The sequence below is a fragment of the Pseudomonas benzenivorans genome (genome assembly GCF_024397895.1).
GTDB lineage: Bacteria > Pseudomonadota > Gammaproteobacteria > Pseudomonadales > Pseudomonadaceae > Aquipseudomonas > Aquipseudomonas benzenivorans_A.
Map to the genome: position 1 here is coordinate 4,349,660 of NZ_CP073346.1, position 57,671 is coordinate 4,407,330.

Annotated in this window: 29 protein-coding genes and 1 pseudogene (2 of these 30 running past the window's edge); 24 read left to right on the plus strand and 6 right to left on the minus strand. The window is 61.4% G+C overall.

Features of this window, described 5'->3' with window-relative positions; genetic code table 11:
• Both scpB and rluB read left to right on the plus strand, forming a co-directional pair.
• Window positions 1-516, plus strand: the 3' portion of a protein-coding gene (gene scpB / locus KDW96_RS20385; RefSeq protein WP_255838037.1) for an SMC-Scp complex subunit ScpB. It extends 267 nt beyond the left edge of the window; 516 of the gene's 783 nt are visible here — the last part of the coding sequence; its start codon lies beyond the left edge, outside the window; the stop codon is at window positions 514-516.
• Window positions 517-678: 162 nt separating this feature from the next.
• Window positions 679-1,824: a 23S rRNA pseudouridine(2605) synthase RluB gene (rluB, locus tag KDW96_RS20390; RefSeq protein ID WP_255838039.1), complete on the plus strand. Its 1,146-nt coding sequence runs from the start codon at window positions 679-681 to the stop codon at window positions 1,822-1,824.
• Between the two features lie 69 nt (window positions 1,825-1,893).
• On the opposite strand, the gene KDW96_RS20395 is transcribed toward rluB, so the two are convergent.
• From KDW96_RS20395 to mupP, 3 genes are all read right to left on the minus strand, one after another.
• Complete coding sequence (locus tag KDW96_RS20395; RefSeq protein WP_255838040.1) at window positions 1,894-2,820, minus strand: GGDEF domain-containing protein; 927 nt, start codon at window positions 2,818-2,820, stop codon at window positions 1,894-1,896.
• Window positions 2,821-3,044: 224 nt separating this feature from the next.
• Window positions 3,045-3,785, minus strand: coding sequence for a YciK family oxidoreductase (locus KDW96_RS20400; RefSeq protein WP_255838041.1), 741 nt, complete (start codon window positions 3,783-3,785; stop codon window positions 3,045-3,047).
• A 96-nt stretch (window positions 3,786-3,881) separates the two neighbouring features.
• Window positions 3,882-4,553 (minus strand): N-acetylmuramic acid 6-phosphate phosphatase MupP, encoded by a 672-nt coding sequence (gene mupP / locus KDW96_RS20405; RefSeq protein WP_255840583.1) that lies wholly within the window; start codon window positions 4,551-4,553, stop codon window positions 3,882-3,884.
• A gap of 88 nt (window positions 4,554-4,641) precedes the next feature.
• Here mupP and KDW96_RS20410 point away from each other — a divergent pair, with 88 nt between their 5' ends.
• Window positions 4,642-4,767, plus strand: a complete 126-nt coding sequence (locus tag KDW96_RS20410; RefSeq protein WP_255838042.1) for a hypothetical protein — start codon at window positions 4,642-4,644, stop codon at window positions 4,765-4,767.
• 52 nt (window positions 4,768-4,819) lie between these two features.
• Here the strand turns inward: KDW96_RS20410 and ubiG are convergent, their stop codons facing one another.
• The gene (gene ubiG / locus KDW96_RS20415) at window positions 4,820-5,518 is read right to left on the minus strand and encodes a bifunctional 2-polyprenyl-6-hydroxyphenol methylase/3-demethylubiquinol 3-O-methyltransferase UbiG (protein ID WP_255838043.1); all 699 of its coding nucleotides are present in this window, start codon (window positions 5,516-5,518) and stop codon (window positions 4,820-4,822) included.
• A 150-nt stretch (window positions 5,519-5,668) separates the two neighbouring features.
• Window positions 5,669-6,991, minus strand: coding sequence for a TRZ/ATZ family hydrolase (locus KDW96_RS20420; protein WP_255838044.1), 1,323 nt, complete (start codon window positions 6,989-6,991; stop codon window positions 5,669-5,671).
• A 214-nt stretch (window positions 6,992-7,205) separates the two neighbouring features.
• Here KDW96_RS20420 and mtnA point away from each other — a divergent pair, with 214 nt between their 5' ends.
• The 10 genes from mtnA (at window position 7,206) to KDW96_RS20470 (ending at window position 31,892) form a co-directional block, all read left to right on the plus strand.
• Window positions 7,206-8,282, plus strand: coding sequence for an S-methyl-5-thioribose-1-phosphate isomerase (mtnA, locus tag KDW96_RS20425; RefSeq protein ID WP_255838045.1), 1,077 nt, complete (start codon window positions 7,206-7,208; stop codon window positions 8,280-8,282).
• A gap of 247 nt (window positions 8,283-8,529) precedes the next feature.
• A complete protein-coding gene (gyrA, locus tag KDW96_RS20430; protein WP_255838046.1) occupies window positions 8,530-11,283 on the plus strand; it encodes a DNA gyrase subunit A in 2,754 nt (917 codons plus the stop codon).
• Between the two features lie 95 nt (window positions 11,284-11,378).
• On the plus strand, window positions 11,379-12,464 hold the full coding sequence (gene serC / locus KDW96_RS20435) for a 3-phosphoserine/phosphohydroxythreonine transaminase (RefSeq protein ID WP_255838047.1): 1,086 nt from the start codon (window positions 11,379-11,381) through the stop codon (window positions 12,462-12,464).
• Window positions 12,464-13,558: a prephenate dehydratase gene (gene pheA, locus KDW96_RS20440; RefSeq protein WP_370295229.1), complete on the plus strand. Its 1,095-nt coding sequence runs from the start codon at window positions 12,464-12,466 to the stop codon at window positions 13,556-13,558. Before serC ends, pheA begins: the two co-directional genes overlap by 1 nt.
• 91 nt (window positions 13,559-13,649) lie before the next feature.
• Entirely contained in the window at window positions 13,650-14,759 is a 1,110-nt protein-coding gene (gene hisC, locus KDW96_RS20445) for a histidinol-phosphate transaminase (RefSeq protein WP_255838049.1), read from the plus strand.
• Entirely contained in the window at window positions 14,756-17,014 is a 2,259-nt protein-coding gene (locus KDW96_RS20450; RefSeq protein WP_255838050.1) for a bifunctional prephenate dehydrogenase/3-phosphoshikimate 1-carboxyvinyltransferase, read from the plus strand. The genes hisC and KDW96_RS20450 overlap by 4 nt, the downstream gene beginning before the upstream one ends.
• Complete coding sequence (gene cmk / locus KDW96_RS20455; protein ID WP_255838052.1) at window positions 17,011-17,700, plus strand: (d)CMP kinase; 690 nt, start codon at window positions 17,011-17,013, stop codon at window positions 17,698-17,700. The genes KDW96_RS20450 and cmk overlap by 4 nt, the downstream gene beginning before the upstream one ends.
• Window positions 17,701-17,849: 149 nt before the next feature.
• Window positions 17,850-19,532, plus strand: coding sequence for a 30S ribosomal protein S1 (gene rpsA, locus KDW96_RS20460; protein WP_255838053.1), 1,683 nt, complete (start codon window positions 17,850-17,852; stop codon window positions 19,530-19,532).
• 299 nt (window positions 19,533-19,831) lie between these two features.
• Window positions 19,832-20,116, plus strand: a complete 285-nt coding sequence (gene ihfB, locus KDW96_RS20465) for an integration host factor subunit beta (RefSeq protein WP_003243558.1) — start codon at window positions 19,832-19,834, stop codon at window positions 20,114-20,116.
• A 967-nt stretch (window positions 20,117-21,083) separates the two neighbouring features.
• Window positions 21,084-31,892, plus strand: a complete 10,809-nt coding sequence (locus KDW96_RS20470) for a peroxidase family protein (RefSeq protein WP_255838055.1) — start codon at window positions 21,084-21,086, stop codon at window positions 31,890-31,892.
• Here the strand turns inward: KDW96_RS20470 and KDW96_RS20475 are convergent.
• A complete protein-coding gene (locus KDW96_RS20475) occupies window positions 31,889-32,836 on the minus strand; it encodes an IS481 family transposase (protein WP_255838057.1) in 948 nt (315 codons plus the stop codon). The two genes, KDW96_RS20470 and KDW96_RS20475, sit on opposite strands and share 4 nt — an antisense overlap.
• Before the next feature lie 1,181 nt (window positions 32,837-34,017).
• Here KDW96_RS20475 and KDW96_RS20480 point away from each other — a divergent pair.
• The 11 genes and pseudogenes from KDW96_RS20480 to pseG form a co-directional block, all read left to right on the plus strand.
• Window positions 34,018-44,778 carry a peroxidase family protein gene (locus tag KDW96_RS20480; RefSeq protein ID WP_255838059.1) on the plus strand — a complete coding sequence of 3,587 codons (10,761 nt, stop codon included), beginning with the start codon at window positions 34,018-34,020 and terminating at the stop codon, window positions 44,776-44,778.
• 335 nt (window positions 44,779-45,113) lie between these two features.
• Entirely contained in the window at window positions 45,114-46,385 is a 1,272-nt protein-coding gene (locus tag KDW96_RS20485; protein ID WP_255838060.1) for a Wzz/FepE/Etk N-terminal domain-containing protein, read from the plus strand.
• A 311-nt stretch (window positions 46,386-46,696) separates the two neighbouring features.
• On the plus strand, window positions 46,697-48,001 hold the full coding sequence (locus tag KDW96_RS20490) for a Wzz/FepE/Etk N-terminal domain-containing protein (protein ID WP_255838062.1): 1,305 nt from the start codon (window positions 46,697-46,699) through the stop codon (window positions 47,999-48,001).
• 221 nt (window positions 48,002-48,222) lie between these two features.
• Window positions 48,223-49,730, plus strand: a pseudogene (locus tag KDW96_RS20495) (MBL fold metallo-hydrolase RNA specificity domain-containing protein).
• Window positions 49,731-49,773: 43 nt separating this feature from the next.
• The gene (locus KDW96_RS20500) at window positions 49,774-51,039 is read left to right on the plus strand and encodes a lipopolysaccharide biosynthesis protein (protein ID WP_255838063.1); all 1,266 of its coding nucleotides are present in this window, start codon (window positions 49,774-49,776) and stop codon (window positions 51,037-51,039) included.
• 22 nt (window positions 51,040-51,061) lie between these two features.
• On the plus strand, window positions 51,062-52,060 hold the full coding sequence (gene pseB / locus KDW96_RS20505) for a UDP-N-acetylglucosamine 4,6-dehydratase (inverting) (protein WP_255838065.1): 999 nt from the start codon (window positions 51,062-51,064) through the stop codon (window positions 52,058-52,060).
• Window positions 52,061-52,063: 3 nt separating this feature from the next.
• Window positions 52,064-53,221, plus strand: coding sequence for a UDP-4-amino-4,6-dideoxy-N-acetyl-beta-L-altrosamine transaminase (gene pseC / locus KDW96_RS20510; RefSeq protein WP_255838066.1), 1,158 nt, complete (start codon window positions 52,064-52,066; stop codon window positions 53,219-53,221).
• Complete coding sequence (locus tag KDW96_RS20515; RefSeq protein WP_255838067.1) at window positions 53,218-54,849, plus strand: aldo/keto reductase; 1,632 nt, start codon at window positions 53,218-53,220, stop codon at window positions 54,847-54,849. Before pseC ends, KDW96_RS20515 begins: the two co-directional genes overlap by 4 nt.
• The gene (locus KDW96_RS20520) at window positions 54,846-55,646 is read left to right on the plus strand and encodes an SDR family NAD(P)-dependent oxidoreductase (RefSeq protein ID WP_255838068.1); all 801 of its coding nucleotides are present in this window, start codon (window positions 54,846-54,848) and stop codon (window positions 55,644-55,646) included. The genes KDW96_RS20515 and KDW96_RS20520 overlap by 4 nt, the downstream gene beginning before the upstream one ends.
• Window positions 55,647-55,918: 272 nt before the next feature.
• Window positions 55,919-57,028 carry an acyltransferase family protein gene (locus KDW96_RS20525; RefSeq protein WP_255838069.1) on the plus strand — a complete coding sequence of 370 codons (1,110 nt, stop codon included), beginning with the start codon at window positions 55,919-55,921 and terminating at the stop codon, window positions 57,026-57,028.
• Window position 57,029: 1 nt separating this feature from the next.
• Window positions 57,030-57,671 carry the 5' portion of a UDP-2,4-diacetamido-2,4,6-trideoxy-beta-L-altropyranose hydrolase gene (gene pseG / locus KDW96_RS20530; RefSeq protein ID WP_255838070.1) on the plus strand. The gene runs 483 nt beyond the window's last position, so the window shows 642 of its 1,125 coding nt (coding positions 1-642); the start codon lies at window positions 57,030-57,032; the stop codon falls past the right edge of the window.

Sequence of the window (57,671 nt, forward strand, 5' to 3'; positions counted from 1 at the left end):
CAGCGCTATTCCCGGGCGATGCTGGAAACCCTGGCGCTGATCGTCTACCGCCAGCCGATCACCCGTGGCGAGATCGAGGATGTGCGCGGGGTGGCGGTCAACAGCCAGATCGTCAAGACCCTGCTGGAGCGCGAATGGATCCGGGTGGTCGGGCACCGCGACGTGCCGGGGCGACCGGCGATGTTCGCCACCACCAAGGCTTTTCTCGACCATTTCAACCTCAAGAGCCTCGACGAGCTGCCGTCGTTGGCGGCCCTGCGCGAGCTGGAGCCTGAGCCGCTGCTGGCCTTCGATGAGGACCCGGCGGTGCCGGCCGAATTGCAGGCCCGCGCCGACCTGGCCTGCGCCGACGGGCCCGCCGCCGAGCCCCGCGAGGAAACCAGCTTCAGCAGCCTGCTGGCCGAGCTGGACTCGATGGAGCAGGGCTTGAAGACCGACTTCGACGACCTGGACGAGCCCGATACGGACGAGGCGGCCGTCGAGCAGGCGGATGACGCCGACGGCGCTCGCCACTGAGCGCATCGGTCGTGCGGTGCCGCCGGTCGGTCCAGTTACTGACGAGCAGCCGCCGAGCGGCTAGCCTCAATCCGTGCGCGTGGCCGCTGATCGGCGTATGATGCGCGCCCTTTCGACGACATGCCGTCGTCCCTCACTAGAGAAACACCGGGAGGTGCCCAGATGAGTGAATCCGAACAACATAGCCCCGCTGGCGAGAAACTGCAGAAGGTCCTCGCACGCATGGGCCTGGCCTCGCGCCGGGACATCGAGGCCTGGATCGGCCAAGGCCGGGTCAAGGTCAATGGCGCCACCGCCACCCTCGGCGTGCGCGTCGATATGCACGATGCCATCGCCATCGATGGCCGCCTGATCAAGCGCGAAGAAGCCGCGGAAAGCGTGCGTCGCGTGCTGATCTACAACAAGCCGGACGGCGAGATCTGTACCCGTGACGACCCCGAGGGCCGGCCGACGGTCTTCGACCGTCTGCCGCGGCCGAAAGAGGGGCGCTGGATCAATATCGGTCGCCTCGACATCAACACCACTGGCTTGCTGATGTTCACCACCGACGGCGAACTGGCCAACCGCCTGATGCATCCTTCCTATCAGATGGATCGCGAGTACGCCGTGCGCGTGCGTGGCGAGGTCGACGAGGAGATGCTCGAGCGCCTCAAAGCCGGGGTGATGCTCGAAGATGGTCCGGCCAAGTTCACCGACATCAAGGAAGCGCCAGGCGGCGAAGGTTTCAACCACTGGTACCACTGTGTGGTGATGGAAGGGCGTAACCGAGAGGTGCGTCGCCTGTGGGAATCCCAGGGGCTGGTGGTCAGCCGCCTGAAGCGGGTGCGCTTCGGTCCGGTGTTTCTCACCTCGGACCTGACCATGGGCCGCTGGCGGGAAATGAGTCAGCGCGAAGTGGACATCCTCAGCGAGGAGGTCGGTCTCAAGCCCCAGGCGCTGCCGCAGATGAAGGAAAAGGCGCGCGACAAGCTCGATCGCTTGCAGCGTAAATCGGCCAAGCCGGTAGGGCGTGGCGAGCGCCAGCCGCGCACCCTGCGTCCGGCTCACGGCGGCCCGGCCGAGGCCGAGCAAGGCCGCTCCGGGCGTGGCGCGCCGCGGGCCAGCGATGGACGCGGTACGCCGGTTGCCGAGCGCCCGCAGGATGTCAGCAAGAAGCGCCCGAGCAAGCCCCGTCAGGAGCGCCCGGGTGTCGAGCTGGCGGACCGGCCGGCGCGCAAGCCTGCCGGTGCGCCGGCCAAGCGCCGTGGCCAGCCGTCCGGCGAAGGCCAGCGGCCGGGGTTCGGTCGCGGTAGCCGCAAGCCGCAGTAAACGCATCAGTGGCTGTGCTGCAAAAAGAAAAAGGGGCTCGCTGAGCCCCTTTTCTTCGTGTGCGTGCTGTCAGCCGGCCATGGTCAGGCGATTGCGCCCCTCGCGCTTGGCGACATAGAGAGCGCTGTCGACGCGGCGCAACAGGCTGTCCGCGGATTCGCCTGGCAGCAAGGTGGCGCAGCCGAGGCTGATCGACAGGTCGATGGGGGCGCCCTGGGCCAGGCACTGCAGTTCCAGTACGGCATGCCGCAGGCGTTCGCCGATCATCCCGGCGGCCTCGCGACCGGTGCCGGACAGCACCACGAGGAACTCCTCGCCGCCGTAGCGAAACACCATGTCGACGTTGCGCAGCTGATTCTTCAGGGTAGCCGCCACGGCCTTGAGCACTTCGTCGCCGACGCAGTGGCCGTGGTTGTCGTTGACCTCCTTGAAATGATCGAGGTCGAGCATCAGCAGTGACAGCGGCAGCAGGTTGCGCCGGGCCAGATCCACTTCGCGCTTCAGTACCTGGTCCATGGCGATGCGGTTGCCGGTATCGGTCAGGGGATCGCGCAGGGCGTTCTGGACAGCAGCGCGGTAGAGCAGGGCATTGCGCAGCGGAAACAGCAGGCTGGCCAGCAGTGACTCCAGTTGGCCAAGTTCTTCGTCGCTAAACCGTTGCCGGCGGCGGAACACCAGCTCGCCGAGGTATTCCCCCTCGTGACTGAGGCGATAAGCCGCCGAGTGGCTGGCGCGCTCCCCCAATTCCACACGCAGGTCGCTGATCGGTTGCTGATAGCTCAGCGCATCCAGCGGCACCAGTTGCTGGGCGCCGGCAAAGAACAGCGAGAGCACGCGTTCGGCGTCCAGGCTGGTCTGCAACTGCAAGGCAAGCTGCTGGCGCAACTGGGCCAGGCTGATCGGCCGCGGCGCGCGCACCTTCTGGCTGGCGAAGCCCATACGCTGCAGCTTGGCTGCATCGAAATCTATGGTGTTGGTCTGGCTTGGGGGACCCATAAAGGCTAAACCTCTGGCGCTTCAATGCGTTGACACAGAGGTTTGAGCGAATTTCGTGCCAAAGGGTTCAGTGCGATAAAAAATTATTTGAAGTCAGCTACTTAGCGGCTTTCACTGGAGGCTCTTGGCCACTAGTGGCCAATTAATAGCGGCAACGGCCGGCAATCCGCTGCCGCTTGGCACCGAGGTGCCAATATTTTGCCGCCTCGGTTTGTTGGCGCCCCTTACTGGGCGTCGAAGGCCTGGCCGTTCACGCCGTTGCTGTCGGGGCCCATCAGGTACAGGTACACCGGCATGATGGCCCCGGGCGCCGGGTTGTTGGCCGGATTTTCTCCGGGGTAGGCCTGGGCGCGCATGTCGGTGCGGGTGGCCCCCGGGTTGACGCTGTTGGCGCGAACGTTGGCAATGCCGTCGAGCTCGTCGGCCAGCACCTGCATCAGGCCTTCGGTGGCGAACTTCGATACCGCGTAGGCGCCCCAGTAGGCGCGACCCTTGCGCCCGACGCTGCTGGAGGTGAACACCACCGAGGCGTCCGGCGAGAGCTTGAGCAGCGGCAGCAGGGTGCTGGTGAGCATGAACATGGCGTTCACGTTGACCTGCATCACCCGCATGAAGTTGTCGCCGGACAACTGTTCCAGGGGCGTACGCGGGCCGATGATCGAGGCGTTGTGCAGCAGGCCGTCGAGTCGACCGAACTCGCGCTCGATCGTCGCCGCCAGTTCGTCGTACTGGTGGGGCAGGGCGGTTTCCAGGTTGAAGGGGATCACCGCCGGCTGCGGGTGGCCGGCGGCCTCGATGGCGTCGTAGACCTTGCTCAGGTGGTCTTCGCTCTTGCCCAGCAGCAGGACGGTGGCGCCGTGGGCGGCGAAGGTCTGGGCGGCGGCGGCGCCGATCCCGCGACCGGCGCCAGTGACCAGAATCACGCGATCCTTGAGCAGGTCGGGACGGGCGGAATAGTCGAACATGGCGAGCGCCTCATTAATTCGTGGGTTGGGCTGAGTTTAGTGCCCACCTCGGATGAGGCGGGCGAAGTAGGACGATGGGCCTGGCTGGATCGGGTCTCAGCAGGAGCACAGCGCTCGATCGAGCACGGCGCGCAGCTCCAGCGGATGGTCGACCACCACGTCGGCGCCCCAGTTTCTCGGGTTGTCCTGCGGGTGGATGTAGCCGTAGGTGACGGCGGCCGTGCGGGTGCCGGCGGCGCGCCCGGACTCGATGTCGCGCAGGTCGTCGCCGACAAACAGCACGCTGGCCGGCTCCAGGCCCAGGCGGCTGCAGGCCAGGGTCATGGGCTCGGGGTCTGGTTTGCTACGGGTCACATGGTCCGGACAGATGAGGATGGCCGAGCGTTCGGCGAGGCCCAGTTGCTGCATGATCGGCTCCGCGTAGCGCAGCGGCTTGTTGGTCACCACGCCCCAGATCAGCTTGGCCTGCTCGATATCGGCGAGCAGTTGCTCGATGCCGTCGAACGGGCGGGTCAGCACGGCGCAGTGTTGCTGGTAGCGCTCAAGGAACTCCAGGCGCAACGGCTCGAATCGTTCGTCCAGTGGGTCCATGGCGAAGCTGGTGGCGACCATGGCGCGGGCACCGCCGGACACCTGGTCGCGAATCAGCTTGTCGTCTATGGGGGCGAGGCCCCGTTCGGCGCGCATCGCCTGGCAGATGGCGATGAAGTCCGGGGCACTGTCGAGCAGGGTGCCGTCCATGTCGAATAGAACCGCGCGCAGGCGCATTGGGCGTGTCATCGGCTATTTCCCTCGCTGCGCCGGAGTCTGTTTTGGCGCGATGCAAGGCACGAGCCGTGAAGTTTGGTTGTTCCAAATGAGCGGCGAGAAACGCCGCATCGCGCCAAAACAGACCCGGCCCTATGGGTTGCGTCAGAAAATCGGCCATGCGTTGTTGCTGTCCTTGGCAATGGAACAACCATTGCCTGCGGCCAGCGCCTAGCCTGGCCGGTTTTCTGGCAGCAACGCAGCAGGGAAATAACCAATGGCACGCCCTAGCCCTCCTTCAGGGTCTGGATCATGTAGTTGACGTCGACATCCGACTCCAGCTTGTAGTGCTTGGTCAGAGGGTTGTAGGTCAGGCCGATGATGTCCTTGACCTGCAGGCCGGCGGCGCGGCTCCAGGCGCCCAGTTCGGAGGGGCGGATGAATTTCTTGAAGTCATGGGTGCCGCGCGGCAGTAGGCGCAGCAGGTACTCGGCGCCGATCACTGCGAACAGGTAGGCCTTGGGGTTGCGGTTGATGGTGGAGAAGAACACCTGGCCGCCGGGCTTGACCATGGCGTAGCAGGCGCGGATCACCGAGGCCGGGTCGGGAACGTGTTCGAGCATCTCCAGGCAGGTGACCACGTCGAACTGCTCCGGCATCTCCTGCGCCAGGTCTTCGGCGGTGATCTGCCGGTACTCCACCGAGACTCCGGATTCGAGCTGATGCAGCTGGGCCACGGCCAGCGGCGCTTCGCCCATGTCGATGCCGGTGACGGTGGCGCCGCGCTGGGCCATGGCTTCGCTGAGAATGCCGCCGCCGCAGCCGACGTCGAGGACCTTCTTGCCGGCCAGGCCGACGCGCTCGTCGATCCAGTTGACCCGCAGGGGATTGATGTCGTGCAGCGGCTTGAACTCGCTCTCGCGATCCCACCAGCGGTGGGCGAGGGCTTCGAATTTGGCGATTTCGGCGTGATCGACGTTGCTCATGGGATTCCCTGAATAAAACGCCAAGCCGGAGGCTCGGGGCTCAAATGCTTATGGTGCCAGTTCCGCGCGGCGCTTGGGGCGTCGGCGCGGCGGTCAATTTATGTCAGTTTGTCGCAGCGGCCGGCGCCTGGTCTGCGAGCAAGGCCGCGACTAGGCCCGGCCGGCGATCCTGGCGCCCCAGGCGCGGGCATTGGCGATGATCCGCTGCTCGTCCAGGCGGGTCAGTTGGCCGTTGTCTAGCAGTGTCTTGCCGGCGACCCAGACGTGCTCGACGCAGGCCCGGCTGCTGGCGTAGATCAGTTGCGAGACCGGGTCGTAGACCGGCTGCTGGGCCAGGCCGGACAGGTCGAAGGCGACCAGGTCGGCCGCCTTGCCGATTTCCAATGAGCCGATCTGCTCGTCCAGGCCGAGGGCGCGGGCACCGTTGAGGGTGGCCATGCGCAGTGCGCGGTGCGCGTCCAGGGCGGTGGCCGAGCCGGCCACGGCCTTGGCCAGCAGTGCCGCCGTGCGGGTTTCGCCGAGCAGGTCCAGGTCGTTGTTGCTGGCCGCGCCATCGGTGCCGATGGCCACGTTGACGCCGGCCTGCCAGAGCCTTTCCACTGGACAGAAGCCGCTGGCCAGCTTGAGGTTGGATTCCGGGCAGTGGATCACGCTGCTGTTGCTCTCCACCAGCATGGCCAGGTCATCGTCGTCGACCTGGGTCATGTGCACGGCCTGGAAGCGCGGCCCGAGCAGGCCGAGGCGCGCCAGGCGCGCCAGGGGGCGTACGCCGTGCTGTTCGAGGCTCTGCTGAACCTCGAAGGCGGTTTCCTGCACATGCATATGAATGCCGGCATCCAGCTCCTCGGCGAGCACGCGGATGTTCTCCAGCTTGTCGTCGCTGACCGTGTAGGGGGCGTGGGGGCCGAAGGCCACCGTCAGGCGCGGGTGGTGCTTGAGGTCGTCGAACAGCTCCAGGCCCTTGCGTAGGGCTTCGTCGGCATCGCGGGCACCGGGGATGGGGAAGTCCAGTACCGGGACGGTGATCTGTGCGCGGATACCGCTCTTGTGCACCAGCTCGCTGGCGGCCGCGGGAAAGAAATACATGTCGGAGAAGCAGGTGATGCCGCCCTTGAGCTGTTCGGCGATGGCCAGTTCGGTACCGTCGCGGATGAAGGCCTCGTCGACCCACTTGCTCTCGGCCGGCCAGATGTGGTCCTGCAGCCAGGTCATCAGCGGCAGGTCGTCGGCCAGGCCGCGGAACAGGGTCATGGCGGCATGGCCGTGGGCGTTGACCAGGCCCGGGGCCAGCAGTCGCCCTGGCAGTTCGCGCACCTCCAGCGCCGGCTGCTTGAGGGCCTCGGTGCGCGGGGCGATCAGGGCGATGCGGCCGTCGCGGATGCCCAGGCCATGCTCGTGCAGCACCACGCCGGCCGGCTCCACCGGCACCAGCCAGGTGGGGAGCAGGAGGAGGTCGAGGGGGGCTGCAGACATGGCGAGGGCTTCCGGGCGGGCTTAAAAGGACCGAGTTTATAGGGGAATGGGGCTGGCTTGAAGTCGGGCGCGGTATTGTCGGACCCTCTGGGTGCGTTCTGCGACTCAGTCTGTCGTGGTTCGTTGCCGGTCGGGATTGCGACGCTGCGGGCTTGGGTCGGTCCCCCATGTGCGTATAATGCCCGGCTTTTTCTTTTGGACTGCGAGGTGGGTCATGCGCGAGCAATTGCTAGCGGCCGAGAAGGTCAAGGCCATCGAGTGGCGCGACGGTGCCCTGCATCTGCTCGATCAGCGTGTGCTGCCGTTCGAGGAGCTGTGGCACGCCTACGGTTCGGCGGTCGCGGTGGCCGAGGCCATTCGGGCGATGGTGGTGCGCGGTGCGCCAGCCATCGGCATCAGTGCTGCCTATGGCGTGGTGCTTGGCGCCCGTGCGCGGCTGGCTGCCGGTGGCGACTGGCGGGAGGCGCTGGAAGAGGACTTCCAGGTGCTCGCCGATTCGCGGCCGACCGCGGTCAATCTGTTCTGGGCGCTCAATCGCATGCGCGAGCGCCTGGCTCGCCTGAAGGACGGGGAGGACCCGCTGCTGGCGCTGGAGGCGGAAGCCCATGGCATTCATCAGAGTGACCGCGAGGCGAACCTGACCATGGCCCAGCTCGGCGTCGAGCTGATCCGCAAGCACCAGGGCAACCAGCAGAACCTGCTGACCCATTGCAATACCGGCGCCCTGGCCACCGGTGGCTTTGGCACCGCCCTGGGGGTGATTCGCGCGGCCCATCTGGATGGCCTGGTCGAGCGCGTGTATGCCGACGAGACCCGGCCCTGGTTGCAGGGCTCTCGCCTGACCGCCTGGGAGCTGGCCAATGAGGGCATCCCGGTGAGCCTGAATGCCGACTCCGCGGCCGCTCACCTGATGAAAACCAAGGGCATCACCTGGGTCATAGTTGGCGCCGACCGCATCACCGCCAATGGCGATGTGGCCAACAAGATCGGCACCTATCAGCTGGCGGTGAATGCCATGCACCATGGTGTGCGTTTTATGGTGGTGGCGCCGAGTTCGACCATCGACATGGCCCTGGAGAGCGGCGAGGACATTCCCATCGAGGAGCGCGACGGTGTCGAGCTGCTGGAGGTGGGTGGCAAGCGCGTGGCGTCTGGGGTGGAGGCGGTCAATCCGGTATTCGATGTGACACCAGCCGACCTGATCGACTTCATCGTCACCGAGAAAGGTGTGGTGGAACGGCCGGATGCGGCAAAGATGGCCAAGCTGATGTGCCGCAAGCGCCTGCATTGAGTGCGGTTGGCAGGGCGGTTGCGCGCCTGTCCCGGCTGGCCGTCTGGGGATAGGTGGCGGGCGGCGACTGTGGTAAACTCCGGCGGTTTTCAGGGGCGCCCATCGCGGGCGTCTTAACTGCGCAGACACATGGCATAACTCATTGATTTGTCGTGAGTCGTTGCTGGCCTAGGGCCGCGACGGCAAGCTTCGCCTCGTTCAGGATGAGTGGCGCGAAGTTTCACCAGAAAAAGGAACCAGGCTACTCATGGGCGAACTGGCCAAAGAAATCCTCCCGGTCAATATCGAAGACGAACTGCAGCAGTCCTACCTCGACTACGCGATGAGCGTGATCGTCGGGCGGGCCCTGCCGGATGCACGCGATGGCTTGAAGCCCGTGCACCGTCGCGTGCTCTTTGCAATGAGTGAGTTGGGCAACGACTGGAACAAGCCGTACAAGAAGTCCGCCCGTGTGGTCGGTGACGTGATCGGTAAGTACCACCCGCACGGCGATACCGCGGTGTACGACACCATCGTGCGCATGGCGCAGCCGTTCTCCCTGCGTTACCTGCTGGTCGACGGTCAGGGCAACTTCGGTTCGGTGGACGGCGACAACGCCGCGGCCATGCGATACACCGAAGTGCGCATGACCAAGCTGGCCCACGAGCTGCTGGCCGACCTGCACAAGGAAACCGTGGACTGGGTGCCGAACTACGACGGCACCGAGCAGATTCCCGCGGTCATGCCGACCAAGGTTCCCAACCTGCTGGTCAACGGCTCCAGCGGCATCGCCGTGGGCATGGCCACCAACATCCCGCCGCACAACCTGGGCGAAGTGATCGATGGCTGCCTGGCGCTGATCGAAAACGCCGAGCTGACGGTCGATGAACTGATGCAGTACATCCCTGGCCCGGATTTCCCGACCGCGGCGATCATCAACGGTCGTGCCGGCATCATCGAGGCCTACCGCACCGGTCGCGGGCGCATCTACATCCGCGCCCGCGCCATGGTCGAGGACATCGACAAGGTCGGCGGCCGCCAGCAGATCGTCGTCACCGAACTGCCCTACCAGCTGAACAAGGCGCGTCTGATCGAGAAGATCGCCGAGCTGGTCAAGGAGAAGAAGCTCGAGGGCATCACCGAGCTGCGCGACGAGTCGGACAAGGACGGCATGCGCATCGTCATCGAGCTGCGCCGTGGCGAAGTGCCGGAGGTGATCCTCAACAACCTCTACGCCCAGACCCAGATGCAGAGCGTGTTCGGTATCAACGTGGTGGCGCTGATCGACGGTCAGCCCAAGGTGCTGAACCTCAAGGACATGCTCGAGGCCTTCATCCTGCACCGCCGCGAGGTGGTTACCCGGCGCACAGTGTTCGAGCTGCGCAAGGCGCGTGAGCGCGGGCACATCCTCGAAGGCCAGGCGGTGGCGCTGTCCAACATCGACCCGGTGATCGCCCTGATCAAGGCCTCGCCGACCCCGGCCGAGGCCAAGGAAGCGCTGATCTCAACGCCCTGGGAGTCCGCCGCGGTGGAGGCCATGGTCGAGCGCGCCGGCGCCGATGCCTGCCGTCCCGAGGACCTGGACCCGCAGTACGGCCTGCGCGACGGCAAGTACTTCCTGTCGCCCGAGCAGGCCCAGGCCATTCTCGACCTGCGCCTGCATCGCCTGACCGGCCTGGAGCACGAGAAGCTGCTGGCCGAGTACCAGGAGATTCTCACCCAGATCGGCGAGCTGATCCGCATCCTCACCGACGCGACGCGCCTGATGGAAGTGATTCGCGAGGAGCTGGAGGCCGTCAAGGCCGAATTCGGCGATGCCCGCCGCACCGAGATTCTCGATACGCGTCTGGACCTGACCCTGGCCGACCTGATTACCGAGGAGGAGCGGGTGGTCACCATCTCCCACAGCGGCTACGCCAAGAGCCAGCCGCTGGCCGCCTACCAGGCCCAGCGCCGAGGCGGCAAGGGCAAGTCGGCGACCGGGATCAAGGATGAGGACTACATCGAACACCTGCTGGTCGCCAACAGCCATGCCACCCTGCTGCTGTTCTCCAGCAAGGGCAAGGTGTACTGGCTGAAGACCTACGAGATTCCCGAGGCCTCGCGTGCCGCCCGTGGTCGGCCGCTGGTCAATCTGCTGCCCCTGGATGAGGGTGAGTGGATCACCGCCATGCTGCAGATCGACCTGGAAGCCCTGCAGCAGAGCGCCGGCAACGAAGAAGAGCTGGACGAGGCCCTGGTAGGCGAAGTGATCGAGGCCGAGGTGGTCGAGGACAGCGACGCCGAAGTCGCCGACGACGAACAGGACGAGCCGACCGGAGCCTACATCTTCATGGCGACCGCCAAGGGCACGGTGAAGAAGACCCCGCTGGTGCAGTTCAGCCGTCCGCGCAGCACCGGTCTGATCGCTCTCAAGCTGGACGAGGACGACACCCTGATCGCCGCGGCCGTGACCGACGGCGCCCGTGAGGTGATGATGTTCTCCGATGGCGGCAAGGTCATCCGCTTCAAGGAAAGCAAGGTGCGCACCATGGGCCGTACCGCCCGCGGCGTGCGTGGCATGCGTCTGGCCGAAGGGCAGCAGATCATCTCCATGTTGATTCCGGAGCCGGGGGCGCAGATCCTCACGGCCTCGGAGCGCGGCTATGGCAAGCGTACCGAGATGGCCGAATTCCCGCGGCGCGGGCGTGGCGGCCAGGGCGTGATCGCCATGGTCGGCAACGAACGCAACGGCAAGCTGGTCGGCGCGGTGCAGGTGCTCGATGGCGAGGAGATCATGCTGATTTCCGACCTGGGTACCCTGGTGCGCACCCGCGCCAGCGAGGTCTCCAGTCTGGGTCGAAACACCCAGGGCGTGACCCTGATCAAGCTGGCCAAGGATGAGAAGCTGGTGGGGCTGGAGCGCGTGCAGGAGCCGTCCGAGGAAGAGGACGACGAGCTGGAGGTGGCCGACGCCGAGCAAGTGCTGGCGGGCGAGGCGCTAGAAGGCGAGGGCGAAGAGAGCCCGCTCGGCGAGGAGTGATCCGCCAGGGCGGGACTTGGTCCCGCCTGCAGCGGTGGAGGATTCGGCGGGTGACCCGGATGCGGTGCCCGCTCAACATGTGAGCGAGAGTGGATGTGAGCAAGCGAGCCTTTAACTTTTGCGCCGGCCCGGCCGCGCTTCCAGAAGCTGTACTGCAACGCGCCCAGGCGGAACTCCTCGACTGGCAGGGCAAGGGTCTGTCGGTGATGGAGATGAGCCATCGCAGTGACGAGTACATGGGCATTGCCGCCAGGGCCGAGCAGGACCTGCGCGACCTGCTCGCCATTCCCTCCAACTACAAGGTGCTGTTCCTCCAGGGCGGCGCCAGCCAGCAGTTCGCCGAGATCCCCCTGAACCTGCTCCCCGAAGACGGCGTGGCCGACTATGTCGATACCGGCATCTGGTCGAAGAAAGCCATCGAGGAGGCGCGCCGCTTCGGCGCTATCAACGTGGCCGCCAGCGCCAAGGGGTACGACTATTTCGCCATCCCCGGGCAGAACGACTGGCAGCTCTCGAAAGACGCGGCGTACCTGCACTACACGCCGAACGAGACCATCGGCGGCCTGGAGTTCGACTGGATTCCCGAGGTCGGCGAGGTGCCGCTGGTGGCGGACATGTCCTCGGACATTCTCTCCCGTGCCATCGACGTGTCGAAGTTCGGCCTGATCTACGCCGGCGCGCAGAAGAACATCGGCCCCAGCGGCCTGGTGGTGGTGATCGTCCGCGAGGACCTGCTAGGTCGCGCCCGCAGCGCTTGCCCGACCATGCTCAATTACCAGGTGGCCGCCGATAACGGCTCGATGTACAACACCCCGGCGACCTTCTCCTGGTACCTCTCCGGGCTGGTCTTCGAGTGGCTCAAGGAGCAGGGAGGTGTGGCCGCCATGGAGCAGCGCAATCGCGCCAAGAAGGAGCTGCTCTACGGCGCCATCGACGCCAGCGCGTTGTACAGCAACCCGATCGCCACCAATGCCCGTTCCTGGATGAACGTGCCGTTCCGTCTGGCTGACGAACGCCTGGACCAGCCGTTCCTCGTCGGTGCCGAGGCTCGCGGCCTGCTCAACCTCAAGGGCCATCGTTCGGTCGGCGGCATGCGTGCCTCCATCTATAACGCCGTAGGGCTCGACGCCGTGCAGGCGCTGGTGGCCTATATGGCCGAGTTCGAGAAGGAGCACGGCTGATGTCCGAGCAGGAACTGCAGGCCCTGCGCCTGCGCATCGACAACCTCGACGAGAAGATTCTCGAGCTGATCAGCGATCGCGCGCGCTGCGCCGAAGATGTGGCGCGGGTCAAGATGAAGGCCTTGCCCGAAGGCGAGAAGCCGGTGTTCTATCGCCCCGAGCGAGAGGCCCAGGTGCTCAAGCGCATCATGGAGCGCAACAAGGGTCCGCTGGACAACGAGGAAATGGCGCGGCTGTTCCGCGAGATCATGTCTTCCTGCCTGGCCCTGGAGAATCCGTTGAAGGTCGCCTACCTCGGTCCGGAAGGCACCTTCTCCCAGGCTGCGGCCATGAAGCATTTCGGTCACGCGGTGATCAGCGTGCCGATGGCGGCGATCGACGAGGTGTTCCGTGAGGTGGCCGCCGGTGCGGTCAACTTCGGCGTGGTGCCGGTGGAGAACTCCACCGAAGGGGCGATCAACCACACCCTGGACAGCTTCCTCGAGCACGACATGGTCATCTGTGGTGAGGTCGAGCTGCGCATCCACCATCACCTGCTGGTCGGCGAAACCACCAAGACCGACAAGATCACCCGCATCTACTCCCATGCCCAGTCCCTGGCCCAGTGCCGCAAGTGGCTGGATGCGCACTACCCGAATGTCGAGCGGGTGGCGGTGTCGAGCAATGCCGATGCGGCCAAGCGGGTGAAGAGCGAATGGAACTCGGCGGCGATCGCCGGCGATATGGCGGCCAACCTCTATGGGCTGACCAAGCTGGCGGAGAAGATCGAGGACCGTCCGGACAACTCCACGCGCTTCCTCATCATCGGCAGCCAGGAAGTGCCGCCGACCGGCGACGACAAGACCTCGGTCATCGTCTCCATGCGCAACAAGCCGGGAGCCCTGCATGAGCTGCTGGTTCCGTTCCACAACAACGGCATCGACCTGACCCGCATCGAGACCCGGCCGTCGCGCAGCGGCAAGTGGACCTACGTGTTCTTCATCGACTTCGTCGGTCATCACCGTGACCCGCTGATCAAGGACGTGCTGGAGAAGATCAACCAGGAGGCCGTGGCGCTCAAGGTGCTGGGCTCCTACCCGAAGGCGGTGCTCTAGGTCGCCGGCAGCGGCCCGGGCTTGACACCGGGCCGCGGCGATCTCAACGCGACTCGCAAGCGGTGCGGGGCGGATCGACAAGAGGCAAGCAATGAGTTGTGATTTCCTCGCCCTGGCTCAGCCAGGCGTACAGAAGCTTTCGCCCTACGTGCCGGGCAAGCCGGTCGATGAGCTGGCCCGTGAGCTCAGCCTCGACCCGGCCGGCATCGTCAAGCTGGCCAGCAACGAGAATCCGCTGGGGCCCAGCCCGAAGGTGCTTGAGGCCGTTCGTGGCGAACTGGCCGAGCTGACCCGCTACCCCGACGGCAACGGTTTCGAGCTCAAGCGTCGCTTGGCCGCGCGCTGCGGCGTGCAGGCCAGCCAGGTGACCCTGGGCAACGGTTCCAACGACATACTCGACCTGGTCGCCCGCGCCTACCTGGCGCCAGGGCTGAATGCGGTGTTCAGCCAGTACGCCTTCGCCGTCTACCCGATTGCCACCCAGGCGGTCGGCGCCCAGGGCAAGGTGGTGCCGGCCAGGGACTTCGGTCACGATCTGGAGGCGATGCTCGCGGCCATCGATGGGCAGACCCGGGTGGTGTTCGTCGCCAACCCGAACAATCCCACCGGTACCTGGTTCGGCCCGCAGGCGCTGAGCGCGTTCCTCGAGCGGGTGCCGGAGAACGTGCTGGTGGTGCTGGACGAGGCCTATATCGAGTACGCCCAGGGCGATGAGCTACCCGACGGTCTCGACTACCTGGCCCGTCATCCGAATCTGCTGGTGTCGCGCACCTTCTCCAAGGCCTATGGCCTCGCTGCGTTGCGGGTCGGCTACGCCATCAGCACTGCGCAGGTGGCTGACGTGCTCAATCGCGTGCGCCAGCCGTTCAATGTCAACAGCCTGGCCTTGGCTGCGGCGTGCGCCGCCCTCGAGGACGATGACTACCTGCTGCGCAGTCGCCAGGCCAACGATGCCGGCATGGCCCAGCTGGAAGACGGCCTGCGTGCCCTGGGCCTGTCCTGGATTCCCTCGCGGGGCAACTTCATCGCCGTGGACTTCGGTCGCGATACGGCGGCGATCAACCAGGCGCTGCTGCTTGAGGGGGTGATCGTCCGTCCGGTGGCGGGCTACGGCATGCCTAATCACCTGCGGGTTTCAATAGGTACCGCGCAGGAGAACACCCTGTTTCTCGCCGCGCTGGCCAAGGTGCTGGGCGCGTGAGCGAGGTCAAGGCTAGCGCGCTCACCGAGGCTCCTGGCGCGACGCCCCTGATCGGCCGCCTGGTGGTGATCGGTCTCGGGCTGATCGGCGGCTCGTTCGCCAAGGGGCTGCGCGAGCGCGGCCTGTGCCGCGAGGTGGTGGGCGTCGATCTGGACCCGGAGTCGCGGCGCATGGCCGTCGAGTTGGGCGTGGTCGACCGCTGCGAGGAGCAGCTGGCTGCCGCCTGTCAGGGCGCCGAGGTGATCCAGCTGGCGGTGCCTATTCTCGCCATGGAGAAACTGCTCGGTCAGCTGGCCGAGCTCGACCTCGGCGATGCCGTGCTTACCGATGTGGGCAGCGCCAAAGGCAACGTGGTGCGCGCCGCTCGTGCGGCCTTTGCCGGCGCGCCGACGCGTTTCGTGCCGGGGCATCCGATTGCCGGGTCCGAGCAGAGCGGTGTGGAAGCGTCCAATGGCGACCTGTTCCGCCGCCACAGGGTGATACTCACGCCCTTGGCCGAAACCGATTCCCAGGCCGTGCAGCTGATCGACCGTCTCTGGCGCGCGCTGGACGCCGATGTCGAGCACATGCAGGTCGCGCACCATGACCAGGTGCTCGCCGCTACCAGTCACCTGCCGCACCTGCTGGCGTTCGGCCTGGTCGACTCCTTGGCCAAGCGCAGCGAGAATCTGGAGATCTTCCGTTACGCCGCTGGCGGTTTTCGCGATTTCACGCGGATCGCCGGCAGCGACCCGGTGATGTGGCACGACATCTTTCTCGCCAACCGCGAGGCCGTGCTGCACACCCTCGATGTATTTCGCGACGACCTCGACGCCTTGCGCGATGCGGTCGACGCTGGGGACGGGCATCAACTCCTGGGCGTGTTCACCCGCGCCCGAGTGGCCCGCGAGCATTTCAGTAAAATTTTGGCCCGCAGGGCTTATGTGGACGCTATGCACTCGAATGATCTGATTTTCCTGGCTAACCCTGGTGGCAAACTGTCCGGACGGATTCGCGTTCCGGGCGACAAGTCCATTTCGCATCGCTCGATCATGCTCGGCTCGCTGGCCGAAGGCACCACCGAGGTGGAGGGCTTCCTCGAGGGTGAAGACGCCCTGGCGACCCTGCAGGCCTTCCGTGACATGGGCGTGGTCATCGAGGGGCCGCATCACGGCCGCGTGACCATCCATGGCGTCGGCCTGCACGGTTTACAGCCGCCGCCCGGGCCCATCTACCTGGGCAACTCCGGCACCTCCATGCGCCTGCTCGCCGGCCTGCTCGCCGCGCAGCCGTTCGATACCACCCTGACCGGCGACGCCTCGCTGTCCAAGCGGCCGATGAACCGGGTGGCCAAGCCGCTGCGCGAGATGGGTGCGGAGATCGAGACCGCCGCCGAGGGGCGTCCGCCCATGACCATTCGTGGCGGTCGTAGCCTGGGTGGCATGACCTACCAGATGCCGATGGCCAGCGCCCAGGTTAAGTCCTGCCTGCTGCTCGCCGGGCTCTACGCGGCGAACTCCACCACGGTGGTCGAGCCGGCACCAACCCGCGACCATACCGAGCGCATGCTGCGCGGCTTCGGCTATCCGGTGACGGTCGAGGGCAATGCGGCGACCGTCGAGTCCGGGCACAAGCTCAAGGCCACCCGTATCGAGGTGCCGGCGGATATCTCCTCGGCGGCCTTCTTCCTGGTCGCAGGCAGCATTGCCGAGGATTCCGAGCTGGTTCTGGAGCACGTCGGCATCAACCCGACCCGCACCGGGGTGATCGACATCCTCAAGCTGATGGGCGGTGATATCACCCTGGAGAATCAGCGCGAAGTCGGCGGCGAGCCGGTCGCGGACATCCGTGTGCGTTCGGCCAAGCTCAAAGGGATCGACATCCCTGAAGACCTGGTGCCGCTGGCCATCGATGAATTCCCCGTGCTGTTCGTCGCCGCCTCCTGCGCCGAAGGGCGCACCGTGCTGCGTGGTGCCGAAGAGCTGCGGGTCAAGGAGTCCGACCGGATCCAGGTCATGGCCGACGGCCTGCAGGCGCTGGGCGTCAAGGCCGAACCGACACCAGACGGCATCGTCATCGAGGGCGGCAGCATCGGCGGTGGTGAGGTGTACAGCCATGGCGACCACCGCATCGCCATGTCCTTCAGCGTGGCCTCGCTGCGCGCCAGCGCGCCGATCCGTATTCACGACTGCGCCAACGTCGCCACCTCCTTCCCGAATTTCCTGGCCCTGGCCGCGCAGGTGGGTATCCGCGTCGGCGAGGAGGGCAAATCATGACCCTGCAAGCACCGGTTATCACTATCGACGGGCCGAGCGGTTCGGGCAAGGGCACCATTGCCGGGCTGTTGGCCAGGCGCTTGAGCTGGAACCTGCTGGACTCCGGCGCCTTGTACCGCCTGCTGGCCTTCGCTGCACGCAACCACGGCGTCGACCTGACCAATGAAGAGGCAATGAAGGTCCTTGCCGCTCATCTGGATGTGCAGTTCAAGGCCGCCAGGGATGATTTGGGCCAGCGCATCATCCTTGAGGGTGAGGACGTGACCGATTTGATCCGCAACGAGCAGATCGGCGCCGGTGCTTCGCAGGTGGCTTCTTTGCCGGCGGTGCGCGAGGCGCTGCTGCAGCGCCAGCGGGCGTTTCAGGAGATGCCGGGCCTGGTGGCCGATGGTCGCGACATGGGCACCGTGGTGTTTACCGATGCGCCGCTGAAGATATTCCTCACCGCCAGTGCCGAGGAGCGCGCGCGTCGGCGCTACTTGCAGTTGAAGGCGAAGGGCGATGATGTTAATCTCGCGAGTCTTCTCGACGAGATTCGTGCGCGCGATGAGCGTGACACCCAACGTTCCGTCGCGCCGCTCAAACCGGCTGCCGACGCGATCCAGTTGGACTCCACCGAACTTTCGGTCGAGCAGGTGCTCGAACACATTCTGAGTGAAGTCGCCATTCGCGATTTGGCCGGATGAAAAAGAGCCGCAGCTTAGGCTGAAGGGCTCGACAAGGAGGCGTGCGGGAGACCAGTCCTAGTCCCGTAGGCCTCTTTTTACTTGAACGAACCCACATTGTCTGGAGTGTGGATTGGGCAGATTCCCTGCCCTTGATAACAGGAATCAACATGAGCGAAAGCTTCGCAGAACTATTTGAAGAAAGCCTAAAATCCCTCGACATGCAGCCGGGTGCCATCATCACCGGCATCGTGGTCGACATCGACGGTGACTGGGTTACCGTGCATGCCGGCCTCAAGTCCGAGGGCGTCATCCCGCTCGAGCAGTTCTTCAACGAACAAGGCGAGCTGACCATCAAGGTCGGTGACGAAGTCCACGTTGCGCTGGACGCGGTTGAAGATGGCTTTGGTGAAACCAAGCTGTCCCGCGAAAAAGCCAAGCGCGCCGAGTGCTGGATTGTTCTGGAAGCAGCTTTCGCCGCTGAGGAAGTGGTCAAGGGCGTTATCAACGGTAAGGTTAAGGGCGGCTTCACTGTCGACGTTAACGGCATCCGTGCGTTCCTGCCAGGTTCCTTGGTCGATGTACGTCCGGTGCGTGATACCACTCACCTGGAAGGCAAAGAGCTCGAGTTCAAGGTCATCAAGCTGGACCAGAAGCGCAACAACGTTGTCGTTTCCCGCCGCAGCGTGCTGGAAGCCGAGAACAGCGCTGAGCGCGAAGCTCTGCTGGAATCCCTGCAGGAAGGCCAGCAGGTCAAGGGTATCGTCAAGAACCTCACCGACTACGGCGCGTTCGTGGACCTGGGTGGCGTCGACGGCCTGCTGCACATCACCGACATGGCCTGGAAGCGCATCAAGCACCCGTCCGAGATCGTCAACGTTGGCGACGAGATCGACGTCAAGGTTCTGAAGTACGATCGCGAGCGTAACCGCGTATCCCTCGGCCTGAAGCAGCTGGGCGAAGACCCATGGGTTGCCATCAAGGCCCGTTACCCGGAAAGCACCCGCGTCATGGCGCGCGTGACCAACCTGACCGACTACGGCTGCTTCGCTGAGCTGGAAGAAGGCGTTGAAGGTCTGGTACACGTTTCCGAAATGGACTGGACCAACAAGAACATCCACCCGTCGAAAGTCGTTCAGGTTGGCGACGAAGTGGAAGTCATGGTTCTGGACATCGACGAAGAGCGTCGTCGTATCTCCCTGGGTATCAAGCAGTGCAAGACCAACCCGTGGGAAGACTTCTCCAGCCAGTTCAACAAGGGTGACAAGATCTCCGGCACCATCAAGTCGATCACCGATTTCGGTATCTTCATTGGTCTGGACGGCGGCATCGACGGTCTGGTTCACCTGTCCGACATCTCCTGGAACGAAGTGGGCGAAGAAGCCGTACGCCGTTTCAAGAAGGGCGACGAGCTGGAAACCGTCATCCTGTCCGTTGATCCGGAGCGCGAGCGCATCTCCCTGGGTATCAAGCAGCTGGAAGACGATCCGTTCTCCAACTACGTTTCCATCAACGACAAGGGCACCATCGTCCGTGGCGTTGTGAAGGAAGTAGATGCCAAGGGCGCGATCATCGACCTGGGCAACGACATCGAGGCTACTCTGAAGGCTTCCGAAATCAGCCGTGACCGCGTTGAAGACGCGCGCAACGTGCTGAAGGAAGGCGAAGAAGTCGAAGCCAAGATCATCAGCGTTGACCGCAAGAGCCGTGTGATCAGCCTGTCCATCAAGTCGAAAGACGTTGAGGACGAGAAGGAAGCGATCAAGGAAATGCGCAGCAAGCAGGACGTTGAGTCCACCGGACCGACCACCATCGGTGACCTGCTCCGTGCACAGATGGAAAAGCAGAACTAAGTTCGGCTGATCCATCAGGAAAAGGGCGACTTCGGTCGCCCTTTTTTGTGCCTGTGATTTCTTCGCATCCGTTGAGGGCGGGGGTTCTGCTGCCGTGATGGAGGCGGCTTTGCGGCTCGGAGACAGCTTCGGCTTCGACAGCCGGGTCCGCCTTCTCCGGCACGACCGAGCCCGAGACTGGGCTCTGAAATCTCGCTGCCCACGGCTAACACCTTGTTTTTTGGGCTGTTCAAAAGCTGACCAGCATGCTAAAACCATTCTATCGAGTGATCTAGCCGCTTGAAAAAGAAGGGAAAACCATGACCAAGTCGGAGTTGATCGAAAGGATTGTCACCCACCAGGGGCAGCTGTCGTCGAAAGACGTCGAGCTGGCGATCAAGACCATGCTGGAACAGATGTCCCAGGCGCTGGCCACTGGCGACCGCATCGAGATTCGCGGTTTCGGCAGCTTCTCTCTGCACTACCGGGCGCCACGAGTGGGGCGCAACCCCAAGACCGGCCAGTCGGTGCGCTTGGATGGCAAGTTCGTGCCGCACTTCAAGCCCGGCAAAGAACTGCGTGACCGGGTAAACGAAGACGAATAATGCCGGGTGCTCGGGTGCGTTGATTTTCGCCCTTCGCTCGGGGTCGTAGAAAGTTGGCGATGCTGAGCTTGATTGCTGTGGTAATGCTCATTCCCCCTTTACTCTGCGATCGCCGGCCTGCAGCTCAATGAGCCGCAGCAGACAGCTGAGCATCACGCCGTAACGACGGGTCAGTCGTTCGCCTCGCATCAAGCACCTTTCCGTTTGGGCCATCTCTCTCCCCCTGCTCATTCATCGCGCTGCTCTTGCCTCCCTCTGTCTGGATACCCACTGCTGCGCGCGCGCTGACGCATTGGCTGGTGCACCGTCGCGCGTACCATGGTGCTGAGATGCATTGGCTATATCCGGGCCGGGTAGGACGGAGAAGAAGTGTTCAACATTCGCCTCGAAACAGGGCGCTTGCCGTGCTGGCCAGGGGCAGGGCGAGCTACTTGTCGGTCGCGTGGCAATGGGAGCCTTTCCAGATTCATTTTTCGACTATTAAATCCCGTAAAATCAATTGCTTAATAGGGCTGATTTTTTAAGAGTGTTTTACACGTCGATATCTTGACAAAGGATGTGCTGCCGCCTTTAGTTCAATCGTGAGTGATTGCTTGCGAAGCATGCTGCGCAGGAGAGGGCGCGGTGGCTTGTGCCAGCCACTAATGATCGAGAAACATCATGAGCAGCATCTCGGGTCACCCGCCAGTCAGACTGGCAACGCTAGGGCACTTCTTCGACCCACAATTCCACGGGCCTCCAGGCATCTGAGGCTCAACGCCGAGTATTCCCTCGGCGCTGACGGGACAAAGCCAACCCTCATAGGGCACTGATTCGCTTCGGCGGTCGGTGAGGAGCGTCGTTCGGCCGGTTCCCTCACATCACTGACTCTTTGTATTGCAACGCTGAGCCACGCCTGCGCGAGGTTACGCATGCACGTGGCTTCCTGTTTCAAGTTTTTTGTGCACTGAGCACCGAGGGAACAGAAATGGCCAACTTCATCAAATCCGATCTCGAGTTCATTCTGCAGCAGATCCTGATCGCCGAAGCCAACGCGAACGGGGAAGACCTCCTGTCATTGCTGCCCAATACCCTTGTGCCGTTCGGCCTGCGCACCGTCGACGGCTCCTTCAACAACCTGCTCACCGGGCAGACCGAGTTCGGTGCGGCCGACAATACCTTCCCGCGCATGCTCGATCCGGTGTTCAGGCCGGCCGAGGGCGGCACCTCCTATACGCAGACCAGCGGCATGGTGATCGATTCTCAGCCGCGCACGATCTCCAACCTGATCGTCGATCAGACCATTACAAATCCGGCCGCAGTGCAGGCGTTCGTAGATGCTGGCTTTGGCACTCTGGCTCCCGATGGCACCCTGTTGGATCTAGATGGAATTCCGGTCCCGGCCGGTCAATCGCTGTTCCTGCCCAACACTGCGCCGGACGAAGGCTTGTCCGCCCCCTTCAACAGCTGGTTCACTTTCTTCGGGCAGTTCTTCGACCACGGCCTAGACCTGGTGCAGAAGGGCGGCAGCGGGTTGGTGTTCATTCCGCTGCAGCCGGACGATCCGCTGATCACCCATGGTCCGGATGGCGTCGCCGGCACTGGCGACGAGCTGACCAACCCGGGCCAACAGTTCATGGTGCTGACGCGGGCGACCAACCAGCCCGGCCCGGATGGCATCCTCGGCACCGCCGATGACGTGCACGAGCACCTCAACCAGACCTCGCCCTTCGTCGACCAGAACCAGACCTACAGCTCCCATCCGTCGCATCAGGTGTTCCTGCGCGCCTATGAGTTGAATGCCGATGGCAAGCCGGTCGCGACCGGCCGGCTGATCACCAATCGCGACCTGGGCGATGGCGTGTTCGGCAACGGCGATGACGTGGAGCTCGGCGGCATGGCCACCTGGGCCGTGGTCAAGGCCCAGGCCAGGGCGCTGCTGGGTATCGATCTCACCGACGCCGATGTCGCCAGCATCCCCTTGTTGGCCACCGATGCCTATGGCAAGTTCATTCCGGGGCTGAACGGCTTCCCGCAGGTGGTGATGCTCGGTCCAGACGGGATTCCGGGTACCGCCGACGACTTCCTGATGGAAGGTAACCCGGCGTCCCCGATCAGCCTGGCGGGCGCCGCGCGTACCGGTCAGGCCTTCCTGGTCGATATCGCTCACGCCGCCAACCCCTTCCACAGCCAGACCGGCACGCTGTTAGTGGAAGATAGTGATGACGTGGTTGGCCTGTCGGAGCTTGGTCGCTACGACAATGAACTGCTCGATGCGCACTTCATGGCCGGCGACGGCCGGGTCAACGAGAACATCGGCCTGACGGCCGTTCACCACGTGTTCCACTCCGAGCACAACCGCCTGGTCGAATTCACCAAGCAGGTGGTCATCGATGCGGCGCTGGCCGGCGATGTGGCCTTCCTCAATCAGTGGCTGTTGACCCCGGTGGCCGTGGCCCCCACTACCCAGCCGGCGATCGACGCCCTGGTGTGGAACGGCGAGCGGCTGTTTCAGGCCGCCAAGTTCGGCACCGAGATGCAGTACCAGCATCTGGTGTTCGAGGAGTTCGCCCGCAAGGTCCAGCCGCAGGTCGATGTGTTTCTGGCGCCGGATGGCTTCAATGTCACCCTCGACCCGAGCATAGTCGCCGAGTTCGCCCACACGGTTTACCGTTTCGGCCACTCGATGCTGACCGAGACGGTCAACCGCCTGGATTCTAGTTTCGTCTCCAGTGACATGGGCTTGATCGAGGCCTTCCTCAACCCCCTGGCATTCAACCAGCTCGGTGGCGTTACCGTCACCGCCGAACAGGCCGCGGGGGCCCTGGTGCGCGGCTTGACCCGCCAGGCGGGCAACGAGATCGACGAGTTCGTCACCGGCGCGCTGCGCAACAATCTGCTCGGACTGCCGCTGGACCTGCCGGCCATCAACATCGCCCGTGGTCGCGATACCGGTGTGCCGTCTTTGAACGCGGCGCGTCGTTCCTTCTACGAGATGACCGCCGACAGCCAGCTCAAGCCCTATACCAGCTGGGTCGACCTGCTGGGCAACCTCAAGCATGAACTGTCGCTGATCAACTTCATCGCCGCCTACGGCACTCACTCTTCAATCGTCGATGCCACGACCCTGGCGGACAAGCGTGCGGCAGCCATGGAGTTGGTATTCGGCGTCGACGAAAACGGCGATGGCATGGTCGCGGACGATCGCCTCGACTTCCTTAACAGCACCGGCGGCTGGGCCAGCGGCCCGGATGGGGTGACCATCACCGGGGTCGATGCGATCGACTTCTGGATCGGCGGCCTGGCCGAGAAGCGCATGCCCTTCGGCGGCCTGCTCGGCTCGACCTTCAACTTCGTCTTCGAGACCCAGTTGGAAGCGCTGCAGAGCGGCGACCGCTTCTATTACCTGGGCCGCCTGGCGGGCCTGAACTTCCTGACCGAAATGGAAGACAACTCCTTCGCCAAGCTGGTGATGCGCCACACCGATGCCATTCACCTGCCGGCGGATATCTTCTCCACGCCGGGCTTGATCCTCGAGGTGGACCCGACCCGGCAATTCACCGGTCTCGGGCTCGATGGCCGGGCCGATCCGGTCGGCGATAACCCGCTGATTCCGTTGGTGATGCGCGACGACCCCGGCACTGAAGGACCGGACGCCAACTACCTGCGCTACACCGGCGACGAGCACGTGGTCCTCGGCGGCACCGATGGCAACGACGTGATCATCTCCAGCATCGGCGACGACACCCTGTGGGGTGACGGCGGCAACGACCGTCTGGAGGGTGGCGACGGCAATGACGTCATCGAGGGCGGCGACGGTGACGACATCATCACCGACATGGGCGGCGACGACGTGCTCAAGGGGAACGACGGCAACGACGTGATCCACGGCGGCAACGGCGAGAACCTGATTCTCGGTGGCCATGGCAAGGACTTCATCATCACCGGCGAGGACGTTTCCGAGACCTTCGGCGGCCCTGGTGACGACTTCATCTACGGCTCGCCGTTGAATGGACCGACCTTTGGCAATGAAGGCGACGACTGGATCGAACTGGGTACCTCCGATGGCGCAGGCGGCGACAACTTCGACCCGCAGGAGGCCAGTGCCGTACTCGGCCATGATGTGTTCATCACCGGCGGCGGCTTCGACGAGGTCGACGGCGAGGGTGGCGACGACATCATGATCGGCTCCGAAGGCGAGGACCACTTCGGCGGCGGCGGCGGCTTCGACTGGGTTGGCTACAAGTTCTCGCGCTTCGGCGTGAGCGTCGACATGCTGGTCAGTGACCTGATCGAGCCGCCGGTGGCGGCCTCCAACCAGGGCATCCTCGACCGCTTCGTCCAAGTCGAGGGTCTGTTCGGTTCCGATCACGGCGACATCCTGCGCGGCGACCATGCCGATGCGGCCACGATCAATGTCGCGGGCCCGCAGAACAGCACCCTCAACGCCGACGGCATCGCCCGGATCATCGGCCTGCAGGCCTTCCTCAACGAGATGCTCGGCGTCCCGACCACCTCCTTCGGTGCCGGCAACATCATTCTCGGCGGTGGTGGCAGCGACATCATCGAGGGTCGCGGCGGCAACGACCTGATCGACGGCGAGCGTACCCTCAACGTGCGCATCAGCGTGCGCGAGAACCTCGACGGTACAGGGGCGGAGATCGCCAGCTTCGACAGCATGAAGCCGATGATCCCGCTGATGCTCAACGGCACCTACAACCCGGGCCAGCTGGTGATCGTGCGCGAGATCCTGCTCAAGCCGGAGAGTTTCGACACCGCGGTGTTCACCGGCAACTTCTCAACCCTCGGCGTTCCGGACTATCTGATCAGCCGCGATACAAGAGGCACCGCCGACTTCAGCGATGATGTTTTCACCGTAACGGATACCTTTATCGATGGTGATGGCGTCGACCGGCTGCGCGGCATCGAGCGCCTGCAGTTCAATGATATCGCCCTGGTACGCGATGACGTTACCGGCGACTTCGTCATGCAGGTCGCCGGCACTCAGCAGTTCGGCAACTTCTCGCCGTTGGGCAACATCCAGATCAGCGGCGCTGTGCAGGTGGGCCAGATACTGACTGCATCGGTGGCCGGCATCACCGATCAGGACAACGCGGGCGGCACCCTCAATGGCCGGCCGATCAGCTACATCTGGCAGGTCGACACCTTCGGCGACGGTATCTTCCAGGACATCGTCGCCCTGGGTGGCGGTAATCCGGCGACTCAGCTCGGCAGGACATTCCGCGTGACGCCGGACCTGGAGGGCCTGGCCTTGCGAGTCAGGGCCGTCTACCAGGATGACAATGGCACCCTGGAAATGGTCTTCTCCACCGGCACAGCCCCGGTGGCCGCGGGCGTCTTCCCGACGCCCGCCTTGCTGCCGGCCGAATCGGCTACGGTCAGCCCCGGCGGCGGCCTGCACCTGATCCGCTCGGACCTGCAGTTCATGCTCGAGCAGATCTTCATCTCAGAGCGGCATGCCGCCGGTGAAGACCTGCTGTCGCTGCTGCCCAACTCGCGGGTGCCGTTCGGCATGCGCACGGTCGACGGCTCGCTGAACAACCTGGTGCAGGGCCAGAGCGGCTTCGGCGCCACCGACGAGAACTTCCCCTTCCTGCTGCCGCAGCAGTTCCGCAACGAGGAAGACGAAGGCACCGGCTTCAATGGCGTGACCAACACCAACTATGCCTCGACCACCGATGTGGTCGACTCCGATCCGCGCATCATCAGCAACCTGATCGCCGACCAGACCATCACCAACCCCTCGGCGGTGCAGGCCTTCCTCGATGCCGGGCTGGGCACCCAGGCGGTCGATGAGTCGGGCATTCCGCAGTTCAATGCCGACGGTACGCCGATCATCCTCGACCTCGATGGCGTGGTGATCCCGCGCGGGCAGACCCTGACCATCCCCAATACCGCCCCGGACGAGGGCCTGTCGGCCCCCTTCAATGCCTGGTTCACCTTCTTCGGTCAGTTCTTCGACCATGGCCTGGACCTGGTGCAGAAGGGCGGCAACGGCAGCGTGTTCGTGCCGCTGCAGCCGGACGATCCGTTGATCACCCATGGCCCGAATGGGATCTTCAATGATGGTGACGAGCTGACCAATCCGGCCCAGCAGTTCATGTTGCTCACCCGCGCCACCAATACCTCGGTGTTGCCGGGGCCAGACGGCATTCCGAACACCGCCGACGACATCCATACCCACAAGAACCAGACCTCGCCCTTCGTCGACCAGAACCAGACCTACAGTTCGCATCCGGCGCATCAGGTGTTCCTGCGCGCCTATGAGATGGTCGGCGGCCGGCCGGTGGCGACCGGGGAGTTGATAAAGGGCCTCAACGGCGGCATGGCCACCTGGGGGGATGTCAAGGCCCAGGCCCGTGACCTGTTGGGCATCGAACTCAGCGACTACGACGCGCTCAACGTGCCGCTGGTGGCGGTCGATGCCTACGGCAAGTTCAAGCCGGGGCCGAACGGCTTCGCCCAACTGGTGACCGACCTGGGGGCGGATGGCCTCTTCGGCACGGCCGACGACGTGATGGTGGAGGGCGACCCGCTGGCACCGATCAGCGCTGCTCCCGCTCCCGATGGTGTGGGTGCTCTGCGCACCGGGCATATGTTCCTGGTAGACATTGCCCACACCGCCAATCCCTTCAGCGCCTTCGGTGCCCCACGCACCGCGGATAGCGATAGCGCGATTGGCCTGTCGAACGGCAACAACCCGGATACCGGTGAGCCTAATCCTACAACGGGCTTCTTCGACAACGAGCTGCTTGAGGCGCACTTTATGGCCGGCGACGGCCGGGTCAACGAGAACGTCGCCCTGACCGCGGTGCACCATGTGTTCCACGCCGAACACAACCGCATGGTGCAGCACGCCAAGGATGTGGTGCTGGCGTCGAATGACGTGGACTTCATCAACAACTGGTTGCTGAGCCCGATAGCGACGTTGCCGACCACCCCGGGCGAGATCGCCGCCCTGGTATGGAACGGCGACCGTCTGTTCCAGGTGGCGAAGTTCTCCACCGAGATGCAGTACCAGCACCTGGTCTTCGAGGAGTTCGCCCGCAAGATCCAGCCGCAGGTCGACGTGTTCCTCGGCGAGGGGCAAGGCTATGACGGCGAGATAAACCCGGCGATCGTCGCCGAGTTCGCCCATGCGGTGTACCGCTTCGGCCACTCGATGCTGCTCGAGACCGTCGACCGCCTGGACCCCAACTTCGCCTCCAGCGAGCTGGGGCTGATCGAGGCCTTCCTCAATCCGCTGGCGTTCAACCAGGGGGGAACGCTCAGCCCTGAAGAGGCGGCCGGCGCCATTGTGCGCGGGGTCACCCGCCAGGCCGGTAACGAGATCGACAACTTCGTCACCGAGGCGCTGCGCAACAACCTGCTCGGTCTGCCGCTGGACCTGCCGGCCATCAACATCGCCCGCTCCCGCGACACCGGCGTGCCCTCGCTCAACGCGGCGCGTCGCGACTTCTGGGAGAACACCGGCGACAGCCAGCTCAAGCCGTACTCGAGCTGGGTCGACTTCGCGATGAACATGCGCCACCAGTCCTCGCTGGTGAACTTTATCGCCGCCTACGGCACGCATGCTGGATTGCAGGCCGCCGATGTCGACACCCTGGCCGAGAAGCGCGCGGTGGCCGCGGCACTGGTACTGGGCGGCACAGCTACGATAAACGCCGGTACAGTGGATGAGCGCATTTTCGATGCCGACGCCATCCCCGGCGATCGTCTGGCGTTCCTCAACAGCACCGGTCTCTACGCCATGGTGAACGGCGTGACCACCACCGGCGTCGACGATATCGACCTCTGGGTCGGCGGCCTGGCAGAGCGGCAGATGCCGTTCGGCGGCATGCTCGGCTCGACCTTCAACTTCGTGTTCGAGAACCAGCTGGAGAAACTGCAGAACGGCGACCGCTTCTACTACCTGGAACGCACGGCGGGCTTGAACTTCCTCACCGAACTGGAGAACAACTCCTTCGCCCGCATGATCATGGCCAACACCAACGCCACCCACCTGCCGGGTGACGTATTCTCGACCCCGGGCTTCATCCTCGAGGTCGACCAGAGCCGGCAGTTCACCGGCCTCGGTGCCGACGGCAGGGCCGATCCGGACAGCGGCGCGCTGCTGCGGCCAGACGTGATCCGCGACAACCCGGCGACCCCGGGGGGCGATAGCAATTACCTGCGCTACACCGGTGACGAGCACGTGGTGCTCGGCGGTACCAATGGCAACGACATCCTGATTGCCAGCATCGGCGACGATACCCTGCACGGCGATGAAGGCAACGACCGGCTCGAAGGTGGCGACGGCAACGACATCATCTTCGGCGGCGCCGGCGACGACATCATGACCGACCAGGGTGGCGAGGATAATATGCAGGGCGGCGATGGCCACGATGCCATCCACGGCGGCAACAGCATCGACCTGATCCTCGGCGGCTTCGGCAACGACTTCATCGTCACTGGCGAGGACGCGGACGAGGCCTTCGGTGGCCCGGGCAACGACTTCATCCTGGGCGATATCGCCGACGAGTTCATCTTCGGTAACGAAGGCGACGACTGGCTCGAACTGGGCATGGCCGACGGCAGCTCCGGCGACAACTTCGATGTGCGCGGGCTGGACGCCACCATTGGCAACGACGTGTTCATCGGCGGCGACAGCATCGACCGCATGGGCGGCGAGGGTGGCGACGACATCATGGTCGGCAACGGCGGCCCGACGGACCGCTATCTGGGCGGCTCCGGGTTCGACTGGGCGGTGTTCAAGGACAACCCGGCCGGGGCCTATGTCGACATGCGCCTGCGGGCTTTCAACGAAGCTATCCTGCCGCCTTCGACCGGCTCGGTGCTGGCCCGCTTCGAGTCGATGGAGGGCCTGTCGGGCTCGGCCCACAGCGATATTCTGCTGGGCGATGACTTCGACGCGGGCATGATCGCCGCCTCAGGTTTCAGGGGCAGCGTGCTGACCAACATCGCCCTCATCGACGGCCTGCAGGGCTTCCTCAATGCCATGCTCGGCACCCCGGCGGTGCCGGTCGTGACCTCATTCGGCGCCGGCAACATCATCCTCGGCGGCAACGGCAGCGACCTCATCCAGGGCAACGGCGGCGACGACCTGATCGACGGCGACCTGTGGCTGAACGTGCGTATCAGCGTGCGCAACGCCGGCAACGTCGAAATCGCCAGCGCCGACAGCATGACTGGCGTTCTGCAGAACAAATCCGGGGCCCTGGCCGGCACGCCGGCCGGCCTGACCCTGCTGGATGCCGTGTTCGCCGGCACCATCAATCCCGGCCAGCTGCAGATCGTCCGTGAGATCCTCCCGGGCGATGGCGGTTTCAACTTCGACACGGCCATGTACTCGGGGCCGCTGGCCAACTACCTCATCATCGAGAACGGCGATGGCACCTTCACGGTAGAAGACCTGGGCGAGGACTTGCTGCCTGGCGGGATCATTGGCCCAGATGGCATCGACACCCTGCGCAACATCGAGCGGCTGCAGTTCAACGACCAGTCGGTGGTGCTGGTTCCGGGGCTGAACGCAGAGCCGGTGGGCCTGGCGTCGATCAACGACAACAGCCCGGAAATCGGCTCGCTGCTGGCAGCCGGAGTCGAGGGGGTGACCGACGCCGACAACCCGGGATTGGGCCGCGTCAGCGGACCGGTGAGCTACCAATGGCAGGCCGACTTCACCGGCACTGGGGTCTTCGAGGACATCATCCAGGTGGCCGGCCTTGGCGATGTTCGTGCGACAGGGCGGACCTTCCGGGTCACCGATGACCTGGCCGGGCTGAGCCTGCGGGTCAAGGCGGTCTACAAGGACGCTCATGGTGTGCTCGAGACCGTGTTCTCGGCAGTGACCGACCCGGTGGCGGCGGTATCGGTCAACGATGCGCCGGTGGGCACCATGCTGATCAGCAACATGAGCCCACGGACCGGACTGATGTTGACGGCGACCAGGGCCTTCACCGACCCGGACGGCCCGGCCAACCCGGTGCTGTCCTACCAGTGGCAGGCCGGGACCGGTGGCGCCTTCAGCAACATTGCCGGCGCCACCGCTGCCACCTTTACGCCGACCCTGGCGCAGGCAGGGCAGCAGTTGCGGGTGGTGGTGAGCTACACCGATGATCTCGGGACGCTGGAGACGGTGACATCGCTGGCGACGGCGGCGGTGGTCAATTTGATTGTCGGCACGGCAGGGAATGATGTGCTCAATGGCACGGCGTTCGATGATGAGATTCAGGGGTTGGCGGGGAATGACGTACTCAATGGAGGAGCCGGCAACGATTCGCTTATTGGAGGTCTTGGCAACGACATCCTCAGAGGTCGCGAGGGTAACGACACCATGATCGGTGGCGTCGGCAACGACGTGTATGAAGTCACCGACGCCGGGGACGTAGTGATCGAGCTTGCTGGCGAAGGCACGGACACGATCTGGACAGGACTCCTGAGCTACACGCTGGGAGCCAATGTCGAGAACCTGGTGTACAGCGGCAGTGGTAACTTCACAGGCACTGGTAACGCCCTGGCCAACTCGATCTATGGTGGTAGCGGCAATGACGTACTCAATGGAGGAGCCGGCAACGATGCGCTTATTGGAGGTCTTGGCAACGACATACTCAGAGGTCGCGAGGGTAACGACACCATGATCGGTGGCGTCGGCAACGACGTGTATGAAGTCACCGACGCCGGGGACATAGTGATCGAGCTTGCTGGCGAAGGCACGGACACGATCTGGACAGGACTCCTGAACTACACGCTGGGAGCCAATGTCGAGAACCTGGTGTACAGCGGCAGTGGTAACTTCACAGGCACTGGTAACGCCCTGGCCAACTCCATCTATGGTGGTAGCGGCAATGACGTACTCAATGGAGGAGCCGGCAACGATGCGCTTATTGGAGGTCTTGGCAACGACATCCTCAGAGGTCGCGAGGGTAACGACACCATGATCGGTGGCGTCGGCAATGACGTGTATGAAGTCACCGATGCCGGGGACGTAGTGATCGAGCTTGCTGGCGAAGGCATGGACACGATCTGGACAGGACTCCTGAGCTACACGCTGGGAGCCAATGTCGAGAACCTGGTGTACAGCGGCAGTGGTAACTTCACAGGCACTGGTAACGCCCTGGCCAACTCCATCTATGGTGGTAGCGGCAATGACGTACTCAATGGAGGAGCCGGCAACGATGCGCTTATTGGAGGTCTTGGCAACGACATACTCAGAGGTCGCGAGGGTAACGACACCATGATCGGTGGCGTCGGCAACGACGTGTATGAAGTCACCGACGCCGGGGACATAGTGATCGAGCTTGCTGGCGAAGGCACGGACACGATCTGGACAGGACTCCTGAGCTACACGCTGGGAGCCAATGTCGAGAACCTGGTGTACAGCGGCAGTGGTAACTTCACAGGCACTGGTAACGCCCTGGCCAACTCGATCTATGGTGGTAGCGGCAATGACGTACTCAATGGAGGAGCCGGCAACGATGCGCTCATAGGTGGACTTGGCAATGACACTCTCATCGGAGGCTCTGGCAACGACACCTTCGTCTTCGGTCCCGGCTTCGGCAACGATCAGATCCTGGACTTCGACCCCAACCCGGTCGATGGCCAAGACCTGCTCAATATCGCTGCTCTGGGTGTGAACGCCGCCAACTTCGCCGCCAACGTGACCATCGCCGATGTCGGCGCCGACACCTTGGTGTCGGTCGGTGGCGGGAGCATCCGGCTGGTGGGTATCAACGATGCGACGACCATCACCCAGGCGGACTTTATCCTGGCGGTCTAGTTGTGTAAACCCAGTACGTTGCTCAGTGGCAGTGGAGCGCGACTGATTGGTGGTTGGTAGCCGAGGCTGGCGTGTGGCCGGTGCCAGTTGTAGTGATGTAGCCAGGGCATCAGGTGCTGTGCTCGCTGTGCCGAACTTTCATAGCTACGGGCATAGGCCCACTCACGCAGACTGGTCTGGATGAAGCGCTCGGCCTTGCCGTTGGTGCGTGGGGTGTAGGGCTTGGTGCGCAGATGGCGCAGCCCCAATCGTTTGAGCAGGCGCCGAAACCTGCGTGAGCGATAGCAACTGCCGTTGTCGGTCATGACGCGGGTGAATCGAATGCCCAGGCCGCGGTAGTAGCGCAGCGCCTGGAGCAGGGCTTGGCAAGCACTGCGGCCACGCTCGTCGGGATGCAAACTGCTGAAGGCGATGCGGCTGGCATCGTCGATGGCCACGTGGACGAATTCCCAGCCCGCGCCGTCGGAGTTCTGCTGTCGGTCGCCGGTGACCCGATGGCCGGGTCGCCAGAAGCGGCCCAGCTTTTTGATATCCAGATGCAGCAGATCTCCGGGTGTCGGGTACTCGTAGCGAACCACCGGTGGCGCCGGTTCCAGCTCAGCCAGTCGATGAAAGCCGGCCCGCCGCAGGCGGCGAGCCACGGTGCTGACGGCCAAGCCCAATTCTCTGGTGATTTGCCGGTAAGTCTTGCGGCTGCGTCGATGCTCGATCAGGCGCTCGACCACGGTATCGGGTGTGGCATGCGGGCAGCGCTGCGGACGTGACGAGCGATCCATCAATCCCGCTTCGCCTTCCTCTCGAAAGCGCCGCAACCATTTGTAGGCGGTTCGCACGCTCACACCGGCCGCCTGGGCGGCTTCTTCGACCCGCAAGCCGTGCTGGATGCGCCGAACCAAAAGGGCTCGACCGCGAGGGGTAAGACGGGCATGTTTATGCAGGTTCATCCGGGGCTCCTGGAAGGCTAGGTTGGTCGCACTTCCAGAATTCCGGGAATGCCCCGGATGAACAACCTACTGAGAGATCACATCTAGGGCGTCCGCCAGGGGGGGCAGAGGTCATTGGCAGTGCGCTGGAAACAACGCACTGCCAAGGCTCCGCCCAGTGTTTGGTCACGGCAGGTCCGGGCAATCCCGGTCGGTACATCCTCAATATTGCTGTCGGTGGGCCTCTCACCCCATTGACAGCAACGCTCTACCGCACCGGCCCATGCGCCGGCGACATCTCTCTGGAAGATCTCTCGGTAATGAGGCAGAAGCGCTCCCCGCAACAGGCATTCTGCAGCCACATGGCTTCCCGTTAGCCCCCCTTGTCCTAGCTGCTCGCCTCAGCCAGTTGGCTAGCTGAGATCTCCATGCTTTGTCCGCGCTTCCCAGCCCTTGAGCAAGCTACCGAGGCATCGAGTCCGGGCATTGGCGGTGTGCGGCGAGCGAAGGCCGTGAGCGCCCTGAGCGCCGCTGAGACAGGCGTATCGCGCTACTGATCAAGGGAGCACCTTGCTGGGTAGTTTCCGTGCTGATTCCAGTGTACAGCCGCCCTGGAGGCGATGAGAGGTGCAGCTCATGCGCGATGAGTTCGTTGCATTCGTCGAGAAAACCCTCACGTCTATTTGGCTAATACTATAAAAAAGTTCATATAAAACAGATTGTTATGGTGTTTGTGTTGGGTCGTGTGGTGTTTAGACAATTCCTTGACAACTCCCTGGTGTGGAACTTTCCTAAGGGCCATGGAGTGTAAAAAGAGTGTGAAAAGAGAAAGACGTCCATGGCAGCTGTCCGGCGAAGGTGAGAGGGCGCCGACATCTGTCCTTGCCAACGTACAACTCAGGAGTAACACCGTGGACAGAGGCAATTTCGTACATCATCGAGACGGAGGTCTGAGTGTCGCAGCGTCAGGTCATCTCCGTTCACCGTTCAGACCCCGTCTTCGACGTAGCTCCGCCTGACAGGCGCCTGCAGCCCTAGGGCTGCTCCTCACTAACCGTCCAGTAAGGGCTGTGCCTAATCGCCAGCTCGGCGGGTAAGGGCGTCTTTAGATAAAGCCAAGTAATTCATTCACTTCGCGAAATAGCGGAGCGGTCTTTTGCAGCCTGAATTTGAGCGGTTGCAGCCAGTTTGAGGAAAAAGTCATGGCTAATTTCATCAAATCCGACCTTGAGTTCATTCTGCAGCAGATCCTCATCGCAGAGGGCGATGCGAACGGCGAAGACATCCTGTCGCTGCTTCCCAATACCCTGGTGCCTTTCGGGCTGCGCACCGTCGATGGCTCCAACAACAACCTGCTTAACGGGCAGACTGAGTTCGGTGCGGCCGACAACCTGTTCCCGCGCATGCTCGATCCGGTGTTCCGTCCGGCGGAAGCCGGCACCTCGTACGCCCAGACGAGTGGCATGGTGATCGACTCGCAACCGCGCACGATTTCCAACCTGATCGTCGATCAGACCATTACCAATCCCGCAGCGGTGCAGGCGTACGTCGATGCCGGCATGGGCGTTCTGGCAGACGGCAGCCAGCTCGACGGCGGCGGTATACCGTTCCCCGTCGGCACCCTGCTGGACATCGATGGTAATGAGGTGCCGGCCGGGCAATCGCTGTTCCTGCCCAATACCGCGCCTGACGAGGGCTTGTCGGCGCCGTTCAACAGCTGGTTCATCTTCTTCGGCCAGTTCTTCGACCACGGTCTCGACCTGGTGCAGAAGGGTGGCAGTGGCCTGGTGTTCATGCCGCTGCAGCCTGACGACCCGCTGTTTGTTCCAGGCGGTACGACCAACTTCATGGTGTTGACGCGGGCGACCAACCAGCCGGGTCCCGATGGCATCCTCGGCACCGCGGATGACGTGCACGAGCACCTCAACCAGACTTCGCCCTTCGTCGATCAGAACCAGACCTACAGCTCGCACCCGTCGCACCAGGTATTTCTGCGCGCCTACGAGCTGGATGCGTCCGGCAAGCCGGTGTCGACCGGCAGGCTGATCAACAACCGGGACCTCGGACCCGACGGTGAGTTCGGCACCGCGGACGATGTGCTCGGCACTGGCATGGCCACCTGGGCCGTGGTCAAGGCCCAGGCGCGTGCGCTGCTGGGTATTGACCTGACCGATGCCGACGTGACCGATCTTCCGCTGCTGGCCACCGATGCCTACGGCAAGTTCATTCCCGGTGTGAACGGCTACCCGCAAGTGGTGATGCTCGGGCCAGACGGGATTCCGGGTACCGCCGACGACTTCCTGGTGGAAGGTGACCCCCTGGCGCCGATCAGCCTGACCGGCGCGGTGCGCACCGGCCAGGCCTTCCTGGTCGATATCGCCCATGATGCCAACCCCATCGATAGCCAGACCGGCGACATGCTGGCCGCCGACTCCGACAGCGCACTCGGCCTGTCGGAGCCTGGCACCTTCGATAACGAGTTGCTCGATGCCCACTTCATCACCGGCGATGGTCGGGTCAACGAGAACATCGGCCTGACCGCGATTCACCATGTGTTCCATTCCGAGCACAACCGCCTGGTCGAACTGACCAAGGAGGTCGCGATCGAGGCGGCGAATGCCGGCGACCTGGCCTTCCTCAACCAGTGGCTGCTGACCCCGGTGGCCGCGGTTCCGGCCGACCTGTCGACACTGGACTGGAACGGCGAGCGGCTGTTCCAGGCCGCCAAGTTCGGCACCGAGATGCAGTACCAGCACCTGGTGTTCGAGGAGTTCGCCCGTAAGGTCCAGCCCCAGGTGGATGAGTTCCTGGCGCCGGATGGTTTCGACGCCACCATCGATCCGAGCATCGTCGCGGAGTTTGCCCATACGGTCTACCGCTTCGGTCACTCGATGCTGACCGAGACGGTCAACCGCCTGGACCCTAATTTTGTCTCCAGTGACATGGGCTTGATCGAGGCCTTCCTCAATCCCCTGGCGTTCGATCAGGTCGGTGGCGTAACCGTCACCCCCGAACAGGCCGCCGGCGCCCTGGTGCGTGGGCTGACCCGCCAGGCCGGTAACGAGGTCGACGAGTTCGTCACCGGCGCGCTGCGCAGTAATCTGCTCGGCCTGCCGCTGGACCTGCCGGCCATCAACATCGCCCGCGGGCGGGATGCCGGCATACCGTCGCTGAACGCGGCGCGTCGTTCGTTCTACGAGGCGACCGCCGACAGCCAGCTCAAGCCCTATACCAGCTGGGTCGACCTGCTGGGCAATCTCAAGCATGAGCTGTCGTTGATCAACTTCATCGCCGCCTACGGCACCCACTCGACCATCACCAATGCCACCACCATGGCGGACAAGCGTGCCGCCGCCATGGAGCTGGTATTCGGCGTCGATGAGAACGGTGACAGCGTAGTCCCGGATGATCGCCTGGACTTCCTCAATGGCACCGGGATGTGGGCCAGTGGCGCCGATGGCGTGACCACCACCGGCGTCGATGACATCGACTTCTGGATCGGCGGCCTGGCCGAGGTGCAGATGCCCTTCGGCGGCCTGCTCGGCTCGACCTTCAACTTCGTCTTCGAGACCCAGATGGAGGCGCTGCAGAGCGGCGACCGCTTCTACTACCTGGGCCGCCTGGCCGGCCTGAATTTCCTCACCGAGATGGAAGACAACTCCTTCGCCAAGCTGGTGATGCGCCACACCGATGCGCTGCACCTGCCGGCGGACATCTTCTCGACCCCTGGCTTGATTCTCGAGGCCGACCAGACCCGCCAGTTCAATGAAGGGCTCGGCATGGCCGACCCGGTCGGTGACGACCCGCTGATTCCGCTGGTGATCCGCGACGATCCCGGCACCGACGCGGTGGAAACCAACTACCTACATTACACCGGTGACGAGCACGTGGTGCTCGGCGGCACCGATGGCGACGACACCCTGATCTCCAGCATCGGCGACGACACCCTGTGGGGCGACGCGGGTAACGACCGCCTCGAGGGCGGTGACGGCAACGACGTCATCGAGGGCGGTGATGGCGATGACATCATCACCGACATGGGTGGCGACGATGTACTCAAGGGTAACGACGGCAACGACGTGATCCAGGGTGGTAACGGCGAGAACCTGATTCTCGGTGGCTTCGGCAAGGACTTCATCATCACCGGTGAAGACGTGTCCGAGACCTTTGCCGGTCCTGGCGACGACTTCATCTACGGCTCGCCACTGAACCTGCCGACCTTCGGTAACGAGGGCGACGACTGGATCGAGCTCGGCACCTCCGATGGTGCCGGCGGCGACAACTTCGACCCGCAGGAGGCCAGCACCGTCGCCGGCCATGACGTGTTCATCACCGGCGGCGGCTTCGACGAAGTCGACGGCGAGGGCGGCGACGACATCATGATGGGCTCCGAGGGCGAGGATCACTTCGGCGGCGGCGGTGGCTTCGACTGGGTCGGCTACAAGTTCGCCCGCTTCGGCGTCAGCGTCGACATGCTGGTCAGTGACCTGATCGAGCCGCCGGTGGCGGCGTCCAACCAGGGCATCCTCGACCGCTTCGTTCAGGTCGAAGGCCTGTTCGGTTCCGCCGAGGGCGACATCCTGCGCGGCGACCATTCCAATGCTGCGACCATCAACGTCGATGGTGCCCAGAACAGCACCCTCAATGCCGCGGGCATCGCCATGATCGACGGCCTGCAGGCCTTCCTCGACGACATGCTGGCACCGGGCACGGCCAGCTTTAGTGGCGGCAACATCATCCTCGGCGGTGGCGGCAGCGACATCATCGAAGGTCGCGGCGGCGACGACCTGATCGACGGCGAGCGTACCCTCAACGTGCGTATCAGCGTGCGTGAGAATCTCGACGGCACAGGGGCGGAGATCGCCAGCTTCGACAGCATGAAGCCGATGATCCCGCTGATGCTCAACGGCACCTACAACCCGGGCCAGCTGGTGATCGTGCGGGAGATTCTGGTCGATACGGCCAGCTTCGACACCGCGGTGTTTACCGGCAACTTCTCCAGCCTGGATCCGGACTTGGGCGTGGTGCTGGATGACTACGTGATCAGCCGCGATGACAAGGGCACGGCGGACCTCAGCGACGATGTGTTCACAGTAGTCGACCTGTTCCTCGACGGTGACGGCGTCGACCAGTTGCGCGGTATCGAGCGGTTGCAATTCAACGATATCGCCTTCGTGCGCGACGACACCACCGGCGAGTTCGTCGAGCAGGTCGCCGGTACCCAGCAGTTCGGCAACTGGTCACCAGACGGTTTGATTCAGGTGAGCGGTGCGGTGCAGGTGGGCCAGTTGCTGAGCGCATCGGTTGCCGGTATCACCGATGGCGACAATGCCGGCGGCACACTTGGCGGCCGGCCGATCAGCTATATCTGGCAGGTCGACACCTTCGGCGATGGCGTCTTCGAGGACATCGTCGCCCTGGGCGGCGGCAACCCGGCGACCCAGCTGGGCAATACCTTCCGCGTGACTCCGGACCTGGAAGGCCTGGCGCTGCGCGTCAAGGCCATCTACCGGGATGATGCCGGCACCACCGAGATGGTGTTCTCCGCTGCGACCGTGCCGGTGGCGGACGGCGTCTTCCCGACCCCGGCGGCCATACCCGCCGAATCACCGACGGTCAGCCCCGGCGGCGGCCTGCACCTGATCCGTTCGGACCTGCAGTTCATCCTCGAGCAGATCTTCATCTCCGAGCAGCACGCCGCAGGCGCGGACCTGCTGTCATTGCTGCCCAACTCGCGGGTGCCGTTCGGCCTGCGTACGGTGGATGGTTCGCTCAACAACCTGGTGCAGGGACAGAGCGGCTTCGGTGCGACCGATGAAGGCTTCCCGTTGCTGCTGGATCAGCAGTTCCGCGATGACCAGGATGGCGACAGCTTCGGTCCTGTCACTAATACCAACTACGCCTCGACCACCGATGTGGCCGACGCCGATCCGCGCATCATCAGCAACCTGATTGCCGACCAGACCATCACCAATCCGTCTGCCGTGCAGGCCTTCCTCGATGCTGGTCTGGGCACTCAGATGCTCGATGCGGTCACCGGCGATCCGCTGTTCAACGCCGATGGCACCCCGCGGATTCTCGATCTGGATGGCGTGGAAATACCGCGTGGCCAGACCCTGACCATCCCCAATACGGCGCCGGATGAGGGCCTGTCGGCGCCGTTCAACGCCTGGTTTACCTTCTTCGGCCAGTTCTTCGACCACGGCCTGGACCTGGTGCAGAAGGGCGGCAACGGTAACGTGTTCGTGCCGCTGCAGCCGGATGATCCGCTGATTACCCACGGTCCTGATGGCATCGCCGGTACCGGCGACGAGCTGACCAACCCGGGCCAGCAGTTCATGCTGCTGACCCGCGCCACCAACGTGGACGTGCAGCCGGGCGCTGACGGCGTGCTGGGTACGTCTGATGACATCCACATTCACAACAACCAGACCTCGCCGTTCGTCGATCAGAACCAGACCTATGCCTCGCACCCCGCGCATCAAGTGTTCCTGCGCGCTTACGAGCTCAATGGGACCCAACCGGTGGCAACTGGCGAGCTGATCACCAACCGTGATGTCGGCGCAGACGGCATCTTCGGCACCGCCGACGATACGGACATCGGCGGCATGGCCACCTGGGCGATCGTCAAGGCCCAGGCCCGCGATATCCTCGGTATCGAGCTCAGCGACCACGATGCCCTCAATGTGCCGCTGGTGGCGGTCGATCCCTACGGTAACTTCATTCCGGGCGATAATGGCCGCGTGCAGCTGGTCACAGTGGGACCCGATGGATTGCCTGGTACGGCGGACGATGTGCTGGTCGAGGGCGATCCGTCTGCGCCGATCAGCACCGCGACGGCTGTGCGCACCGGCCATAGCTTCCTGGTGGATATCGCCCATTCGGCCAATCCGTTCGGCCCGGACGGCATGCCTCGGACGGCCGATACCGATACTGCGGTTGGCTTGTCCAATGGTGTGGACCCGGTTACCGGCGATCCTATTCCGACTGCAGGCTCCTTCGATAACGAGCTGCTCGAAGCGCACTTCATGGCCGGCGACGGCCGGGTCAACGAGAACATCGCGCTGACCTCCGTCCACCATGTGTTCCACTCCGAGCACAACCGCGTGGTGGCGCACACCAAGGACGTGGTGCTGGCGTCGAACGATGTCGACTTCATCAATAACTGGCTGCTCACCCCGATCGCGGCGCTGCCGACCACCCAGCTCGAGATCGACGCGCTCCAGTGGAACGGCGAGCGCCTGTTCCACGTGGCCAAGTTCACCACCGAGATGGAATATCAGCATCTGGTGTTCGAGGAATTCGCCCGCAAGATCCAGCCGCAGGTCGACGTGTTCCTCGGCGAGGGTCAGGGCTACAACGGCGAGATCAACCCGGCGATCGTTGCCGAGTTCGCCCATGCCGTGTACCGCTTCGGCCACACCATGCTGCTGGAAACGGTCGATCGCCTGGATCCTAACTACGTCTCGAGCGAGGTCGGCCTGATCCAGGCCTTCCTCAATCCGCTGGAGTTCAGCCAGAACGGCACCCTGACCCCAGAAGAGGCGGCGGGCGCCATCGCCCGCGGCGTGACCCGCCAGGCCGGTAACGAGATCGACAACTTCGTCACCGAGGCCCTGCGCAACAACCTGCTGGGCCTACCGCTGGACCTGCCTGCGATCAACATCGCCCGGGCCCGGGATACCGGTACGCCTTCGCTTAACGCGGCGCGCCGCGACTTCTGGGAGAACACCGGCGACAGCCAGCTCACGCCTTATTCGAGCTGGGTCGATTTCTCGATGAACATGCGTCATCCGACCTCGCTGGTTAACTTCATCGCCGCCTACGGCACCCATGCCGAACTGCTGGCAGCCGATGTCGACACCCTGGCCGAGAAGCGCGCGGTGGCCGCGGCGCTGGTACTGGGCGGCAGTGCGGTGATCAATGCCGGCGGTGTCGGTGGCGCAGAGCGAACCTTCGTGGCCGACGACGTCGACCGTGTCGCCTTCCTCAACAGCACCGGCATCTACGCCATGGTGGATGGCCTGACCACCACCGGCGTCGACGACATCGACCTCTGGGTCGGTGGCCTGGCCGAGCGGCAGATGCCGTTTGGCGGCATGCTCGGCTCGACCTTCAACTTCGTGTTCGAGAACCAGTTGGAGAAACTGCAGAACGGCGACCGCTTCTACTACCTGGAGCGCACCGCGGGGCTGAACTTCCTCTCTGAACTGGAGAACAACTCCTTCGCCCGCATGATCATGGCCAACACCGATGCCACGCACCTGCCGGGTGACGTGTTCTCGACCCCGGGCTTCATCCTCGAGGTCGACCAGACCCAGCAGTTCACCGGGCTTGGCATTGACGGTCGAGATGACCCAGACAGCGGGGTTCTATTGACCCCGGATGTGATCCGCGACAACCCAGACACCCCGGGGGCAGATACCAACTACCTGCGCTACACCGGTGACGAGCACATTGTTCTCGGCGGTACCGCCCTCGATGACATCATGATCTCCAGCATCGGTGACGACACCCTGCATGGCGATGAGGGTAACGACCGGCTCGAAGGGGGCGACGGTAACGATATCGTCCTCGGCGGCGCCGGCGATGACATCCTCACCGACCAGGGTGGCGAGGACAATATGCAGGGCGGTGATGGCAACGACGCCATTCATGGCGGCAACAGCATCGACCTGATCCTCGGCGGCTTCGGCAAGGACTTCATCGTCACCGGTGAAGACGGCGACGAGACCTTCGGCGGCCCGGGCAACGACTTCATCCTGGGCGACATCGCCGACGAGTTCGTGTTCGGTAACGAGGGCGACGACTGGCTCGAGCTGGGCATGGCCGACGGCAGCGCGGGGGACAACTTCGATGTACGCGGGCTGGATGCGACCATCGGTAACGATGTGTTCATCGGCGGCGGCAGTATCGACCGCATGAATGGCGAGGGCGGCGATGACGTCATGATGGGCAATGGTGGCCCGACCGACCGCTACATCGGTGGCTCGGGCTTCGACTGGGCGCTGTTCCGGGATAACCCGGAAGGTGCCTACGTCGACATGCGCCTGCGCGCCTTCAATGAAGTGATTCTGCCACCGTCCAACGGCTCGTCGCTTGCCCGCTTCGAGTCCACGGAAGGCCTGTCCGGTTCGGCTCACAGTGACATTCTGCTGGGCGATGACTTCGATGCCGCCATGATCGCGGCGTCCGGTTTCCGCGGCAGCGTGCTGACCAACATCTCGCTCGTCGAAGGCCTGCAGGGCTTCCTCGACGGCATGCTTGGTACGCCGACCATACCGACTGTGACCTCGTTCGGCGCCGGTAACATCATCCTCGGTGGCGACGGCAGCGACCTGCTGCAAGGTAATGGCGGCGACGACCTGATCGACGGCGACCTGTGGATGAACGTCCGCATCAGCGTGCGCGAGAACAGCGACGGCACCGGCGCAGAGATTGGCAGTGCCAACAGCATGGCGGAATTGGTGGACGACGTGTTCGCCGGCATCATCAATCCGGGCCAGCTGGTCATCGTTCGGGAAATCCTGCCTGGAGATGGCGGCTTCAACTTCGATACAGCAATGTACGCAGGTCCGTTGGCTAACTACACCATCATCGAGAATGCCAACGGCACCTTCACTGTCACCGACAACGGCCCGGATGGCCTGGGCGGCGTCGAGGGCAGCGACACCCTGCGCAACATCGAGCGCTTGCAGTTCAACGACCAGTCGGTGGTGCTGGTGCCCGGCCTGAATGAAGAACCGGTGGGCCTGGCGTCGATCAACGACAACACCCCGGAAGTTGGCTCCCTGCTCTCGGCTAACGTCGATACGGTGACCGACGCCGACAACCCTGGCATCGGCCGTGTAACCGGCCCGGTGAGCTACCAGTGGCAAGCCGATTTCACCGCCACCGGTGTCTATGAGGACATCGTGGTGATAACCGGCCTGGGCGATGAGCATGCAAATGATCAGACCTTCCGCGTGACCGAAGACCTGGCTGGACTGCAACTGCGGGTCAAGGCCGTCTACCAGGATACCAACGGCGTGCTCGAGACCGTGTTCTCGGCGCCAACCGGTCTGGTTGCTCCAGTTTCGGTCAATGACGCACCGGTCGGCACCATGCTGATCAGCGACACCACGCCGAATGTTGGTCAGCAACTGACGGCCACCCGCGCCTTCACCGATCCGGATGGGCCGGTGCAGCCGGTGCTGTCTTATCAGTGGCAGGCGGGTACTGGCGGGGTGTTCAGCAATATCCTGGGCGCAACCGCTGCTTCCTTCGCGCCGAGCCTGGGATTGACCGGCCAAGAGCTGCGCGTCGTGGTCAGCTATACGGATGACCTCGGCAACCTGGAGACGGTGACTTCGCTGCCGACTGCGGGGGTAGTCAACCTGATTACTGATACGATCGCCAATGATGGCGTGCTTAATGGCACGGCGTTTGATGATGTGATTCAGGGGTTGGCTGGTGATGATGTACTGAATGGCGGTCTAGGTGATGACACGCTCATTGGTGGCCTTGGTAATGACACGCTCAGAGGTCGCGAGGGTAACGACACCATGATCGGTGGCGTCGGCAATGACGTGTATGAAGTCACCGATGCCGGGGACGTAGTGATCGAGCTTGCTGGCGAAGGCATGGACACGATCTGGACAGGACTCCTGAGCTACACGCTGGGAGCCAATGTCGAGAACCTGGTGTACAGCGGTAGCGGCAATTTCACTGGTACCGGCAATGCGCTGGCCAACTCCATCTATGGTGGTAGCGGCAATGACGTACTCAGTGGAGGAGCCGGCAACGATGCGCTTATTGGTGGTCTTGGCAACGACATCCTCAGAGGTCGCGAGGGTAACGACACCATGATCGGTGGCGTCGGCAACGACGTGTATGAAGTCACCGACACCGGGGACGTAGTGATCGAGCTTGCTGGCGAAGGTACGGACACGATCTGGACAGGACTCCTGAGCTACACGCTGGGAGCCAATGTCGAGAACCTGGTGTACAGCGGCAGTGGTAACTTCACAGGCACTGGTAACGCCCTGGCCAACTCCATCTATGGTGGTAGCGGCAATGACGTACTCAGTGGAGGAGCCGGCAACGATGCGCTTATTGGAGGTCTTGGCAACGACATCCTCAGAGGTCGCGAGGGTAACGACACCATGATCGGTGGCGTCGGCAATGACGTGTATGAAGTCACCGATGCCGGGGACGTAGTGATCGAGCTTGCTGGCGAAGGCATGGACACGATCTGGACAGGACTCCTGAGCTACACGCTGGGAGCCAATGTCGAGAACCTGGTGTACAGCGGTAGCGGCAATTTCACTGGTACCGGCAATGCGCTGGCCAACTCCATCTATGGTGGTAGCGGCAATGACGTACTCAGTGGAGGAGCCGGCAACGATGCGCTTATTGGTGGTCTTGGCAACGACATCCTCAGAGGTCGCGAGGGTAACGACACCATGATCGGTGGCGTCGGCAATGACGTGTATGAAGTCACCGATGCCGGGGACGTAGTGATCGAGCTTGCTGGCGAAGGCATGGACACGATCTGGACAGGACTCCTGAGCTACACGCTGGGAGCCAATGTCGAGAACCTGGTGTACAGCGGCAGTGGTAACTTCACAGGCACTGGTAACGCCCTGGCCAACTCCATCTATGGTGGTAGCGGCAATGACGTACTCAATGGAGGAGCCGGCAACGATGCGCTTATTGGCGGCCTCGGCAATGATACCTTCATGTTCGGAGTAGGCTTCGGCGACGACCGCATCATTGACTTCGACGATGATCCGACCGGCGGCCAGGACCTGCTCGACATCGCCGCGTTGGGTGTTACTGACGCCAACTTCGCAACCAACGTGACCATCGCCGATGTCGGCGCGGACACCTTGGTGTCGGTCGCTGGCGGTTCCATCCGCCTGGTCGGCATCGCCGATGCCACCACCATCACCCAAGCCGACTTCACCCTGGCGCTTCTGTAGGGTGCGCTGTGCGCACCGCGGGCTATCGATACCTGTTGGCGCGCAGCGCGCATCCTTCAAACACGTGCCTTGGAGCTATATCTTCTGGACGAGTACCGATGCTGCAGGGTGCTCCGTGCGAGTGGCTGCAGGCGTGAATCGGGGCCGGCAGAAAGAGTCCTCGACTCCCGGTCCGGTGATGAACAAAGCTGTAAGGAGGCTGTCACACACCGCTGGATGCAAGGAAGGCGCCTGTTACCGCCGATACATGAGAGGCGGGGCACTCAGGGAGGGAGATTTAAAAGTGATCGCATGCCATGCTATCGACCTTTGTTTAGATGGACCCCAGCCGGCCTATGCCAGACCTACCGCAGCAACCCAGCTATAGCAACGATGAAATCGATCTGGCCGAGCTGCTTCGATCACTGTTCCAGCAAAAGTACCTGATTCTCGCCATCGCCTGCCTAGCCACCCTCGGGGCGGCTGCCTACGCCTTCCTGGCCACGCCGCACTATCAGGTGCAGAGCGTGTTGCGCCCGGTGGATCAGGGCCGCCTCGATGAATTGAATGGCACCGGCGTCTATGACTTGACCCCGGCCGATGCATTGAGCCGTGTGGGGGCTGGGCTCTCTTCCTACGAGAGTCGCCTCAAGTTCTTCCTTGACAATCAACAGCTGTTTACCGGGCTGGTCGAGCCTGGCCGCTCGCTGGAGCAGGCTTTCGAAGCGTTCAACCGCTCGGCGTTCACCATGCTGCAGGTCGACCCGAAGAGGCCCAATAGCCTGAGCGAGTTCGTCGGTATATCCCTGAGCTACCCCAAGGGGGTCGATGGTGTGGAGGTCGTCAATGGGCTGGTCGCTGCCGTGCAGGAGGCGGAGCGGGAGCGCATAGCCACCGACCTGAAGGTGTTGATAGCCAACCGCCTGTTTGCCCTCGAGCAAAAGGTCGAGGCTGCACGGGCCAGCTACGAGGCGAGCAAGCAAGCACGAATTGCCAACCTTCTCGAGCAGGATGCCTTGCGCAAGGCGCAGTTGCAGGATGAGTTGCGGGCCCTGCGCAGCGAACTGAAAACGCGCCGGGAGAACCGCATCAAGCGTCTCGATGAAGCCATGCAGATAGCCGAGTCGCTGGGTATCCGCAAACCCACCACCCCTTCGGCCATGGCCGACGCGCAGCGCCGGGGGCTGGTGGTGCGTACCGAGGTCAACAGCCGGGACATTCCGTTGTACTTCATGGGGGTGGATGCCTTGAAGGCCGAGCGGCAGGCCCTGAGCGAACGCAGCTCGGACGACTTCAGCGAACCGCGGGTCGCCGAGATCGAGAAGGAACTGGCTCTGCTGAGCCAGAACCGGCAGGTGGAAATCCTCGAGCAGCGCAAGAACGAAGATCTGTACCTCAAGGATCTGGCGGAGTGGCGGCAGGAGGCGGCACAGCTCAAGGGGATCAAGTTCGATACCGGCGCCTTGCAGTTGGTGAGGGTGGACCAGCCGGCGCTCGAGCCGCTTGCTGCGGTCAAACCGAAGAAAGCGCTTGTGCTTGGCCTGGGCGGGGTTGCCGGCCTGATGCTCGGCGTCTTCGTGGCGTTGCTGCGCAACCTGCTGCGCCCCAGGCAAGCCAACAAACCGTAGGGCGTATGTGGGGAGGCGCGCCGTAAGCGCATCGCCCTGAGTGGGGAGTCAATATGCGAGGCGCGGAAACTATGACGTGTATCACAAAGCTCCCGTCCGTCTATCAGCGGCTGTCAAATGTTTGTCAAGACTTGTAATGTCATGCACCGCAGGCACAATGCCGCCCAGTCTCTGCTGGTGGGATGGGTAAAAGCCCTTACTATCGGCTGCTCCGGAACCCGCGGTGTATGGCTGGAGTGGCTCGATAGGACAACAACAGTTGTCCTCGCCTGGCGCATCCGTGGCACACATTTGAAAGATGGACCTTGGCCGTGAACGCAATCCCCCCCGCTGTGCAACCACCCGTTAACGACGAAATCGACCTGGCCGCGTTATTTCATTCGCTCTGGGAACAGAAGCTGTTAATTGCCCTGGTGACTCTACTGGTCGGCCTGCTAGCAGCGGCCTATGCCTTCCTGGCCACCCCTGAATACCAGGTGCAGAGCATGTTGCGTCCTGCGGCGATCAAAGACCTGGATGCCTTGAATCGCACCGGTGTTTACGAGCTGACGCCTGAGCAAGCCATGCAGCGCGTTGGCGCCTCCCTGGAGTCCTATGACAGCCGCCTGGCGTACTTCCGCGCCAACCCGGGGCTGTTCGAGGCCTTGCGTCAACCCAATCGCAGCCTCGAGCAAACCTTCGAAAGTTTCAATCGAGAGGCGTTCAAGATGCTCCAGCCCGATCCGAAAAAGATCGACAGCCTGAGCGCCTATGTCGGCATCCAGCTGACCTACCCGGCGGACGTCAACGGCGTCACCCTGGTCAATGGCCTGGTCGAGCATGCCATCCAGGCGGAGCGCGAAAAGATCGCCGCCGATCTGCAAACAGTGATCCAGAACCGCCTGAATCAACTCGAATTGAAGATGGCCGCGGCCCGCGCCAATTATGAAGCGAGCAAGGACGCCAGGATCGCCGAGTTGCTCGAGGCCGACAGCCTCAAGCGTGCGCAGTTGCAGGACGAACTCAAGGCGCTGCGCCAGCAGCTCAAGGACCGCCGCGACAACCGCATCACCCAGCTCGACGAGGCGATACGTATCGCCAAGGCACTGGGTATCGGCAAACCCACCACACCCTCCGCGCTGGGCGAGGGCGAGCGCGTAGCGCAAGGCAGCGTAATTCGTACCGAGGTCAACAACCAGCAGATACCGCTCTACTTCATGGGCAGCGAAGCCCTGGAGGCAGAGCGTAATGCCTTGCTGCAGCGTCGCTCCGATGACTTCACCGAGCCGCGCATCGCGGAGATCGCCAAGGAACTGCAACTGTTGGCGCACAACCGGCAGGTTGAAGTGCTCAATCAGCGTGAAAACGAAGACCTGTTCCTCAAGGACCTGGCCATCTGGCGGGAGGAGGCCACTCGTTTGCGCAACCTTAGCGTCGACGTAACCGAGCTCAAACTGGTGTCTGTCGACCAGGTCGCCGTGGACCCCCTGCGTCCCGTAAAGCCCAAGAAAGCGCTGATCCTGGCATTGGGCGTGGTACTCGGCGGCATGCTGGGGCTGTTTATCGCCCTGCTGCGCAACGGTCTGCGTCGGGGTGCCTCGCGACATCATTCCGATCAGTCGAGCTTGTCATCCTGACAAGACGCTCAGTAGAGGGGGCCGCCCTCGAATCGATTAGCCGTGCCTCGTAGGGTGCGCCGTGCGCACCAAGGCCCCCAAATACAAGCGATGCGGGATGCAGAAACAAGCGCGCTCTAACCGCTATTAAGACCAGTACGCGGCCATATGCTAAGGAATAGCCCCGGCACCGCTCCGCTTCTCCCACCGACATCGTTAAAGGACTAACACGGATCGACACCATGGGTTACCCCGATATCCTCCATCATGGCGCCAAGGACGGCGTGACCGGCTCCTGTCACCAACTGTTGATGGACGCCGAGCACAGCCTGCTGATCGACTGCGGCCTGTTCCAGGGCGCCGAGACTTCGCCCGAAGGCAAATCCAGCGCCGATCTCCTGGCCATCGAGTTTCCCCTGGACACGATCAGGGCTCTGGTCGCCACCCACGTGCATGTCGATCACGTCGGGCGCATCCCTTACTTGCTGGCCGCCGGTTTCAAGGGGCCGATCCTCTGCAGTGAACCCTCCGCCAAGCTGCTGCCCATCGTACTGGAGGATGTCTTCAAGCTCGGCTTCAGTCGCGACCAGAAGCAGGTCGAGCGCTACATCAGGCTGATCGAGCGACGTATCATCGCCTTGCCCTACAAGACCTGGTTCACCCTGCAGGGTACCGAGAGCCTGAGCTGCTGCATCCGCCTGCAGCGCGCCGGGCATATCCTCGGTTCGGCTTATGTGGAAATCAACCTGCACTACCTCCGGTCCGGCGAGAGGAAACGCATCGTCTTCTCCGGCGACCTGGGTGCCCCCCATGCACCCCTGCTGCCTGCGCCCAAACCGCCGTACCGCGCCGACATTGTGGTGATCGAGAGCACCTACGGCGACCGCCTGCACGAAGATCGCCGCACTCGCCAGCAGCGCCTGGAAAGCGTCATCGAGCGCGCCCTGGCCGACAACGGCACGGTACTGACCCCGGCCTTCAGCATCGGCCGCCCCCAGGAACTGCTCTACAAACTGGAAGACATCATCCACCGCAAGCTCAATGCCGATGGAAAAGAGCAAGGAAGCAGAGCCGCTCTTAGTCCCCCTCTCCCTCCGGGAGAGGGGCTAGGGGTAAAGCCAGCAAACACGACACGGCTGGCCCTGACTGGCCCACATTACCTATCATCCGCGACTCACCCCTGGCCAGCCGCTTCACCCAGGTCTACCGCGACCTCAAGCCCTTCTGGGATAACGAAGCGCTGCAGCGCGTGAAACAAGGTCGCAACCCACTGGAGTTCGCGCAGCTGCTCACCGTCGAGAGCCACCAGGTGCACCTGGCGATGGTTCGTCACCTGACGGAAACCGCTCGTCCGGCCATCGCCATAGCAGGGAACGGAATGTGCAGTAGCGGTCGAATTGTCAATTACCTGAAATCCATGCTGCACGACCTGCAGCACAACGTCCTCTTCGTCCGCTACCAGGCCCAAGGCACCCCGGGCCGGGCCATCCAGGCCTACGGCCCGCGGGGCGGCTATGCAGATATGGAAGGGCAACGCTATGACATTCGCGCTCAAATCCATACCATAGGCGGTTATTCGGCCCATGCGGACCAGAAGGGACTGGTGAATTTTGTCACGCGGATACGTGAGTGGCCGTCTGAAGTGAGGATTGTGCATGGCGAACCCAAAGCGAAGCAGGCTTTGGCTGGACTGTTTGAGTATCGATATCGAAAAAGCGGGCGAGTAGTGAAAACGGTCACACCAAACTAAATGCTAGTTAGTCGCACGTAAGATTGATAAAGAGCAGAGCTGAGTGAAGTCAACAGTTATCACGAAAATTATAAATATTAGTCTGAGAGGGGCTACCCTTGTCAGTAAGTTTTTGTTGATCTTCTTTCTTGCGCGTTTCCTTGAGCCAGCTGAGGTGGGGCTGTATGGCTTGCTCATGGCTTCCGTGGGTTATGCCATCTATTGGGTGGGGTTTGATTTCTATACTTTTAGTTCGCGTGAGATCATCGGTGCTGAAAGAAAGCTTTGGGGGGGTATGTTGAAGGACCAGGCAGTGTTCTTTTTGTTTATATATTTATTGTTACTGCCGCTATTGATGCTTGTTTTTATCAAGGGGCTTATGCCCTGGTACTTGGCGCCCTGGTTCTTTTTGCTGCTGATCTTGGAACACCTTGGGCAGGAGTTGAATCGTCTGCTTGTCGCTATTTCTGAGCCTTTATTCGCGAGTTTTGTGCTCTTCGTAAGGTCGGGAGCCTGGGTCTGCGTAGTGCTTCCACTTATGTGGCTAGACCCAGAGCTACGGAAGCTTGAGACTGTACTGGCCGCGTGGAGCGTGGGGGTGGGGGTTGCATGTTGTTTGGGTTTTACTCGGGTCGTTCACTTGCGATTAAAAGGTTGGCTGACAGCCGTCGATTGGCACTGGGTCTGGAAAGGGATAAAAGTCGCTGTCCCATTTCTGCTGGCTACGCTCGCTGTTCGGGGGATCTTAACCGTTGACCGATACTGGGTCCAAGCGACTAGTGATATGGATTTGCTGGGCGCCTACGTATTATTCATGGGCATTGCGACAGCTGTGATCTCGTTCTTGGATGCAGGGGTTTTTGTATTTATCTATCCTGCATTGATTGCCGCGTATCGAAATGGTGACAGTGATAAATTTAAAGCCGGTATGCACCAGTTGACTTTGCAGACGGTGCTGGTTGGTGGGGTTATCTCGTTGCTGGCTTTCGTGCTGTTAGGCCCTGTGTTGTCATGGTTGGATAAACCTTTCTATATCGAGAAGGCTGGGCTTTTTAGTTGGATTATGTTGGCCATGATTCTATATGGGCTGAGTATGATTCCTCACTATGGTCTATATGCTAAGGGGGCGGATAAGCATATCATATTGAGTCATCTTGCAGGTTTGGTAGTGTTTCCGCCGTCAGCCTATATGCTTTCTCGCTCTAATGGTGAGTTGGCAGTCCCTTATGCGCTGTGTATTTCTTTTGCGCTTATTTTTTTCTGGAAGCTATATGCTTACGCTGTACTTCGCGGAAAATCTTGCGCAAAGAATGTGCAGCTTTCATTGTGACTAAAAGTAAAGAAGGTTTGTGATGTTCAATGATAAGTCCATTTTAGTGACTGGTGGTACCGGCTCTTTTGGTAACACCTTCGTTCCGATGATCCTGGCCAAGTACAACCCGCGGCGAGTGATCATCTACTCTCGTGACGAGATGAAGCAGTGGGATATGGCTAAAAAGTTCGAGGGCGATTCCCGCGTTCGCTTCTTTATTGGCGATATCCGCGACAAGGATCGTCTGTATCGCGCCTTGGATGGTGTCGACTACGTTGTGCACGCCGCTGCGACCAAGATTGTCCCGACCGCCGAATACAACCCCTTCGAGTGCGTTAAGACTAATATCGATGGTGCGATGAACTTGATTGACGCCTGTATCGACAAAGGCGTTAAACGTGTGGTTGCGCTCTCAACCGACAAGGCTAGCAGCCCGATCAATTTGTACGGTGCGACTAAGTTAGCCTCGGACAAGCTGTTTGTTGCCGGCAACTCTTACGCAGGTGGCCATGAAACCCGCTTTGCCGTTGTACGTTACGGTAATGTGATGGGATCGCGTGGCTCGGTGATTCCGTTCTTCATGTCGATTAAAGATAAAGGTGTGCTACCTATTACCGATGATCGTATGACTCGCTTCATGATTTCCTTGGAAGAAGGTGTCGAATTGGTTTGGCATGCCTTCGAGGATATGGAAGGTGGCGAGATTTATGTGAAGAAGATCCCTTCCATGAAAGTTACCGACCTCGCCCGTGTGGTGGCTCCAGAGGCCAGGCAGGAAGTAGTCGGTATTCGTCCCGGTGAAAAGTTGCATGAGCAGATGATCAGCGTCGAAGACGCTTACTACACCTACGAATACCCTGAGCATTTCAAAATACTGCCGACCATCAATAATTGGGCCACTTGCGAGAAACGCATTAAGGACGGTAAGAAAGTACCGGAAGGTTTCGTCTACTCCAGTGACAACAACGCCGAGTGGATGTCCGATGAGGCGTTGCAGGCCTGGATCGAGGCCAATCGTGAAAAGATCGGGAGTATCTGATCCATGATCCCTTACGGTCGCCAGGACATCACTCAAGCCGACATCGATGCAGTCGTGGGTGTATTGCAGTCCGACTTCCTTACCCAGGGACCTATGGCTCCGCGCTTCGAGCAAAGCGTGGCACAGCATGTCGGCGCCCGCCATGCCCTGGCCGTGAATAGTGCTACTTCAGCGCTGCACATTGCCTGCCTGGCGCTGGGATTGGGTCCCGGCGACCGCTTGTGGACCACCCCGGTCAGCTTCGTCGCCTCGGCCAATTGTGGTCTCTATTGCGGTGCGGAGGTCGACTTCGTGGATATTGACCCGCGTACCTACAATCTTTGCCCGCAGGCACTTGAGCGCAAGCTCGAACAGGCCGAGCGAGAAGGCAAGTTGCCCAAGGTGGTGGTGCCGGTGCACCTGAGCGGTCAGTCTTGCGACATGCAGGCCATCCATGCGCTGGCCCAGCGCTATGGCTTCAAAATCATCGAGGACGCTTCGCACGCTATCGGTGGAAAATATCAAGGTCAGTTCATCGGCAATTGTCGCTACAGCGAAATCACGGTATTCAGCTTCCATCCGGTGAAAATCATCACCACCGCCGAAGGCGGCATGGCGCTGACCAACGATGCTGAGCTGGCAAATCGTATGGCTCTACTGCGCAGCCACGGTATCACCCGTGACCCGGAACAAATGACGCATGAGACCGATGGCCCTTGGTACTATCAACAAGTCGATCTTGGCTTCAATTACCGAATGACAGAGCTGCAGGCAGCCTTGGGTGTTACCCAGATGGCGCGTCTGGATCAGTATGTTGAGCGGCGTCATCAGCTGGCCAAACGCTACAACTATCTGCTCGGAGAGCTGCCTGTTACCACACCCTGGCAGCATCCGGATAGCTATTCGGGGCTGCACCTGTATGTCATCCGGCTGCAGTTGAACAGGATTGTGAAAAGTCATCGCCAGGTTTTCGAGTCCCTGCGCGAGCAGGGACTCGGCGTGAACTTACACTATATCCCGGTGCATACCCAGCCTTACTACCAGCGAATGGGTTTCAAAGAAGGTGACTACCCGCAAGCGGAAAGTTATTACCGCGAGGCCATTAGCCTGCCTATGTTTCAGACCATGACGGAAGAGCAGCAGAATCGTGTTGTGTCTGTGCTTCAAGAGGTAGTGTCTTGAAAAGTGTTGCAGTTCTTCAGGCCCGCACAAATTCGTCACGTCTGCCAGGCAAAGTGCTTCTACCAATTAACGGTATCCCTCTTGTAGTATTGGCAGCCAAACGTGCTGCCAATACTGACCGTAAAGTCATAGTTGCCACCTCACAGGAAGCGAGCGATGATGCTCTGGCAGCGATTATCGAGGGTCACGGCCTGGCCTGCTCGAGAGGTAGCCTTGAAAATACTCTGGAAAGGGTGGTTCATGCCTTATCAGGATATGACGATAACACTATAGTGTTCCGTCTAACTGCAGACAATATTTTTCCTGATGGCAGCCTGCTCGATGAAATAGAGCAAGACTTCATAAAAAGAAAACTTGACTATCTTTGCTGTAATGGCGAACCGTCCGGCTTACCTTACGGCATGAGTGCTGAAATAACCAGGTTAGGTCATTTGCGTGAGGCTGCCAGAAACAGCTCCAGCAAATATGATCAAGAACATGTAACACCCTATATCATCAGGAAGTTCGGCTCTGAATTCTTCGAGAGTTATCGATCCTTAAATAAAGGTCACTTTCGCTGTACCATTGATTGTTTTGATGACTATCTGGGGGCACTGCGGCTCTTTTCAAATTTTGACGACGCCATACATGCCGACCCATTTGATTTGATAAAGTACCTTGAAAGTTCTCCATATCAACCAATGGGAAGTCAACCTGTGCCACGGTTGGTTTTGGGAGCTGCTCAGCTTGGTAGCAACTATGGTGTGGCAAACAAAATCGGACAGCCTTCCTCGAGTTTGTCTCAGGAACTTATTAAAACTGCGATAGCCAATGGTGTGGTTTACCTCGATACGGCTCGTGCGTATGGTAATAGTGAAGAGATTATTGGCCAGGCACTGAAAAGTGGTTGGGAAGGGAGAGTTAAGATAATAACCAAACTTTCTCCACTTCTAGAGTGCCCTGCCGATGCGTCAACTAATTCTGTCAGAGCCTTTGTCGATGCTAGCATCTACCAATCCTGCTCTGCGCTTCGCGTGCAAAGCCTTGACGTTTTGATGCTACATCGTGTCTCGCATATTGACGAGTGGGACGGCGCGGTATGGCAAAGGCTACAGGAACTCCTGGAGTCTGGAGTCATAAAGGAGCTTGGAGTCTCTATTCAGTCGCCGGAAGAGCTTGAGAAAGCGTTATCTGAACTTGACTTAACGTTTATTCAAATGCCAGTCAATATACTAGATTGGCGATGGGACTCTATCATTCCGAAGATCAGAGCTGTAAAGCTCGAACGCAAATTGATCATTCATGTTCGCAGTGCTCTCCTGCAAGGTCTTCTGCAAAGCAGCGATCCCCGACACTGGCTTAAGGCCAATGTTGAAAATGCAGAGGTAATAATCCAATGGATGAAAGAGCAGGTCGAGTTATGTAGCAGGCTCAATATAGCCGATTTGTGTCTGAGTTATATTAATTCACTGGATTGGGTTGATGGCATAGCTGTCGGAATGGAGAGCATGCAACAACTTAAAGAAAATATTGAGATTTTCTGTCGCCCAGTCATAAGGGAAGACGAGATAAACAAAATCTTGGCAAGTCGCCCGAGGCTGGAAGAGTCTACACTTAATCCAGCACTATGGAGAATGGACCAACAATGAAGAAAGGTGTGGAGATATTTTCTCTTCAGGGTAGGTCTGCTCTAGTTACGGGGGCTACAGGATATTTAGGTTCTGCAATGGCGATTATCTTGGCCGAAGCTGGTGCACATGTCCTGATTAACTCGCGCTCTCAAGAGCGAAGCTCTTCATTAGTCGAAAAACTGAAACATTCCGGACTTTCTGCGGAGGCAGCTGTTTTTGATATTACATCAAAAGAGGCGGTTGAGTCCTTCTTTTCTTCTTATCAAGACCGCCCGTTGCATGTTCTGATTAATAATGCCTATGTCGGTGGTGCGGGTAGTATTGAGCTCTCAAGTCCTGAGTCGTATACCTCAAGCTACGATGTGACGATGATTGCAGCACATAATCTTCTGAAAGTAGCACTACCAAATTTACGTAAAGCGGTCCAGGTATCGGGGGATGCATCGGTCATCAACCTCGCCTCTATGTATGCAATGGTAAGTCCTGATCAACGCATTTATGAGTTTGCAAGTGGTGTCAATCCACCCTTTTACGGGGCGGCAAAAGCAGCATTACTTCACTGGTCACGCTATGCGGCCTGCGAGTTCGGTCGTGAAGGAATCCGAGTTAACTCGATATCGCCTGGGCCGTTCCCATCTGATGTTGTTCAAAAGGCCAGTCCAGATTTTATTAAGACACTCAATGGGAAAGTCCCCATGGGGCGAGTCGGTATTCAAGATGAAATCAAGGGCCCTGTTTTGTTTCTTGCATCGTCTGCCTCCTCCTTTGTTAATGGTGCAAATGTTGTTGTGGATGGCGGTTGGACGTGCTGGTGAAAAATATAAACTTTATGATTTTGTTGTAATTAATGGAAGATAGTATGATTATTCTTTATATGGAGTGGTAGTGGTACGAGCGCGCTTCCAGTGCGGAGTAATCAGGGTTTGTTCAGAGTGCTATTGCTTTTTGTTGGTGAAGTTTAAGATCTTGAGTTGATGTGCCTTAGGCGCGGCTGGTTGTCTTGCTTATGTGCTGGAAGCTATTGAATCGTAGGTTGCTATGTATAGCACCATGCTCATAGTCCTCTGTTGTCTTGTAAGGAAATAATGTGGAGCAAATTGGAGCTAAAGGTGTGGGGGCAGAAACGTGGAAGCGGCTTGCCGTTTATCGTGGTTTGGCTGCGGTGCTGGTGGTGTTCGGCCACTGTGTCCAAGTATTTGTTCGTCCTGCAGCGCCCGAGTTAGCGCCATACACTGGTTTGCTGGCACAAGCGTCTGTGATGATGTTTTTCGTTGTTTCTGGGTTTTCGATAGCTGCGTCGGCCGATAAGGTTTTTCAGCACCCATTTCCTATTCGTCAGTATGTAATAAAACGCGCAGGTCGAATCTTGCCTCCGCTGCTTTTCGCCGTTGGAGTAATGTGTCTGCTTGATTGGTTGGTACCGTATGTCTTTGTCGATGAAAGTTACCTGTTTTTGCCGCAGGAAAGAATGGCGCGAGAAGGGTATCATTTCAATTGGAGCGAAACCCTCGGGGCTCTTTTTTTCCTGAACGGTTTTTTCTCGACAACTCCATTAGTCAATGGGCCGCTGTGGAGTTTGTCATATGAGGTGTGGTTGTACGCAATCTATTTCTTTCTGTTCATCGCATTAAAACTTAAGCGCTGGATTTTTTTTGTGGTGGCTTTTGCAATTATTGCTATATTAGCTAAATACGACTCTTCAGGTGCGCGTAATTTTTTTCTAAAATATTCCTTGGTATGGTTCTCTGGCGCGTTGGTATATATTGTTGTCATTGGTCGATGGGGGGTAATAAATAATATTTTGCGTTGCCTGATCGTGGTTTTTGCATGTCTTTCAGCTGCCCTGGCAGGGTACTTTGGTTGGCTTTTCGTGGTTAATGATATGTCTTACGATATTGCTCGTTATAATGTTGCCTTTGGTTTTGCGTTTGCACTGTATTTGCTATTGACTCGTCCGGCTATGCCTTCGGTGATGTATGCTGTATTTAAGCCTATTTCCCATTTTGGGTATACGCTTTATTTGATTCATTTCCCTATTTACCTTTTCGTTTTTGGTGCGTTTCAAACATATTTGATGAGGGGTGTGGGCAGTGCTTGGTTGATAGGTATGGGCGCGATGGTCTGTAGCATGATTGTGGCTTATATGGCAGCTAAGATCGTCGAGCAACGTAAACTCTTTATTGGGAAAGTGGTGTGACATGGCTGTTTATGTCTTCCGCGTTGATGCATCTCTTGAGATCGGTTCTGGTCACGTCATGCGCTGCTTAACTTTGGCCGGTGCCCTCAAGGTACAAGGCGCCGAGTGCCACTTCATCTGTCGCGAACACCCCGGTAACCTGATAGAGCACATCAGGAGTAAGGGTTATGGTGTCTATACATTGGCTCAGGCACATCAGGCGCCGGATGGAGGGGCTAGCGTGCTTACGGTTGATGAGGGATCGTGTGAGAAAGTTCACCTAGCCCACACCCACTGGCTAGGTGTTACACAGCATCAGGATGCTGATGACTGTGCGGTGATTCTCCGCAAGTTACAGCCCGACTGGCTGATTGTGGACCACTATGCTCTCGATGCTCGGTGGCAGGCAGCACACAAGCCTTATTACCGCAAATTGATGGTAATCGATGACCTTGCCGATCGCTCGCACCTCTGCGATTTGTTGCTGGATCAGACCTCCGGTCGCAGCTCGGATGATTACAATCCCTGGGTACCTTCTGGATGTACTGTGCTTTGCGGCTCGCAATACGCCCTGTTGCGCCCCGAGTTCGCTGCCCTGCGGCCCTATAGCCTGCGGCGCCGGGAAAGCCCTAAGCTCGAACACCTGCTTATCACCATGGGTGGC

Excerpts from the sequence above, each read along its gene's own strand:
- KDW96_RS20480 (WP_255838059.1), top strand. The coding sequence starts at position 34,018 with ATGGCTAATTTCATCAAATCCGACCTTGAGTTCATTCTGCAGCAGATC.
- pseC (WP_255838066.1), top strand. The coding sequence starts at position 52,064 with ATGATCCCTTACGGTCGCCAGGACATCACTCAAGCCGACATCGATGCA.
- ubiG (WP_255838043.1), bottom strand. The coding sequence starts at position 5,518 with ATGAGCAACGTCGATCACGCCGAAATCGCCAAATTCGAAGCCCTCGCC.
- KDW96_RS20485 (WP_255838060.1), top strand. The coding sequence starts at position 45,114 with ATGCCAGACCTACCGCAGCAACCCAGCTATAGCAACGATGAAATCGAT.
- KDW96_RS20470 (WP_255838055.1), top strand. The coding sequence starts at position 21,084 with ATGGCCAACTTCATCAAATCCGATCTCGAGTTCATTCTGCAGCAGATC.
- KDW96_RS20475 (WP_255838057.1), bottom strand. The coding sequence starts at position 32,836 with ATGAACCTGCATAAACATGCCCGTCTTACCCCTCGCGGTCGAGCCCTT.
- ihfB (WP_003243558.1), top strand. The coding sequence starts at position 19,832 with ATGACCAAGTCGGAGTTGATCGAAAGGATTGTCACCCACCAGGGGCAG.
- pheA (WP_370295229.1), top strand. The coding sequence starts at position 12,464 with ATGTCCGAGCAGGAACTGCAGGCCCTGCGCCTGCGCATCGACAACCTC.
- KDW96_RS20400 (WP_255838041.1), bottom strand. The coding sequence starts at position 3,785 with ATGTTCGACTATTCCGCCCGTCCCGACCTGCTCAAGGATCGCGTGATT.
- mupP (WP_255840583.1), bottom strand. The coding sequence starts at position 4,553 with ATGCGCCTGCGCGCGGTTCTATTCGACATGGACGGCACCCTGCTCGAC.
- cmk (WP_255838052.1), top strand. The coding sequence starts at position 17,011 with ATGACCCTGCAAGCACCGGTTATCACTATCGACGGGCCGAGCGGTTCG.
- hisC (WP_255838049.1), top strand. The coding sequence starts at position 13,650 with ATGAGTTGTGATTTCCTCGCCCTGGCTCAGCCAGGCGTACAGAAGCTT.
- KDW96_RS20520 (WP_255838068.1), top strand. The coding sequence starts at position 54,846 with ATGAAGAAAGGTGTGGAGATATTTTCTCTTCAGGGTAGGTCTGCTCTA.
- KDW96_RS20410 (WP_255838042.1), top strand. The coding sequence starts at position 4,642 with ATGAGCGGCGAGAAACGCCGCATCGCGCCAAAACAGACCCGGCCCTAT.
- rluB (WP_255838039.1), top strand. The coding sequence starts at position 679 with ATGAGTGAATCCGAACAACATAGCCCCGCTGGCGAGAAACTGCAGAAG.
- rpsA (WP_255838053.1), top strand. The coding sequence starts at position 17,850 with ATGAGCGAAAGCTTCGCAGAACTATTTGAAGAAAGCCTAAAATCCCTC.
- KDW96_RS20420 (WP_255838044.1), bottom strand. The coding sequence starts at position 6,991 with ATGTCTGCAGCCCCCCTCGACCTCCTCCTGCTCCCCACCTGGCTGGTG.
- pseB (WP_255838065.1), top strand. The coding sequence starts at position 51,062 with ATGTTCAATGATAAGTCCATTTTAGTGACTGGTGGTACCGGCTCTTTT.
- KDW96_RS20395 (WP_255838040.1), bottom strand. The coding sequence starts at position 2,820 with ATGGGTCCCCCAAGCCAGACCAACACCATAGATTTCGATGCAGCCAAG.
- gyrA (WP_255838046.1), top strand. The coding sequence starts at position 8,530 with ATGGGCGAACTGGCCAAAGAAATCCTCCCGGTCAATATCGAAGACGAA.
- mtnA (WP_255838045.1), top strand. The coding sequence starts at position 7,206 with ATGCGCGAGCAATTGCTAGCGGCCGAGAAGGTCAAGGCCATCGAGTGG.